51 protein-coding genes, 21 tRNA genes, 2 riboswitches and 1 other annotated feature (1 of these 75 running past the window's edge) are annotated in these 56,966 nt (G+C 45.7%); of the genes, 64 read left to right on the top strand and 8 right to left on the bottom strand.

From position 1 onward, the window contains the following. Positions 1-24: 24 nt before the first annotated feature. From CS921_RS00005 to CS921_RS00125, 25 genes are all read left to right on the top strand, one after another. Positions 25-100, top strand: a tRNA-Val gene (locus CS921_RS00005). Positions 101-107: 7 nt separating this feature from the next. Continuing rightward, positions 108-183, top strand: a tRNA-Thr gene (locus tag CS921_RS00010). A 29-nt stretch (positions 184-212) separates the two neighbouring features. Then, a tRNA-Lys gene (locus tag CS921_RS00015) sits at positions 213-285 on the top strand. A 5-nt stretch (positions 286-290) separates the two neighbouring features. Then, a tRNA-Leu gene (locus tag CS921_RS00020) sits at positions 291-372 on the top strand. A 17-nt stretch (positions 373-389) separates the two neighbouring features. Then, a tRNA-Gly gene (locus tag CS921_RS00025) sits at positions 390-461 on the top strand. Positions 462-482: 21 nt separating this feature from the next. Next, positions 483-568, top strand: a tRNA-Leu gene (locus tag CS921_RS00030). A gap of 15 nt (positions 569-583) precedes the next feature. Then, positions 584-657: transfer RNA gene (locus CS921_RS00035), tRNA-Arg, on the top strand. Between the two features lie 6 nt (positions 658-663). Next, positions 664-740: transfer RNA gene (locus tag CS921_RS00040), tRNA-Pro, on the top strand. A gap of 14 nt (positions 741-754) precedes the next feature. Next, positions 755-827: transfer RNA gene (locus tag CS921_RS00045), tRNA-Ala, on the top strand. 46 nt (positions 828-873) lie between these two features. Further along, positions 874-947 (top strand) — tRNA-Met (locus CS921_RS00050). Between the two features lie 10 nt (positions 948-957). Then, positions 958-1,031, top strand: a tRNA-Ile gene (locus tag CS921_RS00055). Between the two features lie 22 nt (positions 1,032-1,053). Next, positions 1,054-1,143, top strand: a tRNA-Ser gene (locus CS921_RS00060). A gap of 42 nt (positions 1,144-1,185) precedes the next feature. Next, a tRNA-Met gene (locus tag CS921_RS00065) sits at positions 1,186-1,259 on the top strand. 10 nt (positions 1,260-1,269) lie between these two features. Continuing rightward, positions 1,270-1,345 (top strand) — tRNA-Asp (locus CS921_RS00070). 3 nt (positions 1,346-1,348) lie between these two features. Then, positions 1,349-1,421: transfer RNA gene (locus CS921_RS00075), tRNA-Phe, on the top strand. 15 nt (positions 1,422-1,436) lie between these two features. Beyond that, positions 1,437-1,509, top strand: a tRNA-His gene (locus tag CS921_RS00080). A 29-nt stretch (positions 1,510-1,538) separates the two neighbouring features. Further along, positions 1,539-1,609, top strand: a tRNA-Gly gene (locus CS921_RS00085). Positions 1,610-1,621: 12 nt separating this feature from the next. Then, positions 1,622-1,695: transfer RNA gene (locus tag CS921_RS00090), tRNA-Ile, on the top strand. Between the two features lie 6 nt (positions 1,696-1,701). Beyond that, positions 1,702-1,774, top strand: a tRNA-Asn gene (locus tag CS921_RS00095). Positions 1,775-1,804: 30 nt separating this feature from the next. Continuing rightward, a tRNA-Ser gene (locus CS921_RS00100) sits at positions 1,805-1,895 on the top strand. 2 nt (positions 1,896-1,897) lie between these two features. After that, positions 1,898-1,969, top strand: a tRNA-Glu gene (locus CS921_RS00105). A gap of 78 nt (positions 1,970-2,047) precedes the next feature. Then, positions 2,048-3,202, top strand: coding sequence for an MFS transporter (locus CS921_RS00110; RefSeq protein WP_099220894.1), 1,155 nt, complete (start codon positions 2,048-2,050; stop codon positions 3,200-3,202). Between the two features lie 74 nt (positions 3,203-3,276). Further along, positions 3,277-3,384: riboswitch (SAM riboswitch) on the top strand. A 97-nt stretch (positions 3,385-3,481) separates the two neighbouring features. Further along, on the top strand, positions 3,482-5,758 hold the full coding sequence (gene metE, locus CS921_RS00115) for a 5-methyltetrahydropteroyltriglutamate--homocysteine S-methyltransferase (RefSeq protein ID WP_099221485.1): 2,277 nt from the start codon (positions 3,482-3,484) through the stop codon (positions 5,756-5,758). 20 nt (positions 5,759-5,778) lie between these two features. After that, positions 5,779-6,900 (top strand): aminotransferase class I/II-fold pyridoxal phosphate-dependent enzyme, encoded by a 1,122-nt coding sequence (locus CS921_RS00120; RefSeq protein WP_099220896.1) that lies wholly within the window; start codon positions 5,779-5,781, stop codon positions 6,898-6,900. Continuing rightward, the gene (locus CS921_RS00125) at positions 6,897-8,762 is read left to right on the top strand and encodes a bifunctional homocysteine S-methyltransferase/methylenetetrahydrofolate reductase (protein ID WP_099220898.1); all 1,866 of its coding nucleotides are present in this window, start codon (positions 6,897-6,899) and stop codon (positions 8,760-8,762) included. Before CS921_RS00120 ends, CS921_RS00125 begins: the two co-directional genes overlap by 4 nt. Before the next feature lie 42 nt (positions 8,763-8,804). On the opposite strand, the gene CS921_RS00130 is transcribed toward CS921_RS00125, so the two are convergent. Next, positions 8,805-9,743: a 1,4-dihydroxy-2-naphthoate polyprenyltransferase gene (locus CS921_RS00130; protein WP_099220900.1), complete on the bottom strand. Its 939-nt coding sequence runs from the start codon at positions 9,741-9,743 to the stop codon at positions 8,805-8,807. Between the two features lie 156 nt (positions 9,744-9,899). On the opposite strand from CS921_RS00130, the gene CS921_RS00135 reads away from it, so the two are divergent. From CS921_RS00135 to CS921_RS00160, 6 genes are read left to right on the top strand one after another with little or no spacing between them, the layout of a single operon-like run. After that, on the top strand, positions 9,900-11,291 hold the full coding sequence (locus CS921_RS00135) for an isochorismate synthase (RefSeq protein ID WP_099220902.1): 1,392 nt from the start codon (positions 9,900-9,902) through the stop codon (positions 11,289-11,291). Next, positions 11,284-13,023, top strand: coding sequence for a 2-succinyl-5-enolpyruvyl-6-hydroxy-3-cyclohexene-1-carboxylic-acid synthase (gene menD / locus CS921_RS00140; protein WP_099220904.1), 1,740 nt, complete (start codon positions 11,284-11,286; stop codon positions 13,021-13,023). The genes CS921_RS00135 and menD overlap by 8 nt, the downstream gene beginning before the upstream one ends. Continuing rightward, a complete protein-coding gene (gene menH / locus CS921_RS00145) occupies positions 13,020-13,817 on the top strand; it encodes a 2-succinyl-6-hydroxy-2,4-cyclohexadiene-1-carboxylate synthase (RefSeq protein WP_099220906.1) in 798 nt (265 codons plus the stop codon). The genes menD and menH overlap by 4 nt, the downstream gene beginning before the upstream one ends. Positions 13,818-13,830: 13 nt before the next feature. Beyond that, entirely contained in the window at positions 13,831-14,649 is an 819-nt protein-coding gene (gene menB / locus CS921_RS00150; protein WP_099220908.1) for a 1,4-dihydroxy-2-naphthoyl-CoA synthase, read from the top strand. A gap of 19 nt (positions 14,650-14,668) precedes the next feature. Then, positions 14,669-16,105 (top strand): o-succinylbenzoate--CoA ligase, encoded by a 1,437-nt coding sequence (locus CS921_RS00155; protein WP_099220910.1) that lies wholly within the window; start codon positions 14,669-14,671, stop codon positions 16,103-16,105. Positions 16,106-16,128: 23 nt separating this feature from the next. Beyond that, on the top strand, positions 16,129-16,602 hold the full coding sequence (locus CS921_RS00160; RefSeq protein ID WP_099220912.1) for a DUF2004 domain-containing protein: 474 nt from the start codon (positions 16,129-16,131) through the stop codon (positions 16,600-16,602). A gap of 63 nt (positions 16,603-16,665) precedes the next feature. On the opposite strand, the gene CS921_RS00165 is transcribed toward CS921_RS00160, so the two are convergent. Both CS921_RS00165 and yidD read right to left on the bottom strand, forming a co-directional pair. Beyond that, a complete protein-coding gene (locus CS921_RS00165; RefSeq protein WP_099220914.1) occupies positions 16,666-17,628 on the bottom strand; it encodes a metal ABC transporter substrate-binding protein in 963 nt (320 codons plus the stop codon). 225 nt (positions 17,629-17,853) lie between these two features. Next, a complete protein-coding gene (yidD, locus tag CS921_RS00170) occupies positions 17,854-18,105 on the bottom strand; it encodes a membrane protein insertion efficiency factor YidD (RefSeq protein WP_205527748.1) in 252 nt (83 codons plus the stop codon). A gap of 74 nt (positions 18,106-18,179) precedes the next feature. On the opposite strand from yidD, the gene ytkD reads away from it, so the two are divergent. Genes ytkD through CS921_RS00185 form a run of 3 tightly spaced genes read left to right on the top strand, consistent with a single transcriptional unit; the run spans position 18,180 to position 19,869 of the window. Continuing rightward, positions 18,180-18,662 carry an RNA deprotection pyrophosphohydrolase gene (gene ytkD, locus CS921_RS00175; protein ID WP_099220918.1) on the top strand — a complete coding sequence of 161 codons (483 nt, stop codon included), beginning with the start codon at positions 18,180-18,182 and terminating at the stop codon, positions 18,660-18,662. A 37-nt stretch (positions 18,663-18,699) separates the two neighbouring features. Further along, entirely contained in the window at positions 18,700-18,942 is a 243-nt protein-coding gene (locus tag CS921_RS00180) for a DUF2584 domain-containing protein (protein WP_099220920.1), read from the top strand. Between the two features lie 18 nt (positions 18,943-18,960). Continuing rightward, complete coding sequence (locus tag CS921_RS00185; protein WP_099220922.1) at positions 18,961-19,869, top strand: L-lactate dehydrogenase; 909 nt, start codon at positions 18,961-18,963, stop codon at positions 19,867-19,869. 68 nt (positions 19,870-19,937) lie between these two features. Here the strand turns inward: CS921_RS00185 and CS921_RS00190 are convergent, their stop codons facing one another. Next, positions 19,938-20,240: a hypothetical protein gene (locus CS921_RS00190; RefSeq protein WP_099220924.1), complete on the bottom strand. Its 303-nt coding sequence runs from the start codon at positions 20,238-20,240 to the stop codon at positions 19,938-19,940. A 103-nt stretch (positions 20,241-20,343) separates the two neighbouring features. On the opposite strand from CS921_RS00190, the gene CS921_RS00195 reads away from it, so the two are divergent. The 4 genes from CS921_RS00195 to asnB all read left to right on the top strand — a co-directional run bounded on the left by CS921_RS00195 (position 20,344) and on the right by asnB (position 24,621). Beyond that, on the top strand, positions 20,344-20,709 hold the full coding sequence (locus CS921_RS00195) for a thiol-disulfide oxidoreductase DCC family protein (RefSeq protein WP_099220926.1): 366 nt from the start codon (positions 20,344-20,346) through the stop codon (positions 20,707-20,709). 41 nt (positions 20,710-20,750) lie between these two features. After that, positions 20,751-21,047, top strand: coding sequence for a DUF3116 family protein (locus CS921_RS00200; protein WP_099220928.1), 297 nt, complete (start codon positions 20,751-20,753; stop codon positions 21,045-21,047). Between the two features lie 50 nt (positions 21,048-21,097). Then, a riboswitch (SAM riboswitch) is annotated at positions 21,098-21,201 on the top strand. A gap of 153 nt (positions 21,202-21,354) precedes the next feature. Beyond that, the gene (gene metK, locus CS921_RS00205; protein ID WP_099220930.1) at positions 21,355-22,554 is read left to right on the top strand and encodes a methionine adenosyltransferase; all 1,200 of its coding nucleotides are present in this window, start codon (positions 21,355-21,357) and stop codon (positions 22,552-22,554) included. A 201-nt stretch (positions 22,555-22,755) separates the two neighbouring features. Next, a complete protein-coding gene (asnB, locus tag CS921_RS00210; RefSeq protein WP_099220931.1) occupies positions 22,756-24,621 on the top strand; it encodes an asparagine synthase (glutamine-hydrolyzing) in 1,866 nt (621 codons plus the stop codon). Between the two features lie 40 nt (positions 24,622-24,661). On the opposite strand, the gene mnmM is transcribed toward asnB, so the two are convergent. Together mnmM and mnmL are read right to left on the bottom strand one after the other, a co-directional pair. Next, positions 24,662-25,222, bottom strand: coding sequence for a tRNA 5-(aminomethyl)-2-thiouridylate-methyltransferase MnmM (gene mnmM / locus CS921_RS00215; RefSeq protein WP_099220932.1), 561 nt, complete (start codon positions 25,220-25,222; stop codon positions 24,662-24,664). Next, the gene (gene mnmL, locus CS921_RS00220) at positions 25,222-26,190 is read right to left on the bottom strand and encodes a tRNA modification radical SAM protein MnmL/YtqA (RefSeq protein WP_099221486.1); all 969 of its coding nucleotides are present in this window, start codon (positions 26,188-26,190) and stop codon (positions 25,222-25,224) included. The genes mnmM and mnmL overlap by 1 nt, the downstream gene beginning before the upstream one ends. A gap of 144 nt (positions 26,191-26,334) precedes the next feature. Between mnmL and CS921_RS00225 the strand changes: the two genes are divergently transcribed. The 7 genes from CS921_RS00225 to CS921_RS00255 all read left to right on the top strand — a co-directional run bounded on the left by CS921_RS00225 (position 26,335) and on the right by CS921_RS00255 (position 34,229). Beyond that, the gene (locus tag CS921_RS00225; protein ID WP_099220934.1) at positions 26,335-27,735 is read left to right on the top strand and encodes an amino acid permease; all 1,401 of its coding nucleotides are present in this window, start codon (positions 26,335-26,337) and stop codon (positions 27,733-27,735) included. Positions 27,736-27,787: 52 nt separating this feature from the next. Then, positions 27,788-27,984 (top strand) — a binding site (T-box leader). Between the two features lie 67 nt (positions 27,985-28,051). Continuing rightward, positions 28,052-30,463, top strand: a complete 2,412-nt coding sequence (gene leuS, locus CS921_RS00230) for a leucine--tRNA ligase (protein ID WP_099220935.1) — start codon at positions 28,052-28,054, stop codon at positions 30,461-30,463. Positions 30,464-30,488: 25 nt separating this feature from the next. After that, positions 30,489-31,307 carry a YwqG family protein gene (locus tag CS921_RS00235; protein WP_099220936.1) on the top strand — a complete coding sequence of 273 codons (819 nt, stop codon included), beginning with the start codon at positions 30,489-30,491 and terminating at the stop codon, positions 31,305-31,307. A gap of 72 nt (positions 31,308-31,379) precedes the next feature. Further along, positions 31,380-31,724, top strand: coding sequence for a DUF4064 domain-containing protein (locus CS921_RS00240; protein WP_099220937.1), 345 nt, complete (start codon positions 31,380-31,382; stop codon positions 31,722-31,724). Between the two features lie 206 nt (positions 31,725-31,930). Then, the gene (gene rpsB, locus CS921_RS00245; RefSeq protein WP_099220938.1) at positions 31,931-32,683 is read left to right on the top strand and encodes a 30S ribosomal protein S2; all 753 of its coding nucleotides are present in this window, start codon (positions 31,931-31,933) and stop codon (positions 32,681-32,683) included. 75 nt (positions 32,684-32,758) lie between these two features. Continuing rightward, the gene (gene tsf, locus CS921_RS00250) at positions 32,759-33,649 is read left to right on the top strand and encodes a translation elongation factor Ts (RefSeq protein ID WP_099220939.1); all 891 of its coding nucleotides are present in this window, start codon (positions 32,759-32,761) and stop codon (positions 33,647-33,649) included. Between the two features lie 76 nt (positions 33,650-33,725). Beyond that, complete coding sequence (locus CS921_RS00255) at positions 33,726-34,229, top strand: DUF1877 family protein (RefSeq protein ID WP_162921651.1); 504 nt, start codon at positions 33,726-33,728, stop codon at positions 34,227-34,229. A gap of 59 nt (positions 34,230-34,288) precedes the next feature. Here CS921_RS00255 and CS921_RS00260 read toward each other — a convergent pair whose 3' ends face one another. Further along, on the bottom strand, positions 34,289-34,708 hold the full coding sequence (locus tag CS921_RS00260) for a VOC family protein (protein WP_099220941.1): 420 nt from the start codon (positions 34,706-34,708) through the stop codon (positions 34,289-34,291). A gap of 47 nt (positions 34,709-34,755) precedes the next feature. Beyond that, positions 34,756-36,549: a glycerophosphoryl diester phosphodiesterase membrane domain-containing protein gene (locus CS921_RS00265; RefSeq protein WP_099220942.1), complete on the bottom strand. Its 1,794-nt coding sequence runs from the start codon at positions 36,547-36,549 to the stop codon at positions 34,756-34,758. A gap of 192 nt (positions 36,550-36,741) precedes the next feature. Between CS921_RS00265 and pyrH the strand changes: the two genes are divergently transcribed. The 19 genes from pyrH to pnp form a co-directional block, all read left to right on the top strand. Next, positions 36,742-37,470: a UMP kinase gene (gene pyrH / locus CS921_RS00270; RefSeq protein WP_099220943.1), complete on the top strand. Its 729-nt coding sequence runs from the start codon at positions 36,742-36,744 to the stop codon at positions 37,468-37,470. Next, on the top strand, positions 37,470-38,027 hold the full coding sequence (frr, locus tag CS921_RS00275; RefSeq protein WP_099220944.1) for a ribosome recycling factor: 558 nt from the start codon (positions 37,470-37,472) through the stop codon (positions 38,025-38,027). The genes pyrH and frr overlap by 1 nt, the downstream gene beginning before the upstream one ends. A 231-nt stretch (positions 38,028-38,258) precedes the next feature. Beyond that, positions 38,259-39,017 (top strand): isoprenyl transferase, encoded by a 759-nt coding sequence (locus CS921_RS00280; protein WP_099220945.1) that lies wholly within the window; start codon positions 38,259-38,261, stop codon positions 39,015-39,017. A gap of 17 nt (positions 39,018-39,034) precedes the next feature. Next, positions 39,035-39,823, top strand: a complete 789-nt coding sequence (locus CS921_RS00285; RefSeq protein ID WP_099220946.1) for a phosphatidate cytidylyltransferase — start codon at positions 39,035-39,037, stop codon at positions 39,821-39,823. 14 nt (positions 39,824-39,837) lie between these two features. Next, entirely contained in the window at positions 39,838-40,980 is a 1,143-nt protein-coding gene (gene dxr / locus CS921_RS00290) for a 1-deoxy-D-xylulose-5-phosphate reductoisomerase (RefSeq protein WP_099220947.1), read from the top strand. Positions 40,981-40,992: 12 nt separating this feature from the next. Continuing rightward, positions 40,993-42,255: an RIP metalloprotease RseP gene (gene rseP, locus CS921_RS00295; protein WP_099220948.1), complete on the top strand. Its 1,263-nt coding sequence runs from the start codon at positions 40,993-40,995 to the stop codon at positions 42,253-42,255. A gap of 79 nt (positions 42,256-42,334) precedes the next feature. Next, entirely contained in the window at positions 42,335-44,041 is a 1,707-nt protein-coding gene (locus CS921_RS00300; protein WP_099220949.1) for a proline--tRNA ligase, read from the top strand. An 83-nt stretch (positions 44,042-44,124) separates the two neighbouring features. Further along, on the top strand, positions 44,125-48,459 hold the full coding sequence (locus tag CS921_RS00305; protein WP_099220950.1) for a PolC-type DNA polymerase III: 4,335 nt from the start codon (positions 44,125-44,127) through the stop codon (positions 48,457-48,459). A 147-nt stretch (positions 48,460-48,606) separates the two neighbouring features. Then, positions 48,607-49,074, top strand: coding sequence for a ribosome maturation factor RimP (rimP, locus tag CS921_RS00310; RefSeq protein WP_099220951.1), 468 nt, complete (start codon positions 48,607-48,609; stop codon positions 49,072-49,074). Between the two features lie 26 nt (positions 49,075-49,100). After that, complete coding sequence (nusA, locus tag CS921_RS00315; protein ID WP_099220952.1) at positions 49,101-50,267, top strand: transcription termination factor NusA; 1,167 nt, start codon at positions 49,101-49,103, stop codon at positions 50,265-50,267. Positions 50,268-50,281: 14 nt separating this feature from the next. Beyond that, positions 50,282-50,566 carry an RNase P modulator RnpM gene (gene rnpM / locus CS921_RS00320; protein WP_099220953.1) on the top strand — a complete coding sequence of 95 codons (285 nt, stop codon included), beginning with the start codon at positions 50,282-50,284 and terminating at the stop codon, positions 50,564-50,566. Next, entirely contained in the window at positions 50,559-50,858 is a 300-nt protein-coding gene (locus tag CS921_RS00325) for a YlxQ family RNA-binding protein (RefSeq protein ID WP_099221487.1), read from the top strand. The genes rnpM and CS921_RS00325 overlap by 8 nt, the downstream gene beginning before the upstream one ends. Positions 50,859-50,880: 22 nt before the next feature. Beyond that, on the top strand, positions 50,881-53,331 hold the full coding sequence (gene infB, locus CS921_RS00330) for a translation initiation factor IF-2 (protein WP_099220954.1): 2,451 nt from the start codon (positions 50,881-50,883) through the stop codon (positions 53,329-53,331). Beyond that, the gene (locus CS921_RS00335) at positions 53,328-53,606 is read left to right on the top strand and encodes a DUF503 domain-containing protein (RefSeq protein ID WP_099220955.1); all 279 of its coding nucleotides are present in this window, start codon (positions 53,328-53,330) and stop codon (positions 53,604-53,606) included. The genes infB and CS921_RS00335 overlap by 4 nt, the downstream gene beginning before the upstream one ends. A 16-nt stretch (positions 53,607-53,622) precedes the next feature. Then, on the top strand, positions 53,623-53,967 hold the full coding sequence (rbfA, locus tag CS921_RS00340) for a 30S ribosome-binding factor RbfA (protein ID WP_099220956.1): 345 nt from the start codon (positions 53,623-53,625) through the stop codon (positions 53,965-53,967). A 52-nt stretch (positions 53,968-54,019) separates the two neighbouring features. Then, positions 54,020-54,934, top strand: a complete 915-nt coding sequence (truB, locus tag CS921_RS00345) for a tRNA pseudouridine(55) synthase TruB (RefSeq protein WP_099220957.1) — start codon at positions 54,020-54,022, stop codon at positions 54,932-54,934. 81 nt (positions 54,935-55,015) lie between these two features. Next, positions 55,016-55,951, top strand: a complete 936-nt coding sequence (locus CS921_RS00350; RefSeq protein WP_099220958.1) for a bifunctional riboflavin kinase/FAD synthetase — start codon at positions 55,016-55,018, stop codon at positions 55,949-55,951. A gap of 132 nt (positions 55,952-56,083) precedes the next feature. Then, complete coding sequence (gene rpsO, locus CS921_RS00355; protein WP_099220959.1) at positions 56,084-56,353, top strand: 30S ribosomal protein S15; 270 nt, start codon at positions 56,084-56,086, stop codon at positions 56,351-56,353. 222 nt (positions 56,354-56,575) lie between these two features. Then, positions 56,576-56,966: the 5' end (the start) of a polyribonucleotide nucleotidyltransferase gene (gene pnp / locus CS921_RS00360; protein ID WP_099220960.1), read on the top strand. The gene runs 1,796 nt beyond the window's last position; the window shows 391 of its 2,187 coding nt (coding positions 1-391); its start codon is at positions 56,576-56,578; its stop codon lies off the right edge, out of view.

Genomic DNA, 56,966 nt, shown 5'->3' on the forward strand with positions numbered 1-56,966 from the left:
GCCGCCGGGCAAAGTTTTATATATGGAGGTTTAGCTCAGCTGGGAGAGCATCTGCCTTACAAGCAGAGGGTCAGCGGTTCGATCCCGTTAACCTCCACCATTTTTTTGCCGGCTTAGCTCAGTTGGTAGAGCAACTGATTTGTAATCAGTAGGTCGCGAGTTCGACTCTTGCAGCCGGCACCATTCTTGTTTATGATGTATAAACATAGAATGAGCCGTTAGCTCAGTTGGTAGAGCATCTGACTTTTAATCAGAGGGTCGCAGGTTCGAACCCTGCACGGCTCACTTTTGCGGGTGTGGCGGAATTGGCAGACGCACCAGATTTAGGATCTGGCGCCGCAAGGCGTGGGGGTTCAAGTCCCTTCACCCGCACTTTATTATAAAAATATGCGGAAGTAGTTCAGTGGTAGAACATCACCTTGCCAAGGTGGGGGTCGCGGGTTCGAACCCCGTCTTCCGCTTAGATTTTTTTGCTTAATTACGCCGGGGTGGCGGAACTGGCAGACGCACAGGACTTAAAATCCTGCGGATAGTGATATCCGTACCGGTTCGATTCCGGTCCTCGGCACTTTAATAAAATTATGCGCCCGTAGCTCAACTGGATAGAGTACTTGACTACGAATCAAGCGGTTAGAGGTTCGAATCCTCTCGGGCGCGCTTTTACGGGAAGTAGCTCAGCTTGGTAGAGCACTTGGTTTGGGACCAAGGGGTCGCAGGTTCGAATCCTGTCTTCCCGACCATTTCTTAACTTTTTGGGGCCTTAGCTCAGCTGGGAGAGCGCCTGCTTTGCACGCAGGAGGTCAGCGGTTCGATCCCGCTAGGCTCCACTGTCTTTCACAATTGCATTTGATGTTTTTGATAGTTTATTATCATGGCGGCGTAGCTCAGCTGGCTAGAGCGTTCGGTTCATACCCGAGAGGTCGTGGGTTCGATTCCCTCCGCCGCTATCATTAACTTGGACCTTTAGCTCAGTTGGTTAGAGCAGACGGCTCATAACCGTCCGGTCGCAGGTTCGAGTCCTGCAAGGTCCACTTATCACATTTTTATTATCGTGGAGGAATACCCAAGTCTGGCTGAAGGGATCGGTCTTGAAAACCGACAGGCGGGTAATACCGCGCGGGGGTTCGAATCCCTCTTCCTCCGTTTTCGTGATTGGTGGACTTCAAGACTCGTAAATATTATTGTCGCGGGGTGGAGCAGTCTGGTAGCTCGTCGGGCTCATAACCCGAAGGTCGCAGGTTCAAATCCTGTCCCCGCAATTTTAAAGAAGGTTCCGTGGTGTAGGGGTTAACATGCCTGCCTGTCACGCAGGAGATCGCGGGTTCAAATCCCGTCGGAACCGCCATATGGCTTGGTAGCTCAGTTGGTAGAGCACTTGATTGAAGCTCAAGGTGTCGGCAGTTCGATTCTGTCCCAAGCCACTCTTTGTTATCATGGCGGGTGTGGCGAAGTGGTTAACGCATCGGATTGTGGTTCCGACACGCGTGGGTTCGATTCCCATCATCCGCCCTTGTAAAATTTAATATTTGTATTATGATGCGGGTGTAGTTTAGTGGTAAAACCACAGCCTTCCAAGCTGTTGTCGAGGGTTCGATTCCCTTCACCCGCTTTTGTTGAAAATGGGCCTATAGCTCAGCTGGTTAGAGCGCACGCCTGATAAGCGTGAGGTCGATGGTTCGAGTCCATTTAGGCCCACTTGATTCCACAGTAGCTCAGTTGGTAGAGCAATCGGCTGTTAACCGATCGGTCGCAGGTTCGAGTCCTGCCTGTGGAGTTTCTATTTTCAATATAATTTGTAAGGCATGGAGAAGTACTCAAGTGGCTGAAGAGGCGCCCCTGCTAAGGGTGTAGGTCGTTAACGCGGCGCGAGGGTTCAAATCCCTCCTTCTCCGCCAGAGGCCCGTTGGTCAAGCGGTTAAGACACCGCCCTTTCACGGCGGTAACACGGGTTCGAATCCCGTACGGGTCATTTTAAAAAGAACAATATCCATTTGGATATTGTTCTTTTTCTATAAATAGAAATAGGCATGGGGAAAGGAATGACAGGATGCGGGCAAAAGGGAAGTTTTGGATTTTGACCATTGTTGTGGCGATATCGGGTCTATCACAGGGGCTGTTGTTGCCGCTGATTGCGATTATTTTTGAGGAGCAGGGGATTGGTGCTGGACTGAATGGGGTGCATGCGACGGGGATCTATATTGGCGTTCTGTTGGTGTCGCCATTTATTGAGGCGCCGCTGCATCGATTTGGCTACAAGCCGATTATTTTAGTCGGCGGTTTTCTTGTGGCGCTCGCCTTGTTGCTATTTCCGATATGGTTTAATCTGGTCTTCTGGTTTGCTTTACGGCTGGTGATTGGAGTGGGGGATCATATGCTGCACTTTTCTTCGCAGACTTGGATTGGGGCAATGACTAGTCCGGCGAAACGTGGTCGGAATATGGCGATCTATGGGCTGTTTTTTTCGTTAGGGTTTGCGATTGGGCCGCAGCTGGTCAACTTGACGGCTATTAGTCCTGATTTTCCGTTCTACTTTTCGGGGGTCTTGGTGCTGCTGGCGTGGAGTTTGGTTTGGCTTCTCAGGAATGAATTTATTGCGGAAGGGCAGACGGTTCGGAAAATGTCTTTTGGAAGCAGTATGAAGCGCTTTTCGGAAGTGGGGAGGCTCGCTTGGGTGGCTATGATACCACCGTTTTTGTATGGAGTTTTGGAGACGGCGCTTAATGCGACTTTTCCGATTGTCGGGCTGCGGAGTGGGCTGTCGACGTATATGATTACCATGATTATTTCTTCTTTTTCGGTGGGGACGATTCTTTTTCAAGTGCCGATTGGAATTTTAAGTGATCGGTTGGGGAGAGGAAAAGTATTGCCAATTTTGACCGGTCTTGGTGGGCTGGTATTCTTGATGGCGACTTTTGCAAATCAGTTTTTCTTTTTTGTGCTGATTTTCTTTATGTTGGGAATATTGGTTGGGTCGCTCTATTCGCTGGGGCTCTCATACATGACGGATTTGACGCCAGTGGAGCTTTTGCCGGCTGGAAATATTTTGGTGGGCATGTGCTTTAGTGTGGGCAGCATTTTGGGCCCGACGATAACGGGTACCTTGATTGGCTGGCTTGGCGGTCAAGCGTTTTATCTGGCTGTAGCGGTTCTTTTGATGCTGGGCAGTCTACTCCTTTTCAAACAAAAGAAAAAAGTTTTCTAAAAATAATGATTGACAAGTTTTAGTGAGAAGTGATATGATGACTTCAATACTTTTTGTTAACAATTTTATAAAAACTCTTATAACGAGTGGTAGAGGGACTGGCCCGATGAAACCCAGCAACCTTTCAATTTTTTGAAAAAGGTGCTAAATCCTGCAAAGCGTCATGCTTTGAGAGATAAGAGAGCGATAGATTCTTTGTGTATCTTGCCAAAGACGTGGACCTCTCTTTTCTTAAAGGGAGGTTTTTTCGTGCCTGAACCAGGAAAGGAATGGTGTAAAATGGCAAATGTGTTGAGTTCAAATTTAGGGTATCCGCGGCTTGGGGAAAAACGGGAATGGAAAAAAGCATTGGAGCGTTATTGGAGTGGGCAAAGTTCGGCTGATGAGCTGCTGGCTGAGACGAAGCAAGTTCGGCTGCATAATTTGCGTAAACAGCAAAAGGCGGGGATTGATTTGATTCCGGTCAATGATTTTAGTTTGTATGATCACGTGCTGGATACGAGTGTTAGCTTTGGCATTGTGCCCAAACGCTTTTCAAATGAGAATTCGCTGGATACATATTTTGCGATTGCTCGGGGAACGAAGGAGCAGGTGGCATCTGAAATGACTAAGTGGTATAACACGAATTATCACTATATTGTACCGGAATTAGAGGGTGCGTCACCAAAGTTAGTTGACAATCGGGCGCTTCGGTATTACTTAGAGGCAAAAGAAGAGCTTGGGATTGAAGGGAAGCCGGTGATTTTGGGGCCGATCAGCTATTTGAAGCTCGGGAAAGGTTATCAGGATTTTGAAGGATTATTGGACCGCTTTTTACCGGTATATGAAGAGTTGATTGAGGAACTGGACGAAGCGGGTGTTCAGTGGCTGCAGATTGATGAGCCGTACCTATCGACAACTTTTCCAAAAGAGGAATTGGTTTTATTTGAAAAAGTTTATCAACGGTTGCGGGAGAAGGCGCCGCATACGAAATTCCTGTTGCAAACATATTTTGAAAGTTTGGATTATTATGACGAAATTGTGGAGCTACCAGTCGATGGGGTTGGGATTGATTTTGTCCATGATTTTGGGGAGTCGCTGGAGAAGATCAAGCAGAGCGGTTTTCCGGTAAATAAATATTTAGCGGCTGGGATCATTGATGGTCGGAATGTCTGGCGGGCGGATCTGGCTGAACGGCTGGCATTTGTTGAGGGGCTAACGGAGCTGGTTTCAGCGGATCGCTTAATTTTACAGCCGTCTTCGTCTTTACTCCATGTGCCGATCACGAAGCAAAGTGAAACCAATCTTTCGGAGTTGCTGTTAAACGGGTTGAGTTTTGCGGATGAAAAGCTGACGGAAATTCATCTTTTGACAGAGGCGCTGAACGGTCGGAAAAATCAAGAGGCGTTTGAGGAGGCTAAAGTGGGAAGGGAGGCGCTCCAACATTCTCCAGAACGAAATATTGCTTCTGTTGAGGCGGCGATTAAGGCGCTTCCTGAATTGGTCAATGAGCGAAATCAACCATTTGATGAGCGGATTAAGTTGCAACACGCGTGGCTGAAACTGCCGCTGCTTCCGACAACGACGATTGGGAGCTTTCCTCAATCCAGCGAGGTTCGGCAAAAGCGTTCGGCCTGGTTGAAAAAAGAGTTGTCTGATGAGGCATACGGGGCATATATCGAGCAGGAAATTGCGCGTTGGATCAAGATTCAGGAAGAGCTCGGCTTAGATGTTCTGGTGCACGGTGAATTTGAACGGACGGACATGGTGGAATATTTTGGTCAAAAATTGGCTGGTTTTGAAGCGACGAAATTCGGCTGGGTGCAGTCTTATGGTTCGAGAGCGGTTCGTCCGCCACTTGTATATGGCGATGTGGCATTTGTCGAACCGATTACAGTGAAAGAAAGTGTCTATGCGCAGTCGCTAACGGAAAAACCGGTGAAAGGGATGCTGACGGCACCGATTACCATTATCAATTGGAGCTTTGTTCGAGATGACATTCCGAAAAATCAAGTGGCGAATCAAATCGGACTGGCTTTGCGGCAGGAAGTAGAGGAATTGGAGCGTAACGGAATTCGGATTATTCAGGTCGATGAGCCGGCGCTTCGGGAAGGATTGCCGCTTAAAAAGAAACGTTGGGAAAAGTACTTGGCGGATGCGGTGTATAGTTTCAAACTAACGACCACTTCGGTTCAAGATGATACGCAGATTCATACGCATATGTGTTATTCGGAATTTGACGATATTATTGCAACCATCAGTGCGCTTGATGCAGATGTTATCTCGATCGAAACTTCCAGAAGTCATGGGGAGATTGTTTCAACCTTTGAGGAAATCACGTATGACAAAGAAATTGGCTTGGGTGTATATGATATTCATAGCCCACGTGTACCAACGATCGAGGAGATTAAAGGAAATATTGAACGGGCACTTCGAGTTATCCCGATTGAACAGTTTTGGATCAATCCGGATTGCGGGCTGAAAACGCGGAAAGAGCCTGAAACGATTGCGGCCTTGAAGGATATGGTCGAGGCGACGATTCAGATTAGAAATGCGTATCAGGTGACGACCAAATAGAAAAGAAGGAGGAATTCGACATGGTGAAGCTGGAAAAAGAGACGATTGTCGCGCAAATCGGCAATAAAAAATGTGAAAAGACGGGTGCTGTCAATATGCCGATTTATCTTTCGACAGCTTACCGCCATGAGGATCTTGGTCGCTCGACGGGATTTGATTATACGCGAACGGGCAATCCAACACGCGATGCTTTGCAGGAGGCGCTGGCTGTTTTGGAGGGCGGTTATCAGGCTTTTGCTACAAGTTCAGGTATGAGTGCCATTCAACTGGTTTTTGAAAAATTTCAGACGGGGGATCATATCATTAGTATTCAAGATGTGTATGGTGGTTCCTTTCGCTTTTTTCGGCAAATTGAAGCCAAGTATCAAATTTCATTCAGTTATTGGGACGGTCGTGCGCTGAGCGATTTAGCTTTGCTTGTGCGGCCGGAATCAAAAGCCATCTTTATCGAGACGCCTTCCAATCCGCTGATGCGAGAACTTGATCTGGCGGAGCTGGCGCGGTTTGCCAAACAACATCACTTACTTTTGATTGTGGATAATACGTTCTACACGCCAGTCTTCCAGCAGCCGCTTGCTCTCGGGGCGGATATTGTGCTTCACAGCGCGACGAAATATCTGGGTGGACATAATGATGTTCTGGCAGGGGCAGTTATTGTCAAAGATCCTACGCTGGCTGCTTTTTATGAAGAGACATTGAATGCGATCGGCTGTGTGCTGGCGCCATTTGATTGTTGGCTACTTATTCGTGGGCTTAAAACGCTGTACTTGCGGATGAAACAGCATCAGGAAAATGCGCGGGCAGTGGCGGCGTTCTTAGCGGAACATCCACTTGTTCAGCAGGTGCTCTATCCGGGCAAGGGCGGGATGATCAGTTTTTATATTCAGGATGAAAAATTAGTTTCGCCGCTGCTTCGGGCGTTGGAGTTGTTTACTTTTGCGGAAAGCTTGGGCGGTGTGGAGAGTCTGATTACGTATCCGGCCACGCAGACGCATGCGGATATTCCAAAAGATGTGCGCGATGCTTATGGACTTACGAATCAGCTGGTTCGGCTTTCTGTGGGGATTGAAGCCAAGCAGGACTTGATTGCGGATCTTTCGCAGGGGCTTGCCAAAGTGGAAGCGGAGGTGGGAGCTCGATGAATCTGAGAAAAGATTTAAGTGAGAAGATCTTGCTGGCGGACGGAGCGATGGGGACGCTGCTCTATTCTTACGGGGTGGACCGGTCGTTTGATGAGCTTAATCTGACACATCCGGAAGAAATTAAGGCGATTCATCAGGCCTATATTGGGGCTGGCTGTGATGTTATTCAAACCAATACATACGGGGCGAATTATTTGAAGCTGGCACGGTATGGTCTTCAGGATGAAGTGAAGCGGATCAACCAGGCGGCGATCAAAATTGCCAAGGAGGCGGCGCGCGGAACGGGCACTTATATTTTTGGTACGATCGGCGGGATTGGTGGCGCGACGGATTCGCTTTCGGAGGCTTCACCGCTGGAGGAGATCAAACGCAGCTTTCGAGAGCAGCTCTACTGTTTTTTGCTGGAAGGGGTCGATGCGCTTTTACTTGAGACCTACTATGACTTCCATGAATTGAAGACGGTACTGAAAATTGTGCGTGAAACGACGGATCTGCCGGTGGTGGCCAATGTTTCGATGCATGAGGCCGGAATTCTCCAATCTGGCGAGCGGCTTTCGGATGCACTGGATGAGCTTTTGGCACTAGGGGCAGATGTCGTGGGTGTCAACTGTCGGCTGGGTCCGTATCACATGGCGAAAGCGCTCGAAACGGTGCCTATTCCGGAGAAGGGCTATTTGGCGGCTTATCCTAACGCCAGCTTGCCAGAGGTGCAGGACGGCAAAGTGGTGTATCAGGCGGAAGAAGATTATTTTGAACGCTATGCGGAGGTTTTTCGGCAGCAGGGAGTGAGGTTGCTTGGCGGATGCTGCGGGACAACGCCGGATCATATTCGGGCTTTCCGGAAGGGGCTAGAGTCGCTTGAGCCGGTGACAGAGAAGGAGGTTCGCGTATTGCCAGAAGCCGTTTCTCTGGAAAGTCAAACGGAAGATCGGGAACGACTGCTCGACAAGGTGAAAACAAGGCCGACTATCCTCGTCGAGCTGGACCCGCCACGGACCTTTGATACGGATAAATTTTTCCAAGGGGCAAAAGCTTTGCAAGAGGCCGGTGTGGATGCGCTGACGCTGTCGGATAATTCACTTGCGACGCCGCGGATCAGTAATATGGCGATTGCTGCTATTTTGAAATATCAATATGACATTGAGCCGCTTGTTCATTTGACGACGCGGGATCATAATTTGGTGGGGCTTCATTCGCATATTATGGGGTTTCACAAACTGGGGCTGCACGATATTTTGGCGATTACGGGGGATCCAACAAAAGTGGGGGATTTTCCGGGGGCTACGTCGGTTTTTGATGTCCGTTCAGTCGAGCTGCTTCAACTGATCAAAAAATTCAATCAAGGTCTTTCTTATACTGGTGCTTCGCTCAAGGAAAAGGCACAGTTCCAGGTGGCGGCGGCTTTCAATCCGAATGTGGCCAATGTCGAGAAAGCGGTTCGTTTGATCAAACGGAAAGTGGACTACGGGGCGGATTATATCATTACACAGCCTATCTATGATCCAGAGAAGGTGCAGATTTTAAAGAAAGCTTTAGAGAAAGAGCAGCTGCAGGATGTCCCCATCTTTATCGGCGTGATGCCGCTTCTTTCAAGTCGCAATGCGGAGTTTCTTCATCATGAGGTACCGGGGATTCGGCTGACGGAAGAGGTGCGGGAACGGATGCGGATTGCAGAGGCAGAGGGACGTGCGGCAGAGGAAGGCTTGCAGATTGCTCGAGAGATGATTGATGCCATTATGGACGATTATCACGGGATTTACCTGATTACGCCATTTCTGCGGTATGATCTTTCGGTAAGCTTGACGGAGTATATTAAGAGTAAAACTACTGTACAGACTCACTCGCAGCAGATCCACGTATAAGAAAAGCGCGCAAAATCTGAAACAAGATTTTGCGCGCTTTTTTTACATAAAGAGACTTTTACTTAGCAAGCTGAGAAGATAGCTGATGGCAAGTGTCAAGCCAAAAAGCATCAGCGCTTTTGAGGTGGAACGCATGGCTGGGATCATCAGGTAAGGCTCCGTTTGTCCGATAAAGCGTCTGACGGAACGAATCGCCGCTGGTAAGCTTAGTAGGATCAAAAGGGTCCAGATGGGTGCATCCAGCCAGAAAATGAGCGAAAGTTCAAAGACATAGCTGAACACATAGGCAAGAATGAAAAGAGCCAGCGCACCTTTTCTGCCAAGCAAAATGGCGAGTGTCAGACGACCGTTCTCTTTATCTGGCACCATGTCACGGATGCTGTTGGCAAGTAGGAGATTGCCGACAAGGACCATGATTGGAATGGAGATATAGACGATATTCGCGCCAATAAATTCAGCCTGAATATAGAAAGAGATAAAGGTGATGACGCCGCCCATAAAGAAGCCGGACATGATTTCACCAAGTGGCGTATAGGCGATCGGATAGGGGCCACCGGTATAAAGGAAGCCGACAAGCATGCAGATGGCGCCAAGAAGTCCAACATACCAGTTGGTTTGCATGGAGAGATAGATGCCGCACAGAATGGCGAGTAAATAAAGCAGGAGTGCAAGAAACATCACGAATCCTGGGCGGATGCCATTGCGCACGATCGCGCCGCCATTACCGACTGTGTGCTCATCATCCTGGCCTCTTTTGTAATCATAGTATTCATTGAAAAGATTGGTGGAAGTCTGGATGAAAAAACAAGCAATCAGCATGACGAGAAAGCGGGTAAAATGAAAATTTGCGTAGCTCATTGCCACAGCCGTTCCTAGAAAAACGGGCATAAAGGAAGCAACCAGCGTATGTGGCCGAAGAAGAACCCACCATTTTTTCAAGCCGGATTGCTTTTTGAGTCTTTGTTTTGAGGCAGCTGCCATAAATTTCTCTCCTTTTATCATGACGTTCATTTTCAATTTTAGGGAATAAATGGCGTTTCGTCAATGAATAAACTGTTAAATAATGCAGGAAACAAGCACCTTATGTGGGATTTTGATATAATGAAAGGTGTGTTAGTTAAAGGAGAGTAGATAAGAATGGGGATTACATTACCCGAAGCCTTATTCGATCAGGCAAAAAGACATGCTTCTAAAGATCAGCCGGCGCTTCTCAGTTTTGTGACGACCTTATCTCGGGATGTGTCACCAAAGGAATTGTTTCAAAAAGCGAAGACACATTTTGCTGGTGAGCGTTTTTACTGGCAGAATCCGGATAAAACTTTAAAAATGGCGGGCCTCGGTGTCACCAAGCAATTTCTTGCTGATCAAACAAAAGATGCCTATCTGGAACTTGCGGAACGAGTCAAACTGTTAAAACGTGACACAGTGACCAATGCGACAGTGAAAGAGACTGGTCCGCTCTATTTTGGCGGCTTTTCTTTTGATCCTGAGCGAGAGACGGATAAGGAATGGCAAAGTTTTAAAGATGGTCTGTTTTATCTGCCGCTTTTTATGCTGACAGAGCGACAAGATGCCCAATATTTAACCGTCAACTTTCCCGTATATATAGATGATGAGTATTCAAAATGCGAAGCGGTCTGCAATCAGTGGGAAAAAATTATTCATAGTCCGCTGCCTAAGCTTGAAATCCATTCGCTGGCGGCTGTTCGGGAGCTTGAGCCGGAACACTTTTTGGATTCTGCGCGTGAAGTGATCGACCTGATTCAGGAATCGGAAGAGCTTCATAAGGTTGTTTTGGCTCGGCGAATGGGGATGCGCTTTACCTCACAGGTGGACAGCGGGGCGATTTTAGAACAGATGCTTGCTACACAGGAAAATAGCTACTTCTTTGTGCTGGAAAATGGTTCGGCCGTATTCTTTGGTGCGACGCCTGAACGCTTGGTTTCCCTGGCAGACGGCGAGTTGCATTCTTCTTGTGTAGCGGGTTCTGCGCCGCGGGGAACGACGGAAGCTGAGGATGAACAGCTTGGTCAGGCCCTTTTGAAGGATGGCAAAAACTTGCGAGAGCATCATTTTGTGGTGGAAATGATTGAAGCGACATTTAAACAATTTGCAAGTGAGTTATCGCTTTCGAGTGAGCCGGTACTTTTGAAAAATCGTGATATTCAGCATTTATATATGAATGTTCATGCGAAAATTAAGCCGGATACCAATTTGCTGGCGGTTGTTGAGGCGCTTCATCCAACGCCTGCACTTGGCGGACTTCCGCAAAAATTAGCGCTTGCTGTCATTCGGATGAAAGAAAAGAATGATCGCGGTTTTTACGGGGCGCCAATCGGCTTTATTGACCCCGATTTTGAAGGGGAGTTTGCGGTGGCGATTCGTTCAGGGCTGATTATTGATGCGATGGGCGTATTATTTGCAGGCTGTGGGATTGTGGCGGATTCAGTACCGGAAGATGAATTAAAAGAAACAAAAATGAAATTTCAACCAATGCTACGCGTACTAGGAGGAATGGAACATGAGTAACCATGCGCAAATTATGACAGATTATCTGAGTGCTTTCACGGAAGAGCTGGTACAGGCTGGCGTAAAAGAAGCCATCATCAGTCCGGGATCGCGTTCGACACCACTTGCGCTACTTTTTGCCGAACACCCAACTTTAAAAGTATATGTGGATGTGGATGAGCGTTCGGCGGGCTTTTTTGCACTCGGGATTGCGAAAAGTTCAAAACGTCCAGTCGTTTTGCTATGTACAAGCGGGACGGCTGCTGCCAATTATTTTCCAGCTGTGGCGGAGGCCAACTTGTCACAAGTGCCGCTTATCGTGCTGACAGCTGATCGGCCGCATGAACTGCGCGGCGTTGGGGCACCTCAGGCGATGGACCAGATTCATTTGTTTGGTTCCCATGTAAAAGATTTTACCGATATGGCGATCCCGGAAAACCAGCCGGAACTCTTGCAGTATGCAAAATGGCATGGCAGCCGGGCAGTCGATTTGGCTATGAAAACGCCGCGCGGACCGGTTCATCTGAATTTCCCATTGCGTGAGCCGCTGTTGCCTGTGCTTGACCCATCGCCGTTTGCTGCAACGGATAAGAAACGGCATCATGTGCATATTTATTACACGCATGAGGTGCTTGAAACGCATGCAATCGAGCGGATGGTCAAAGATTGTGCAGGGAAAAAAGGGCTGCTAATCGTGGGGCCTATCAATAAGAAGGAATTGGATGAACCGTTTGTACAGTTGGCACGCAAATTAGGCTGGCCGATTCTGGCGGATCCACTTTCGGGGCTCAGGTCATATGGGACGCTGGATGAACTCGTCATCGACCAGTATGATGCGTTGATGAAAAATCCGGCTCATTTGGCTGAGATGCAGCCGGAGATCGTGATTCGTTTTGGTGCGATGCCGGTCTCGAAGCCGCTTAAAATTTGGCTGGAAAGTCTGACCGACACTCGCTTCTTCGTGGTGGATCCTGGTGCTGCATGGCGCGATCCGATTAAAGCGGTGACAGACATGATCCACTGTGACGAGCGCTTTCTGATTGAAGAGTTGCTGAACAAATGGCCGGAAGAAAAACCGGTCGACTGGTTGTACAAATGGCAGGGACTGAACCGGATCAGTCGAGCGGTCTTGCAGGAAAGAATGACGACGGGCAATTTGGAAGAAGGGGCAGTTGTACAGGCAATCCGGGAGGCGATTCCAGATCAGTCGGGCTTTTTTATCGGCAACAGTATGTCAATTCGTGATGTGGATACCTATTTTCCGCAAACGAAGAAGAAGATTCGTATGTTGGCCAACCGCGGGGCAAATGGGATTGATGGTGTTGTTTCAGCAGCACTTGGCGCAAGTACCGTGCTGCAGCCGCTCTATCTTCTTTTAGGCGATTTGTCCTTCTATCATGATCTAAATGGTCTTTTAATGGCGAAAAAATATCGGCTCAATGTAACGATCATTGTAGTCAATAATAATGGTGGCGGTATTTTTTCTTTCTTGCCGCAGCAAAAGGAAGCCAAGTATTTTGAAACTTTATTTGGCACAGCCACCGATTTAGATTTTCGCTATGCGGCCGCTCTTTATGAGGGCGATTACCATGAAGTGAAAAACTATGAACAGCTGGAAGATGCGCTGGATCAGGCGAATTATCACAAAGGGCTGGATATTATCGAAGTGAAAACGAATCGACATGGGAATACGGCGGACCACCAGGCGTTATGGCAGCAAATTGACGAAGCGATTCGGATGGCGTCGGAATGAGTCGTTTAGCCATCCAAGCGTGCGGTCTGAAAAGCGCGGAACCGGTCGTTTTGATGCTGCATGGCTTTACGGGGACCCATCAGACCTTTCGTGCTCTTTTCCCCGCATTTAAAAAGATGCGTCTTTTGCTACCGGATTTGCCGGGGCATGGACAAACGGGGATTGGTTCACCGGAAGACTACCCAGTCGAAGCGATTTGTCATCAGCTGGTAGCTTTTTTAGATGAGCAGGAGATTCAAAAAGTCGTTGTGCTCGGCTATTCGATGGGTGGCAGGATTGGGACAGCCTTTGCGGCGACTTATCCCGATCGTGTGGCTGGGCTGGTTCTTTTGGGTAGCTCACCAGGACTAAAAACGGCTGCGGAACGTGAGGCGCGTAGGAAAAGTGATGCGGCGCTTGCGGATACGATTCGACAAGATGGGATCCGTGCGTTTACCGATCGATGGGAAAATTTGTCCCTATTCGCTTCGCAAAAACAGCTGCCCAATGAACAGCAGCTCTGCATTCGACAAGAACGTTTGGCGCAGCAGCCGGAAGGATTGGCAAGAAGTCTTGAATACACGGGCACTGGTGCACAAACATCTTATTGGGAACGGCTTGCAGATTTTCATTTTCCAGTGCTTCTGATTACCGGAGAGCTGGATGACAAGTTTACGCAGATCAGTCGGGAAATGCTGACGCTGCTTTCTAATGGGCGGCATGTTCTCATTCCGAATGCCGGACATGCCGTTCATTTGGAACAATCGGAGAAAACCGCAGAAATAATCAATCAATGGTTGAAAAACCTTAAATAAAGGAGAAATGAACATGAGTTTTGCATGGAAAATGGAAAAAGAGTATCAGGAAATCAAATATGAAACATTTGAAGGGATCGCAAAAGTAACCATCAATCGTCCGCATGTACATAATGCTTTTACGCCAAAAACAGTGATGGAAATGATCGATGCGTTCAATCGGGCACGCGATGATGAAAAAGTGGGCGTCATTATTTTGACAGGGGAAGGCGAAAAGGCATTCTGTTCGGGTGGTGACCAAAAAGTCCGCGGTCATGGCGGCTATGTGGGAGAAGATCAAATCCCGCGTCTGAACGTCCTAGATTTGCAGCGGCTGATTCGCGTTATTCCAAAACCGGTGATTGCCATGGTTGCTGGCTGGTCGATCGGTGGCGGCAATGTTTTGCAGCTCGTTTGTGACATCACGATTGCGGCGGACAATGCCAAATTCGGTCAAACGGGCCCTAATGTCGGCAGCTTTGATGCAGGCTATGGTTCTGGTTATTTGGCACGTGTGATCGGGCACAAGAAAGCGAAAGAAGTGTGGTTCATGTGCCGTCAGTACACAGCAGAAGAAGCGCTCGACATGGGGTGGATCAATACGGTCGTGCCGCTAGCTGAACTGGAAAATGAAACGGTTGCCTGGGCGAAAGAGATGTTGAAGAAGAGTCCAACAGCCCTACGCTTCATCAAGGCGGCATTTAATGCGGATACAGATGGTCTGGCAGGTATCCAACAGCTTGCCGGTGACGCGACGCTGCTTTACTACACAACGGACGAAGCTAAAGAAGGTCGCGATGCTTTTAAAGAAAAACGGGATCCTGACTTTGATCAGTTTCCGAAATTCCCTTGATTTTGGGGTGTAAAAATAGATGAATCATGTGAATTGGCTAGAAAAACGAGCGCGGCTTTCCGGAGAGAAAACGGCGCTCGTTTTCAAAGAAGAAACAATCAGTTTTACAGCGCTCTATCAGGCGGCTGATCGGGCGGCCCGTGAGTTGAATAAACTGGGCGTCGGCGCGCATACCCGTGTGGCACTGCTTGGGAAAAATACACCTGAGATGGTCATCGTGATCCATGCCTTGCAGTTGCTGGGGGCGGTGGCGGTTTTTCTCAATCCTCGACTAAGCCGGGAAGAAATGGCCTATCAAGTGGGGCAAAGCAAAGCCGCTTGCCTTCTTTATGACGAGACGTTTGCGGTTTTGAGGGAAGGTCAGGACATTTCCTGCTATTCATTTGCCGAACTGGCGGCGATCGAGCCTATTTCTGAACGGCCGGTTCCAACGCTTCTTGAAACGGATGTCTGTTCGGTGATGTATACATCTGGCACGACCGGTCGACCGAAGGGGGTCATGCAGACGTACCGGAATCATTTTTTCAGCAGTGTAGGTTCGATGCTCAATCTTGGCTTGGAGCCGGAACAGGATGCCTGGCTGTGCGTGGTGCCGATTTTCCATATCAGCGGCTTGTCGATTTTAATGCGCAGTGTGATTTACGGGATTCCGGTCTATCTGGAGGAAAAATTTGATCCGGAAAGGGTGGCGGTGCTCCTTAAAAGTGGCCGAATCACCCACATTTCTGTTGTGATGGCAATGGTCAAGCGGTTGCTGGATATTTCAGAAGGCGGCTTTCATGATCGCTTGAAAATCATGCTTCTTGGCGGAAGTGCGGCACCGAAAGAGCTTGTCAGAAGGTGTTTAGAGCGAAATATCCCGCTTGTGCAGTCGTTTGGCATGACGGAAACGGCTTCGCAGGTTGTAACGCTACAAAAAGAAAAAGCGATGCAAAAGATTGGTTCCTCTGGTCAGGCGCTTTTTCCGGTTGAGATTCGCATTCAAAAAGACGGGAGATCTGCGGCACCATTTGTCCTTGGTGAGATCGAGCTTACCGGGCCGAATATCACGCCGGGTTACTTGGACGATCCGGCGGCAACCCGCGCGGCAATGGATGGCGACTGGTTTAAAACGGGCGATATTGGTTATTTGGACGATGAGGGGTATTTGTATGTATCCGATCGGCGGAAGGATTTGATTATTTCCGGTGGGGAGAATATTTATCCAACCGAGATTGAGCATCTACTGCTTGACCTTGATGGGATAAATGAGGTCGCTGTTGTCGGGAAGAAGGATCCTGAATGGGGAGAAGTGCCGATTGCTTTTTATACGGGGGAGACGCTGAATGAGGCGGAGCTGACGGCTTATTTACGGGAGCGACTGGCTCATTTTAAAGTGCCTAAAGCTTTTTATCATCGGGAAAGTTTACCGAAAACGGCTTCTGGGAAAATCCAGCGGCATCTTTTGAAAGAATAACTGACAAGAGGAGTGGGAACACTATGGACAACTTAGTGACAAAAGAATGGGGCGAATTCAAGCTGGATGAAGAAGCACGGGTGAATTTTTTTCAGTATGTCAAATGGGGTGAGGGCGAGATTTCGCTGGATATTTTTGAAGATGTTTTCGAGCACCTTTCCACTCCGGAAATCAGTGCGCTGCTTGACCGGCTTTCTTGGTTTCAAAATGAGGCGCAGCTTGTTATCAAGCAAGCATGGGTAAATGAGGATGCAGACTTGCTCTTTTATTTGGAATGTGAGCAGGAGTTGCTGGAAGAGGTTGAGCCTGAAGTAATTTGGAGTCAGGAAGCTGTTTTAGATAAAATGGCGCTCTCAGGTGCATTTTTGGCGGTTGATCAACATGAGCAGGTTGTGATTACCTTGGATTTTTCGATTGGCAATGAAATTTCCGATCAAATACTGGCTGTGAAATTCGATGCAGATGGCAAGCAACTGGGGATCGCGCATGAAAGTTAAAATGAAAAACCAGAAATGAAGTCAACCTTTTTGTAAAGGGAGGCGCTCCATTTCTGGCTTTTTTTAATCGTTTAATGCTGTTGTTAGTGCTTGTAAATTATCTTTCATGATTGACATGTAGTCACGATTTTGGTCGATGTCTTTTTGCGTAAGTGTTTCAAGGTTGTGAAGGGTCAACGTTTTTGTGTTGGTTTCTTGCTGAATCACGTCGGCAATTTTAGAATTGGTATTTTGTTCGAGCATGATATACGGAATATTTTTTTCGTTGATGGTGTCGACGATTTGCTGCAGTTTTTTCTGAGAAGGTTCATCGTCTGTTGAGATACCAGCGATCGGGATTTGATTGAGCCCGTATTCCGTTTCCCAGTAACTATAAGCCGCATGGGCCGTCACAAAATCTTTGCGCTTGGCATGTTCCGCCATATCGCGGTAGGAAGCATCGAGTTCTTTTAAATCAGCTTCTACTTTTTGATAATTTTTTTCAAACTCTTCTTTGGCGCTTGGCATTTCTTTTGTGAGCTGATCTTTGACAATCGTGGCCATTTGTTCCATGTAAACGGGATCGAGCCAAACGTGCGGATTGATATCACCATGCTCTTCCTCGTCCGCGTGATCCGAGTCTTCCTCTTCAAAGGCTGCATCGGGATCTTTTGGCAAATCTAGTTTGTCAGCGGTCGCTACAAAACGAACATTTTCATTTTTAAGACTGTCTTTTGCTGAATCTACAAAGCCTTCCATCCCTAACCCGATATAAAAGAACAGGTCACTGTCAGCAATGTTCATCATATCTTTTTGAGTGGGCTCATAACTGTGGGCATCTGAGCCGGGCGGGTAGACACTTTTGACAGAGACTTTATCGCCACCAATTTGTTCGGCTAAATACTGCAGGGGATAAACCGTCGTATAGACATTGATTTTATCTGATTTGTCTTTGCTTGCCGTACCACTATCACTGCTTGAACAGCCACTTAGAAAAAGCGTTGCCACTAGAAACGGAATACTGAAAAGTAGCCATTTTTTTCGCATGTTGTCACTCCTTAAATCGAAACGATTCTGATTCATGAATTAAAAAAAGTAAATCGTAATTGCTACGATTTAATATCCGTTATTGATATTACACGATAACGTTGGAAATTGCAACTATTTTCTAGGAGAAAAAGCAAGGATTGTCATGGGGGATGGTGCGGTGCAGGGACTATAGGTATACAAAAAGAAAAGCCGCTTCAAAAAGGAAACGGCTGGGAAATCGTGCTATGATGAATGAGGATGCGAGTGGTCATGGGAGCATTTTTTTGGTGGAACCAGATCTACGCCGCCTTTATGGAAGGGGTGGCATTTGGAGATGCGAATGATAGCAAGTAGGCTCCCCTTTAGTGCCCCGTGAACGCGAATGGCTTCAATGCCGTATTGTGAGCAGGTCGGATAAAACCGGCAAGATGGCGGCTTTAAGGGTGAAATACATTTTTGATAAAATCGGATAAGTCCGATGAGGATTTTTTTCATTAGGTTGGTCACCTTCTTCAAATTGACTACCATTAGCTTACCATATTTTTGGAAAAAAGAAAGGAGACATGCTTATGTTTCATTATCAAGATCTATCAGGCAATGAGGTGACGATCTACTTTCAAAAGCAGTCAGGGGAGCAGGATGACGTGCTGATTTTGCCGGTATTTGAGGACAGCTGGCTATTTACGAAGCATTCTGTGCGTGGCATTGAATTTCCGGGAGGCAAGGGAGAAAAGGGCGAATCCAATATAGAAACGGCGAAACGGGAACTTTATGAGGAAACGGGCGGCGTTGCAGACGAGTGGACATTTGTAGCGGATTATTGTGTGAAAAGTGCAGGTCGCTCTTTTACAAAACGAGTGTTTAAAACGAACGTATTGCGGATTGACCTGCGGGCGGATTATTTGGAAACAGAGGGGCCGCTCCTCTTTAAAGGAGAGCTACTTTCGGAAATCCAAAAAGAAGCGTTCAGTTTTTTTATGCGGGATGAAGGGATGCAGCAAATTGTACGCGCGGCTTTTTTCATTGATTCCACTAGGCAAAACGGTCGCTAATCTGCTATGATGAAAAAGAGAAATGGAGGGAATAAGGATGGGTATGCCACTTGAATACAACACAATGATTGTCACAAAGAACAATGAAAAACGTCTTCACGACAACTTTTTTGAATTGACCAAACAAGGTTATCGGGTCTATCCGATCGATATCCCTATCGAGGTTCGCACAACCAAAGAAGGCGAGAAAAATGGAACGGCCATTCCTAGGAAATTGATTTGGGAAAACGGCTGTACGATAATCACCTATGAACTAATCGCACTCAATTCCAGTAATTGATAAGTGAGGGAGATAAAGATGGGGTTTAAAGTAGGAATCATCGGCTGCGGTCATGTTGGGGCGGATGTGGCTTTTTCACTTGTCACGCAGTCGATCTGTGATGAGCTCGTTTTAGTGGATGAGCGAGCGGACAAAGCGCAAAGTGAAGTGCTGGAGCTGCAAGATATGCTTTCTTTAACGAATGGAATGACGCGGATTACGGCTGGAGTTTTTGGTGACTTGGCGGACGCGGATGTTGTTGTCACAGCAATCGGGCCGAAAACACTCTTACGTGAAGATCGGATGGAAGAATTGATCGAGACGAGTCAGAGTATCAAACAGATTGTGCCGCAGGTTGTGGCAGCTGGTTTCAAGGGGATCTTTCTTAACATCACCAATCCATGTGATGTGATTACAAGTTTGATTCAGGAGATCAGTGGCTTCCCGGAATCGCGTGTGTTTGGGACGGGGACGCTGCTTGATACAGCACGCATGAAACGTGTCGTTAGTGAGGCATTTGGGGTCTCCAATCGGAGTGTCGAAGGATATGTGATGGGCGAGCACGGGGAATCGCAGTTTGTTGCCTGGTCAACCGTTCGTATCGGTGGCATCCCGCTCTTGGAACTTCCGGAAGCAGCTGGTGTAGATTTGGCGCAGCTTAAGGATCAAGTTCGGGCTGGCGGTTGGAATATCCTACTTGGAAAAGGATGGACAAGCTTTGGCATTGCGACTTGTGCGGCGGCTCTGCTTCTGGCTATTCGGAACGATGCAGCGGCAGTTTTTCCAGTCAGTCATTTTGACGCGGAAGAGGGTTGCTACATTGGTTCTCCGGCAGTAGTTGGCGCAGCCGGCATCAAATGTGACTGGATGCCCGCACTGACAGCGGACGAGCGGAAACTTTACCAGTTGTCAGCCGATGTGATCAAACAGGCACGGTTGACTGTATAATTTTTGGCATCAAAAAAGCCTTCAAAGATCTGTTGAAGTGACGGGATCTTTGAAGGCTTTGTGCTGCTTTAAGAAGCAGTTTTCGCTTTTTTAGGTGTTTTATTTTTACTGCGGCGAACGAAAAAGCTGATCAGGCTGATGAGCAGTGAAAGGATATATTCACCGAGACTTGCTAAAAATACGGCAATGGCGATCTCTGTTTGAGAAAGGCCGGCACCATAAAAACTGATAAAAAAGATGATGCCACTGGCGATAAGCCCCATTGTTGCCAAGAAATATTTAAACCAGCGCCATTTAACAACAAATTCAAATAGTAACATTGCGGCTAAAAAGCCAAGAAATATAATTAATGTGAGTGGAATGAATGCCATCTGATTACTCCTTTGATTCTTTTCTTCTAATTTATTTCTCTATCATACCACAGGTTTTAAATCTTGATAAGAGGAAAGAAGAATGGAGAAGAGGTGATTTGAGATGGTTGATATTGTTTTGTATGACGAAAAGTGTTCATTTTGTCAGCTTTCCAAGTCGATTATGGAAAAGCTGGACTGGCGAAAGAAATTGTTGTTTTTTCCGCTGCAGTCATATAAAGGAACAGCCTTGGAGCCGGAACAATTAAAACTGACGCTGCATGTAGTCCGTTCAAATGGTCGGGTATATCGAGGGTTTTATGCGGTTCGACGAATTTTAACCCGCTTGCCTCTCTTGAAAATTCCGAGTATCCTTTGCTATCTGCCCTTTGTACCACGTCTTGGAGAGGCGGCTTACCGTTTTGTGGCTAGAAGGCGGAATCGCATCATGCGGCTGTTCAAAATGTTTCGATTGTCTAAAAGCGGCTGAATAGGCTATAATGAGACAAATTACTGGGAAGTGTGGCGTGTATGCAAGTTGAATTTAAGTTAGCCTATCAAATTTTGAAAAATATTGACGACAGTATGTCAAACATGAACGAACTAGTGAACGATTATTCGCATAATAAACCAGTCAAGTTAAGCAAATCGGCTTTTCTTTTGACGCTTTATGCACTAGAGGAACATCATTTTATTTTGCGCTATCAACAGGAGGGGCGGGTGCGTTATCAGAAAACGCAAAAGGGAGAAGCTTTTTATCAGACATTTCGACAAATCCCGCAAGAAGAGTGGCCGAATGAGCTGCGATTTTCAGAATGGGAAGACTGACTGTTGCGCGTGGCAAAGGATTATGTTATTCTAGATGAGAAATTAATAAGCTTTTATCCAGAGCGGTAGAGGGACTGGCCCTTTGAAGCCCAGCAACCTACAGAATGACTGTAAGGTGCTAACCTGTTGCAGGAGAAATCCTGAACGATGAGAGCAAAGGTACGTGCATGTAACGCCTTTTCTCTGTGTGTCAAAGAGAAGGCGTTTTTTATTGGCAAAATCTAGTGACTAGATGGGATTTTGTCCATAGGTACGTTCAGCAATCAGCTTGATGCTTTTGGAAGAGGAAAAAAGGAGGAACAAAGAAATGACAGCAAATCGTCATTTATTTACATCAGAATCGGTTTCTGACGGACATCCGGACAAGATTGCCGATCAGATTTCGGATGCTATTTTAGATGCTATCATTGCAAAAGACCCCGATGCCCGGGTCGCCTGTGAAACTACGGTAACGACAGGTCTAGTACTTGTTGCAGGAGAGATTACGACATCGGTTTATGTTGATATTCCGAAAATTGTTCGGGAAACAATCAAGGAAATTGGGTATACGCGTGCCAAATACGGCTTTGATGCGGAAACTTGTGCGGTACTGACGGCGATTGATGAGCAGTCACCGGATATTGCGCAAGGGGTCGATCAGGCGCTTGAGGCTCGCTCAGGCGAAGAACAGGATGCCGCAATCGAAGCGATTGGAGCAGGCGATCAGGGACTTATGTTCGGCTTTGCGACGGATGAAACAGAGGTGTTGATGCCGCTGCCCATCCATTTAGCCCATGCTTTGGCGCGAAAAATTGCCGAATTGCGCAAGAATGAAACAATCGACTATCTGCGTCCCGATGCGAAAACACAAGTAACAGTGGAGTATGATCAGGATGGCCAACCGAAACGTGTTGATACGATCGTGATTTCCACGCAGCATCATCCGGATGTGCCGCAAGAACAGATTGCCAAGGATATGAAGGAACAGGTTATTCAGGCGGTGATTGATGCGGAGCTACTTGATGATGAGACCAAGTACTTTATTAATCCGACTGGTCGTTTTGTAATTGGCGGTCCGCAAGGCGATGCAGGGCTTACTGGCCGGAAGATTATTGTGGATACGTATGGTGGCTATGCTCGTCATGGCGGCGGGGCATTCTCTGGAAAAGATCCGACCAAAGTGGACCGTTCCGGCGCGTATGCAGCACGTTATGTGGCCAAAAATATCGTAGCAGCCGGACTGGCGAAAAAAGCCGAGGTACAGCTTGCTTATGCGATTGGTGTGGCCCATCCGGTTTCGATTTCGATTGAAACTTATGGTACGAGTCCTTATTCGGAGGAAGAATTAACAGCAGCCGTTCGGGCGAATTTTGATCTGCGGCCTGCTGGAATCATCAAAATGCTCGACTTGCGGCGGCCGATTTACCGTCAAACAGCTGCATTTGGGCACTTTGGCCGTGTAGACGTCGACCTGCCATGGGAAAAGACGGACAAGGCGCTTGATCTCAAACAATTTTTAGCTGAATAGCTTTGAGTTTTAGGGCGTTCGCAGTTTGCGGGCGCTCTTTTTCATTCTGACACTGGACGTGGGTTTTATGGCGTTTTAAGAGAACGCTTACGGAAAAAATCATCCGCAAAACAGTGCAAAGAAGTGCGCTTTATGATATGATAAACGTTGTGAAAATCATAAAGAGAAAATTAATTTTTAAAATAGAGGAGACATGTATCGATGTGTGGATTTGTAGGATGCGTACATGATCGCATTGCTGAAATTACAGGCGAAGAAAAAGCAACCTTTAAAGAAATGAATGATATGATCACGCACCGTGGGCCAGATGATGAAGGCTACTTTACCGATGCGCATATTCAATTTGGTTTTAGACGTTTGAGTATTATTGATGTGGAGAATGGTCACCAGCCATTAACGTATGAAAATGAACGCTATTGGATTATTTTTAACGGCGAAATTTATAACTATGTCGAGCTTCGGGAGTCTTTAAAAGAAGAGGGCTTAACTTTTGAAACGGAGAGCGACACGGAAGTCATTATTGCCGCTTATTCCAAATATAAGGAAGAAACAGCCAGCAAACTCCGCGGCATGTTTGGTTTCGTTATTTGGGACAAAAAGGAAGAAGTTGTTTACGGAGCACGTGACCCGTTCGGTATCAAGCCTTTCTTCTATGCAGAAGAGGATGGCAAATTATACATGGGTTCCGAGAAAAAATCGATTCTCCATGCGTTAAAGCAAAAATCACTGGACGAAGTGGCTCTGCAAAATTACATGACTTTCCAATTTGTTCCTGAACCAGATACGCTTACAACGGAAGTAAAACGTTTGCTGCCAGGTCATCACTTTACGAAAAAAATTGGCGGCGAAATGACTATCAGCCAGTACTGGAAAGTCGCTTTCACGCCGGTTCAACAATCAGAAGAAGCGTGGGTCAAAGAGATTCGCGATGTGTTATATGATTCTGTAAAAGTACATATGCGCTCGGATGTGCCCGTGGGTTCATTCCTTTCTGGCGGAATCGACAGTTCGATCATTGCCTCGATTGCCAAAGAATACCACCCGGCCATCAAAACGTTTTCTGTTGGCTTTGAACGCGAAGGCTTTTCCGAAATTGATGTGGCAAAAGAAACAGCGGATAAATTGGGCGTAGAAAATATCAGCTATGTGATTACGCCGCAAGAATATATGGACGAATTGCCAAAAATCGTTTGGCATATGGATGATCCGCTAGCAGATCCGGCGGCGATTCCGCTTTATTTCCTTGCACGTGAGGCGCGCAAACAAGTGACAGTTGCACTTTCCGGCGAAGGGGCAGATGAACTGTTTGGCGGCTATACGATTTATAATGAACCTAATTCACTGGCCATGTTTGGCAAGATGCCAGGTGCGCTTAAGTCGATGCTACGCAGTGTGGCGAATGTGATGCCGGAGGGGATGCGCGGTAAAAGCTTCCTTGAACGCGGGACGACCCCGATGGAAGAGCGCTATATCGGCAATGCCAAAATGTTCGACGAAGCGGATAAACGGATTCTCCTGCCGAATTATCAGGAGGGTCACGCGTATACGCAAATTACCGATCCATTTTATGCAGAGACGAAGCAGTATCATCCGATCGACCGGATGCAATATATTGACATCCATACGTGGCTGCGCGGCGACATCTTGCTTAAAGCAGACCGGATGACAATGGCCAATTCACTTGAGGTGCGGGTGCCGTTCCTTGATAAGGCTGTTTTTGATGTAGCGAAGAATATTCCATCTGATTGGAAAATTTCACATAATACGACGAAATATATCTTGCGTAAAGCGGCAGAATCCTTTGTGCCGGATCATGTGTTAAATCGTCGCAAACTTGGCTTCCCAGTACCGATTCGTCACTGGCTGAAAAATGAGATGAACGAATGGGTCAAAAATATCATTCGCGAATCAGGCACAGATCACCTGATCAACAAACAGTATGTGCTGCAGCTTTTGGAAGATCATTGTGCGGGTAAACATGACTACAGCCGGAAAATCTGGACGGTTGTGACCTTTATGATTTGGTATAGCATTTACGTAGAAGAAAAATATACCTTTGGCAAATAAAAAGACGCTTGCTGCCTGGTGAATTCCGGGCAGCAAACGTCTATTTTTTTTGGATGGCGAGGACGAATGGCGGACTATTTCGCTGATTGATAAAGCCATATTGCAAAACTTGATAATTTTCTTGCGGCAAGTTCTGTACATAACTCAGCACATGTTCTTTTTCGATTTTGCCTTCTGGATGTCCGTGATAGACGACTAAAATCAGCAGGCCGTCTTTTTCAAGTTGGGGCAGCATCGCGCGAAGGGAGGCAATCGTCGACTCGGGCCGCGTCGTGATGGTCTTGTCACCGCCGGGCAGGTAGCCGAGATTGAAGATGCCTGCTTTGAAAGTGGTGGAGACGTAGCGGCTGAAATCGGCATGGCTCGCATGGATCAGGCTGACCTGGCTCCGTTCACCCGCTTGATCGAGCCGCTCCCGTGTGCTTTCTAATGCGGCCTCCTGAATGTCGAAGCCGTACACGTGACCGGTGGGGCCGACTAGGCGTGCCAGCAGCAGGGTATCATGGCCATTGCCGCATGTCCCGTCGATGACCGTATCACCAGCTTGGACGGTTTCTTGCAAGAGCGCGTGACAAAATGGCAGAATTTTTTGAAGCGGCATCAGTTGAGGCCTTCTTTCTGGTAGAGGCGTCCTTGATAGCTATTTCGGCGTACAAGTTCCGCATCGATGGCATTCAAGACTTCAAATTTGTTGAGGCTCCAGATTGGGCCGATCAAATCGCTCGCCCCGCCGTCTCCGGTGATCCGCTGAATGACCATTTCAGGCGGTAGGATTTCCAGCTGATCGCAGACAAGATTCACATAATCGTCCTGCGTCAGGAACTTTAGATCGCCGCGTTTGTAATCCTCAACCATTGGCGTTCCGCGCAAGAGATGCAATAGGTGGATTTTGATGCCTTCTGCGCCGCTTTCCACCACTCTCCGCGCCGTTTCGAGCATCATTTCAGGGGTTTCTTTCGGCAGTCCGTTGATGATATGTGTGCAGACACGAATGCCGCGATCATGCAACTTGCCGATGCCTTCCAAGTAGCAGTCGTAATCATGGGCGCGGTTGATCATCCGGCCGGTCGCATCGTGTGCCGTTTGAAGCCCCAGTTCCATCCATAAATAGGTCCGGTCGTTCAGTTCAGCCAAATAATCGACCACATCGTCTGGCAGGCAATCTGGCCGGGTAGCGATCGACAGGCCGACGACATTTTCTTCGTTTAAGACGGTTTCAAATTTTTCCCGAAGTTCATTTACAGGGGCATGGGTATTGGTAAACGCTTGAAAATAAGCGATATATTTGCCATTTTTCCATTTGTGATGCATTTTATCTTTGATTTCGGTAAATTGTTTGGTTAAATCATCTGCACGATTTCCAGCAAAGTCACCGGATCCTGCTGCGCTGCAAAAGGTACAGCCGCCATGTGCCACGGTGCCATCACGATTCGGGCAGTCAAAGCCGCCGTCCAGTGCGATTTTAAATGTTTTTTCGCCAAACTGTTCTCTTAAGCAGTAATTCCATGTATGGTAGCGTTTATTGTCGCTTGCATAAGGGAACGGATTAATCAGCTTTTCTTTTTTCATCATTGTTTGATCAACTCCTGAACATAGTGTACCATAATTTTTGGCGGACGGTGAGGGAAGTTTGACGAGAAACGGCATTTTTGATATGATGAAAAAAGCTTTAATTTGGTAAAGTGATAATAAGTTGAAGGGGTTCGTTGACAGATGACAACAAAACAGAAAAAAATGGGTTATTTAGTCCTGACCAGTCTGGTTGTAGGAAATATGATTGGTTCGGGGATTTTTATGTTACCGCGTCAAATGGCGGAAGTGGCAAGTCCGCTGGCGATTTTGCTTGCCTGGTCTTTAACGGGTCTCGGAGTTTTAATGATCGCACTCGTGTTCGGCAATCTGGCGGTGAAAAAGCCGGAACTGACAAGCGGGGCGCAAAGTCACGCCTATGCGCTGTTCAAAAATCAAAAGGCGAAAAACATGGCGGGATTTATTGCCGTTTGGAGCTACTGGGTGGCCAACTGGGCAGGGAATGTCTCGATTATTACATCTTTTGCGGGCTATTTGTCGGTATTCTTTCCGGTTTTAAATAGTGACCGTGTGCTTTTTCAAGCTGGCGGCTACACATTACGTGAAGGGCAATTGCTGACGTTTCTTGTCTGCTCGGCGTTACTTTGGGGTGTGGCGCTCATTATTTCAAAAGGGGTCAGTGGAGCAGGGAAAATCAATTTAATTGCGACGGCAGCCAAGGTAATCGGCTTTTTCCTCTTTATCGTTGTGGCGGTGTTTGCGTTTCAATCTGCGACGATGGGTGAATTTTATCACCCGGTTATGGATGCCAGCGGTCTTGAAAACGGTCTGCTCAGTCAGGTGAACCAGGCGGCGATCGTCACTTTATGGGCATTTATTGGGATTGAATCGGCGATGATGTTTGCTGGGCGAGCGAAGTCAGGGCGGACGATCCAACTCGCGACTGTCACAGGCTTAGGCATCTCGGTGCTACTTTATATTGCGATTTCCGTTTTAACACTCGGACTCATTCCGAAAAGCCACTTGCTGGGCAGTGCGAGTCCGCTTGCTGATGCGCTGGATTCAGTGATTGGTTCAGGTGGCTCGGCAGTGATGGCCCTCTTGGCGCTGGTCTGTCTGTTCGGTTCGGCGGTCGGCTGGGTGATGATGAGTGCAGAGGCACCACATCAGGCGGCGAAAACGGGACTGTTTTTACCTTATTTGAAAAAGACAAATAAAAACGGAACGCCCATCCGCTCGCTTGTTTTGACGTGTCTGGCTTCTCAAATTTTTATCTTGTCGACTTTATCTGGAAATATTGCTTTTGCTTATGACTTTGTGGTAAAAGTTTCAACACTAGCCTTCCTTGTGCAGTATTTCATTTCACCTGTTTATCAATTGAAATTAACAGTGACGGGAGAAAGTTACCAAAATGATCGAATGAGTAAACGTATTTTGGACGGTGTGATTGCGGTTCTTGCTATCTGCTATTCTAGCTGGATTATTAAAAGCGGGACGGAGGACTTGACGGTCTTTCTTCTAAGTGTTGGTTTATTCCTGCTAGGGTTTGTGCTTTATCCGTTTATGCGAAAAAAAGCGGACTGATCGCCCCCTTGCCAAAGCGTTCGAAATCGGCTACAATAGAGCTATTCAATAAGAGATGGCTATGAAGAGGAGTAGTAATTCGTACGTTTTGGTCGAGAGAGTCAGCGGTTGGTGCGAGCTGAACCGAAGCAGGATGAACTTGCCTTAGAGCTAGGGCTTGCCCCGTTTTCCGCGTTAAGGATCAAAAGAAGTAGAGTGGTAAACACTAATTTGGGTGGTACCGCGGGAGGCAAGTCTCTCGTCCCATGGCAATTTTTTGCTGTGAGGACGGAGACTTTTTTTGTAGCCGATTTTTTAAGAGAAGGGAATAGAGACGATGACATTCAATCACAAAACAGTAGAGCCAAAATGGCAACAATACTGGGATGAGCACAAAACATTCAAAACGACAACAGATAAAAATAAGGAGAATTTTTATGCGCTGGACATGTTTCCATATCCATCAGGCGCGGGGCTGCATGTGGGACACCCGGAAGGTTACACCGCGACTGATATTTTGTCACGGATGAAACGGATGCAGGGGAAAAATGTCTTGCACCCAATCGGCTGGGACGCTTTTGGACTTCCGGCAGAGCAATATGCAATTGATACGGGGAATGATCCGGAAGAATTTACAGCACTCAATATTGCCAATTTTACCCGTCAAATCAAGTCACTTGGTTTTTCCTATGACTGGGACCGGGAAATCAATACGACAGATCCGAGCTACTACAAATGGACTCAGTGGATCTTTGAAAAACTTTATGAAAAAGGGCTGGCTTATGAAGCGGAAGTAGCGGTCAACTGGTGCCCGGCGCTTGGAACGGTGCTTGCAAATGAAGAAGTTATTGATGGCAAGAGCGAACGTGGCGGCTTCCCCGTTTTCCGCAAACCGATGCGCCAATGGATGCTGAAAATCACGGCCTATGCAGAGCGACTTTTGCAGGATCTGGATCTCGTTGATTGGCCGGAAAATATCAAAGACATGCAGCGCAACTGGATTGGGAAATCGGTAGGTGCTGAAGTGATTTTTCAAGTGGCAGATACAGAGGAAAGTTTCCGCGTGTTCACCACTCGTCCTGATACGCTTTTTGGCTCAACCTATACGGTACTGGCGCCTGAACATGAGCTGGTCGACAAGATTACGACACCAGCGCAAAAAGCAGCAGTCGATGCCTACAAAAAAGAAGTGGAAAGAAAAAGTGAACTCGAACGGACCGATTTGTCGAAAGAAAAAACAGGGGTTTTCACAGGGGCCTATGCTATCAACCCGGCGAATAATGAAAAAGTGCCTGTTTGGATTGCCGACTATGTGCTGATTCAATATGGAACAGGAGCTATCATGGCCGTGCCAGCGCATGACGAACGCGACTATGAATTTGCAAAACAATTTGATCTGAAAATCCAACCGGTTCTTGAAGGTGGGGATATTGAGACGGCAGCCTTTACGGAAGATGGTCCACATATCAACTCAAGCTTTTTGAACGGTCTGAATAAAGAAGAGGCTATTGAGAAAATGTGTGCTTGGCTGGAGGAGCAAGGCCACGGAGAACATAAAGTCAGCTACCGTTTGCGCGACTGGCTATTCAGCAGACAGCGCTACTGGGGCGAACCAATTCCAGTTATCCACTGGGAAGATGGCGAAACAACACTTGTTCCGGAAGAGGAGTTGCCGCTTCTTTTGCCGAAAGCGACAGAGATCAAGCCTTCTGGTACAGGGGAATCACCGCTAGCCAATTTGGAAGAGTGGGTAAATGTGGTCGATGAAAATGGCCGCAAAGGACGCCGCGAAACGAATACAATGCCGCAATGGGCTGGCTCCAGCTGGTACTTCCTGCGCTATATTGATCCAGACAACAATGAGCAGCTGGCCGATCCAGAAAAATTGGCAGACTGGCTACCTGTCGATGTTTATATTGGCGGTGCGGAACATGCGGTTCTGCATTTGCTCTATGCTCGTTTCTGGCATAAATTCCTTTATGATATTGGTGTTGTGCCAACCAAAGAGCCTTTCCAAAAACTGTTCAACCAAGGGATGATTCTTGGCGAAAACAATGAAAAAATGTCGAAATCCCGCGGCAATGTTGTCAATCCAGATGATGTTGTGGAAAAATATGGTGCGGATACACTTCGGTTGTATGAAATGTTTATGGGACCACTGGAAGCTTCCATTTCGTGGAGTGAAAATGGGCTAGAAGGAGCGCGCAAGTTCTTGGACCGCGTATGGCGCTTGTTTGTTCAAGAAGACGGCTCGCTAGGCGTGAAAATTGTTGCCGAAAATGACGGCTCGCTTGAAAAGGCCTATCATCAAATGGTGAAAGATGTGACCAATCATTATGAGGATTTGCGTTTTAATACAGGGATTTCCGCGCTGATGATTTTCATCAATGAAGCGTATAAAGCAACGACTGTTCCAACCGAGTATGCAGAAGGCTTTGTGAAACTTCTAGCGCCGATTGCTCCACACGTGGCAGAAGAGCTTTGGGAAAAATTGGGCCACACAGAAACGATCAGCTATGCCGCTTGGCCAACATATGACGAAGCAAAATTGGTTGAAGATGAAGTGGAAATCGTCCTTCAAGTGAATGGCAAACTGAAAGCAAAGGCTGTCATCGCCAAATCACTGACTAAAGAAGAGATGGAACAATTCGCCAAAGAGCACGATAAGATGAAAGAAGCACTAGAGGGCAAAACAATCCGCAAAGTCATTGCCGTTCCTGGAAAACTAGTCAATATCGTGGTCAACTAATCGAAGCTAAAGGAGCAAAAAAATCATGAACCAAACAGCCGAAGACATTGCAATGCGATTATCCGCAGAAGACAGAGCCTGCTTTCTGGCCTCTAAAAAACCGATTTTACATTTTACCCTTCAGGAAAAGAAAGAGTTGCCGCTTGCTTCCAGTAAAGTAGGTGGGTTCGGTTATTTGCCAAAAAGTTTTGTTTATCCATCTGATAGCGAAACAGGCGAACCGTTGTCGCTACTTGCCCAAATTAATTTTCAGGAAATGCCGCATTTGACTGGCTTTCCTGAAAAGGGCTTGCTGGCCTTTTATATCAACTACTATGACGACTTGAATGGCTGGGATAGCAACAAGCCGACTAGGCAACGCGGTTTCCGTGTGCTGTATTTTGAAGACACACAAGCGGTTTCGTATACAGAAGCAGAACAAGCCGCTGTTTTTTCAAACTTTGGAAGTGAACCTGAATATCCAGTCGTATACGGAGAAATGCAGCTTTCTGGACAACTGGTAGAGCAGTATCTAGTTGATCGGAATACGCAATTTGATGCCAGTTACAAGGAGCAGGCGACGTGTGTGCTACTAGGTGAGCTGGACGAAAAGGAAATCAAGCAGGTTTTCGGTATGGGCTCGCACTGTGGCGGCTATCCATTTTTCACGCAGTATGATCCGCGTTATACGAACGACTTGAAAGTGTACGATCAATTACTTTTTCAGCTTGACTCGATTATTTTCAAAGGCATTGAGGCAGAAGTCATGTGGGGCGACATGGGCGTCGGCAACTTTTTCATTAAACCAGAAGATCTGGCTGCTCGGAAATTTGATGACGTGCTCTTTTCTTGGGATTGCTGCTAATTATGCAAGGCGCATAAACCTTTGAAGATTTTTCGTGTTAAACTTCTTACTATCTTGTAAAAAGGAGTTTGAATGAAAATGAATGAGACGGTCACAAAACGAACAACGGAAAAAGTACTCGGGATACTTGGTGGGACATTTGGCATCATTGCCGGGATATTTGCCATCTTTATGGGAAGCTTGGGAGATGCGTTTCAAGCAGATGGCACCGGCGCGATGTATGGTCTAGGCTTTGGCTGCATTATCGCTTCCTTTTTGGCAATTATTTTCAGCTGCCTGATCAATAAAAATCGTGTCGTCATGGGGATTCTCTTATTAATCTGTGGCGTGCTGAACTTTGTGTTTGTCAGCATGTTTGGGATCCTGAGCGGTTTATTGATCTTGATTAGTGGTATTTTAGCTTTGGTACGTAAATAAGATGAGGGGCCGGTCGCTTTTGATCGGCTCTTTATTTTGCGGAAACGGTCTTGCTTTTGCATGCGAATTATGATACACTAAAAAACGGTGTTGAATCACACACGCAAAGGGACTTTTAGAAGGGTGCTTCCTTGTGAAGTCTTTTAATTGGCAGAACTTTGCGGAGGGCGAGAAATCGCAAAAATAAAACCATAGGAGGGAATAACATGCCTGTTATTTCAATGAAACAATTGCTAGAAGCTGGTGTACATTTTGGTCACCAAACACGCCGCTGGAACCCTAAAATGAAGAAATATATCTTCACAGAAAGAAACGGCATCTACATTATCGACCTACAAAAAACAGTGAAAAAAGTTGACGAAGCTTACAATTTCATGCGTGAAGTTGCAGCTGACGGCGGCACAATCCTTTTCGTAGGTACGAAAAAACAAGCACAAGAATCTGTAAAAGATGAAGCGATTCGTTCTGGTCAATATTTCGTTAACCATCGTTGGTTGGGCGGAACACTTACGAACTTTGAAACCATCCAAAAACGGATCAAACACTTGAAAAAAATCGAAAAAATGGAAGAAGACGGTACTTTTGAAGTTCTTCCTAAAAAAGAAGTTGTCCTTCTTAAAAAAGAAAAAGAAAAATTGGAACGCTTCCTAGGCGGTATTAAAGATATGAAAGGTCTTCCTGATGCACTATTCATCGTTGACCCTCGTAAAGAACGTATTGCTGTTGCTGAAGCGCGCAAATTAAATATTCCAATCATCGGCATTGTTGATACAAACTGTGATCCGGATGAAATCGACTATGTAATCCCTGCAAATGATGATGCAATCCGTGCTGTGAAATTGCTTACGGCGAAAATGGCAGATGCAATCATCGAAGTAAATCAAGGTGCAGAAGAAGAAGTTGTTGAAGCGCCTGTAGCAGAAGAAGCTGCTGAAGCGAACGAAACAACTGAAGCATAAGTTTGACCAAACGCAAGGTGATAAGGAGAAAAACTTATCACCTTTTTTGAAAAGTAAGTAATGGAGGGAATATAAATGGCAAATATTACAGCTCAAATGGTAAAAGAATTACGTGAAAAAACTGGCGCTGGTATGATGGACTGCAAACGTGCGCTTGTTGAAACAGAAGGCGACATGGAAAAAGCGGTAGACCTTCTTCGTGAAAAAGGAATTGCAAAAGCTGCGAAAAAAGCAGACCGTATTGCTTCTGAAGGTATGACACATGTAGTCAGCAATGACAAACATGCGGTTGTGCTTGAAGTGAATGCAGAAACTGACTTCGTAGCAAAAAATGACAACTTCCAAGCGCTTGTTGAAAAATTAGCACAGCATTTGCTTGCCGTTCGTCCAGCAAGTCTTGAAGATGCGCTTAAAACGGAAATCGAAAGCGGCGTAACTGTACAAGATTACATTACAGAAGCGATTACAAAAATCGGTGAAAACATTTCACTTCGTCGTTTCGACATTACTGAAAAAGGCGACAACTGTGCTTTTGGTGAATACATCCACATGAACGGCCGTATCGGTGTTGTCACTCTTCTTGAAGGCACAACAGATGCAGCGGTGGCTAAAGATATCGCGATGCATATCGCAGCGATCAATCCTAAATACATCTCTCGTGAAGATGTGAATCCAGAAGAAATCGCACATGAAAAAGAAGTATTGACACAACAAGCGCTAAACGAAGGCAAACCAGCAAAAATCGTTGAAAAAATGGTAGAAGGCCGCTTGTCGAAATGGTTGAGCGAAATTTCCCTTCTTGACCAATCGTTCGTTAAAAATCCAGATATCACTGTTGGGGAATATGCAAAACAAAACGGCGCAACAGTAGCTTCATTTGTCCGTTTTGAAGTTGGCGAAGGTCTTGAAAAGAAAGAAGACAACTTTGTTGAAGAAGTTATGAGCCAAGTGAAAAAAGATCAATAATCTTTAAGCGTTAAAACGACTGTTTCTCTGTTTTTACAGAGGACGGTCGTTTTTTTTTATGGAAGGAGATAGCGATATGAGATTGGCTGTATTATTTGCACTAGATCGACAAGAGGTGCAGGAAATAGAGAAGCTTCCGATTGAAGAAAGATGGGCATTTATAACAGAAGAAATAGAAGAAACGTATTTTGGCAATAAAGAACGTTGCTTGGAACTGGCTAAAGCGTGGGAAGGGCTTCATTTTGTTCTGGGTGAGGGCGTGTGGGAAGAAGAGACACTGTCTCCGGCTATATGCACTGTTTTTGGCGGCGAATTTTTACTCGGCGCGGAAGAAGAAGCGGATGCCGTGATTACATTCAAAAACGTGCAGTTAACAGCCGAGATTGCTGAATATCTGAGTGGATTTCGAATGGAAGATCAGATTCGGCAATTTTATGGGAAGATTCCTTCCGAAGACTATTCAATGCAGAAAAGTGAAGACAACCAGCAGTATTTAATCGATTGGGCAGAGCGACTGCCAGCATTTTATCAAAAAGCTGCACAAAAAAAGCGGTCGGTCCTATTTACCGTGGCTTTTTAAATACAAAAACAGGATTTGCAAGGCCGTTTAGCTCGCGCGCGCAAATCCTGTTTTTTTGGCTAGTCTTTATACCAGTTCAATTGCCAGATGATGCCATATTTGTCCGCAAGGCTTGCATAAAGTGCACCCCAAAAAGTTTCTTGCAGTTCCATATGCACCTGACCGCCAATTTTCAGCTTTTCAAAGGCTGCGCGTAGTTCGGCTTCAGTAGCAAATTTGAATGCAATACTCACCTGATTTCCAGCTGAGAGAGGCTCACTGCTATCTAGAGGTGTATCTGAGAAATATAAAATTTCCTCGCCATTTTTGGCCAGACGTCCATGAATTAGCCGCTTGCCTTCTGCCGCATCACCCGAAAAATCTTCCGAGTCTTGGAAACGTTGTATTTGAGCTTCTGTGGCGCCGAATGCTTCTTTGTAAAAGGAAAGCGCTTCGTTTGCCTCGCCATCAAACAATAAATAGGGAACCGTTATAGCCATCTTTTTTCCTCCTTAAAAGAATGAATGAGTTATATTCATACCCGTTTTTAGTCGAACATATCCGTGAGCATATCGCCGAGCCGCTCAGTAAAGCTGTAATTCCCCGCTAAATGCGTGGAGACCTGTTCGGCAGTTTGTAGTCTGTCTGTGATAATGGCATCTACATCTGCCCGCATATAGCGGCTGATCGTCTCTTCTGTGTTGGGCGTCCAGACAAATAGGTCCATGCCTTTTTGATGAGCCTGCTCGAGTAAGCGGTCACTATAGGAGAATTCTTCGATCACAAGGAAATTTGCCTGTGTATCGACTAGATCGCCGATATTAAAGGGTACAATATAGCCAACTTTAAAGGGGACCTTTTTAGCAATCAGACCATTTACGACATTTTTGTCGAGAGACTGCACCATATAATCGTTTTCAACATGATGTTTTTTTAGCACCTCGACAAAACGGTCCAACATATCGGGGGACTCTTTGCCGTGCGGTTTGATCTCAATCAAGAGACGCAGCTGATTTTCTTTTGCTACTTCGATATAGGCATCCAGTGAAGGGATTTTGGCAGAGTGGCCGTCAGCTGAAACAGTAAGCTGTGTTAATTCCGCCAAGGTCATATCAGATACATTTTTATTGATTCCAGCTAGTCGACGCAGATTAAAATCATGCATGACGACGAATTGCTTATCCTTGGTCTGTTGGACGTCCATTTCAATATATGCTGGGTGATAGGGCTTGGCAGCTACAAGGGCGGGAATGGTATTTTCCACACCTTTTGCGACATACCCACGATGGGCAATAATTTGCGTATGAGGCGTATACGTGACTTCATACATATAAAGAATATTGGCGCCCGCGAAAAAAACAAAGCCCAGTGTAGCAATCGTGACTACAGTTTTGCGAAATTTTTTCTGAGAAATGCGTTTGTGCTTGGGTCGTTCCGGGATCTCTATACCGCTTCCTTGTAGCCAAATTGCTGTCACCAGCTGGGCGAATAAGACCGTTGAAAGCCCGATAAAAGCAAATAATACACCTTCAGCCACCGTCAAGCTGAGTCCGGCTACAAATGGTGCGCTGCTTTGAAAAAAAGTATCAGCAATGACTGTGGGTAGCAGGCAGATAAAAGTGGCTATTAGCGTGCAGAGTGACAGGAGAAACGTTAATAAGGCAATACTTAGCAGCGCCCGGAAAAATTGACGACGCATCACCCGGAAGCTTTCGGCCATCGCTTGAAAAATCGTTCGTTCTTCCCGGTTGACAAAAATCGGCATTGTTAAAAGAAAGAACAGATTTAAAATAAAAATAACCGCGAGTACGCCATAATAGAGAAGCTGTCCCCGGGTACTTTTCAAAAGTTCTTCTGTGATGAAATTCGGCAGCTGGATATTGTCACTGATGTTATTGCTGAGAAGGTGTCCGGCGAGCGGAATGATCAGAATAAAATAGAGGAGAAAAAGAAGCAGCTGGAAACTAAAGAGGTATTTGGCTTTATGTATGAGCTGGCGCACGAAAGATTTCCAAGTGAAAAAAAGCTGCATTTGGTGATGATAGGTCAGGAAAAAAATGGTCGTGTATTCGATGTAAATGATGATGAGTAGAAATAGAAGGGTGAGCAGTAAAAATAAAACGCTGAGCGGCTCCTTGAGAATCTGCCAAAAGTTGCTGTTCGTGAGACTTGAAAGGCCGGCAAACCGCAGTGTGTAGCGGAACAAAAACGTCAAGGTTGGCAGACAGACGAGCAGAAACAATCCTTGGATGAACAGAATGATTTTTAAATAATCACGCAAAAAATAACGTGTGTAAAAAAAGCTTTGGCTGAGTGGCCAGCCGATCTTGGCGTTTTTCATAGAAACGTGCTCCTTTTAAAATGCTCTTTTGATTATATACCCTTTTAGCACTATCTAAAAGCTGAGCGGCCAGAAATTTTCCTTTTTGCATAAAAAAGCTTTTTTAATTAGCGCTTTTCTAGTAGAATAGAAAATGGTGGATAAAGATTTCGTTTCTTTTATCACGAAAAAGAATCAATATTGGAGGTTATTATGGATACCCCAGAATATAAACGAGTAGTCCTTAAATTAAGTGGTGAAGCATTAGCGGGAAATGATGGTTTCGGTATTAATCCGAGCGTTGTCAATTCAATCTCCCGGCAAATCAAAGAAGTGGTAGAACTTGGCGTTGAGGTGGCCGTGGTAGTTGGCGGCGGTAATATCTGGCGTGGCAAACTTGGCAGTGAAATGGGAATGGATCGGGCGGCAGCCGATTATATGGGCATGCTTGCAACCGTCATGAATTCTCTTTCTTTGCAGGATGCATTAGAAAACATTGGTGTAGCAACGCGTGTGCAAACGTCGATTGATATGCGCCAAATCGCAGAGCCTTACATTCGACGCAAAGCCATTCGTCATCTTGAAAAGGGGCGCGTAGTCATTTTTGCCGGCGGTACAGGGAATCCGTATTTCTCGACAGATACGACAGCAGCACTTCGGGCGGCAGAAATTGAAGCAGATGTCATCTTGATGGCTAAAAACAATGTGGATGGCGTTTATAATGCCGATCCAAAAATTGATGAAACAGCCGTTAAATATGATGAACTATCTTATCTAGACGTCATTAAGGAAGGCCTTCAAGTCATGGATTCAACAGCTTCCTCGTTAAGTATGGATAACGATATTCCGCTTATCGTCTTTAGCTTTGAAGAACAAGAAAATAATATCAAACGCGTCATTCTTGGCGAAAAAATTGGAACGACAGTTAGGGGGAACAAATAATGAGTAAAGAAGTCTTACAAAAATCAAAAGAAAAAATGCAAAAAGCGGAACAAGCGCTTAGTCGCGAGTTAGGTACGATTCGTGCGGGCCGTGCGAATGCCTCACTGCTCGATCGAGTGACGGTGGATTACTACGGTGCACCAACGCCTATCAATCAACTTGCTTCGATTACTGTACCAGAAGCACGTCTACTTATGATCACACCATTCGATAAAACCATCTTAGAAGATATTGAAAAAGCCATTTTCAAGGCGGATTTAGGCCTTTCACCAAATAATGACGGTTCTGTGATTCGTTTGGCGATTCCAGCACTTACAGAAGAACGTCGGAAAGAACTTGTAAAAGAAGTGAAAAAAGAAGCGGAAGAAGCAAAAGTAGCCATCCGCAACGTTCGTCGTGATGCCAACGATGAACTGAAAAAACTGGAAAAAGCAGGGGACATCACAGAAGACGATCTTCGTTCTTACGGAGAAGATGTCCAAAAATTAACTGATGACAGCATCAAGGAAATCGACCAAATTGCCAAAAGTAAAGAAGCGGAAATTATGGAAGTCTAGATTTTCCAATAGGTGTACTTTTAGTTGAAAAAGCATTCCTTTTATTTCTCTTTATAAAGGGAGAGGGATGCTTTTTGTATTTCTATACAGAAGCCCCGTACAAGATGAAGCAGTTTTTCTCATGAAAATTTCATCTTCCACATGAAACTTTTAGTACATTAATAAAAGATTTTTTGTTATTATAAATTTAGATATGTGCAGGGAAGACGCATTTCTATTGGAGGATTTATGATGTTTAAAAAGTTATTTGGACAAGATGAAAATCTGATAAATGGTGAACTCTCACCGGAAATCCCGCTTCCAAAGCATGTGGCCGTGATTATGGACGGCAATGGCCGATGGGCGAAAAAGCGTTTCTTACCGCGTATTGCTGGGCATAAAGAGGGCATGAATGTGGTGAAAAAAATCACCCGTTATGCAAGCTCGCTTGGCATCCAGGTACTAACGTTGTATGCATTTTCAACAGAAAACTGGAAGCGCCCGACGGATGAAGTGGACTTTTTGATGAAGCTTCCGGTGGAGTTTTTTGATACATTTGTGCCGGAATTGATTGAGGAAAATGTGCGAGTGAATGTGATGGGCTATCGTGATAATTTGCCCCCGCATACACTGCGATCTGTGGAAAAAGCAATTGCAGACACGGCACATTGTACGGGTCTTGTTCTCAATTTTGCGCTGAATTATGGCGGACGGGCGGAAATCCTGTCGGCAACAAGAGAAGCGATTCGTGCTCTTGAAGCAGCCGGAAAAAAGGCTGACGAAATTACAGAACAAGATATTGATCAGCATTTGATGAGTGCTGGACTAGGTGACCCCGATCTTTTGATTCGGACAAGTGGTGAGCTGCGGCTGAGTAATTTTATGCTGTGGCAGCTGGCGTACAGTGAATTCTATTTTACAGATACGCACTGGCCGGATTTTTCAGAAGAGGATTTTCTACTGGCAATGATTGACTATCAAAACCGGTCGCGCCGCTTCGGGGGCTTATAACAGGGGAGGACTTTTAGGTGAAAACAAGGATAATAACAGCAATCGTCGCACTCATCGTTTTCCTGCCGTTTGTGATTTACGGCGGTATTCCGTTTGAATTAATGAGTATTTTACTCGCAACGATTGCGCTTTACGAAATTTTACAAATGACCAAGCAGCCGATTTTTTCAGTCAATGGGATCGTGACGGTACTGTTGACTTGGCTGATTGTGGTGCCGGATCGCTATCTGGACTTTTTGACGGACTTTGGGCTGAACAAAATGGAGCTCATTTTTGTTGGCGTGGCACTGCTACTTGCCTATACGGTTTTTTCACGGAACAAGTTTCACTTTGATCAGGCGGGGATTGCCGTGCTTTCCTCGATTTATGTGGGACTAGGTTTTCATTATCTGGCGGATACGCGGAATGCTGGACTGGCGTTTGTCATCTTCGCCTTATTGATCGTTTGGTCGACAGATACGGGGGCCTATTTTATCGGACGTGCCATTGGCAAGCATAAACTCGCGCCGCATGTCAGCCCGAACAAGACGGTTGAAGGATTTATCGGTGGGATCGTTTGTGCACTTGTGATTGCAGGCGGTTTCTACTATTTCGCAGATCTACCCGGCAACTTGGCACTTATTTTCTTTGCACTGATTATTTTATCGATTTTTGGCCAGCTGGGCGATTTGGTAGAGTCAGCATTGAAGCGGTTCTATGGCGTAAAAGATTCCGGAAAGATCTTACCCGGTCATGGCGGTATTCTAGATCGTTTTGACAGCTTACTTTTCGTGCTGCCATTATTACATATACTTCAAATTATCTAGATGGAGATGTGAAAATGAAAAAAATTATTTTGCTAGGCGCGACCGGCTCAATTGGAACACAAACGCTTGAAGTTGTTCGAGAACATGGGGAACATTTCGAGATTGCTGCCCTGTCTTTCGGTCGGAATATCCAGCTCGGTGAAAAAATTATACGGGAATTCAAACCGAAAAGAGTCAGCGTTCTGAGCAGACGGGATGCTGAAAAGTTGCGTGACGAATTTCCAGAAATCCAAATTTTCCATGGCTTAGACGGGCTTCGGGAAATTGCCCAAACAGAAAATGGCGAGCTGGTTTTAAATGCCGTGACTGGCAGTGTAGGATTGCTGCCTACGCTTGATGCGATTCGGGCGGGTAAAACGATTGCGCTTGCCAATAAAGAAACACTCGTGACAGCCGGACACCTCGTCATGGCTGAAGCGAAGAAGTATCAGGTGGATATTCTTCCAGTTGACAGTGAGCATTCAGCTATTTTCCAAGCGCTCAACGGGGAGAAGCGTTCAGAGGTCGACAAGTTGATTATTACAGCGAGTGGCGGTAGCTTCCGTGATAAGACGCGGGAAGAATTGAAAAATGTCACAGTGGCCGAGGCGCTTTCACATCCTAACTGGAACATGGGCAACAAGCTGACGATTGATTCGGCGACGATGTTCAACAAGGGGCTAGAGGTCATTGAGGCGCACTGGTTGTACGGAATGCCCTATGAAGATATTGAAGTCGTGTTGCACCGGGAAAGTGTGGTGCATTCGATGGTTGCCTATGTGGACGGCAGTGTCATTGCACAACTTGGCATGCCAGATATGCGTATCCCTATCCAATATGCTTTGACGTATCCGGATCGCTTGCCACTTCATTTTAATGAACCGTTTGATATCACGCGTTACGGCGCGCTTCATTTTGAAAAAATTGATTTTGAGCGATTCAAGGCATTGAAATTAGCTTACAACGCTGGTAAAATAGGGGGCACAATGCCGACCGTTTTAAATGCAGCGAATGAGATCGCGGTGGCGGGCTTTTTGAATGGACAAGTGGCCTTTCATAATATTGAAGCGCTGGTTGAAAATGCCCTGAACCGACATGATGTGATCGAAGCGCCGTCGCTTGATACAATTTTAGAGGTTGACAAAACAACGAGAGCATATGTAAAAACACTTTTATAGAGGTGAATCTATTTGACAACGATTATCGCGTTTGTTTTTGTCTTTGGTTTGATTGTCTTTTTCCACGAATTCGGGCACTTTCTTTTTGCGAAGAAATCCGGCATTCTTGTGAAAGATTTTTCGATTGGGTTTGGACCAAAGATTTTCGCTTACCGCAAGAAAGAAACTCAATATACGATTCGTCTTTTGCCAATCGGCGGTTTTGTCCGTATGGCAGGAGAGGATGGCGAGGAAATTTCACTCAAACCGGGTTTCCGGGTTGGTCTGGAACTTTCGCCGGATGAAAAAGTCAAAAAAATCATCGTAAACGGCAAGGATCAATATGTCAATGCGCAACCGATCGAAGTTGCAGAGGCGGATCTTGAAAAGGAGCTCTATATTGAGGGCTTTGAAGATTATGATGAAACAAAGAAAGTGCGTTATGAAGTAGCGAGAGACTGTATGGTCATTGATGGCAAAATCGAAACGCTGATCACGCCTTATGATCGTTCATTCGGTGCCAAATCGCTGGGCAAGCGGGCAATGACGATTTTTGCAGGACCGCTGTTTAACTTTGTCTTGGCAATTCTTATCTTTACTGTTTTAGCCTTTGCGCAGGGTAGTGTGCCAATTGATGATAGTCAGATCGGGAAAGTGATGGATGACAGTCCTGCACAGGCAGCCGGTCTGAAAGAAGGGGACAAAGTACTGTCGATTGATGGCAAGAGCATGGATTCTTGGACGGACATCGTGAATACCGTTTCGGCAAGTCCGGGCAAAACGTTGGACTTTAAAATTGATCGAGACGGCAAAACGCAAGATATTCAAGTAAAACCAGATACGGAAAAGCAAGACGGCGAGAAAGTCGGGAAAATCGGTGTTGCCCAACCAACAACGGATTCCTTCTTGACGAAAATTACCTATGGATTTACACAGACGTGGTTCTGGATTGTCCAGATGTTCACTATTTTGGGGAACATGATTACGGGCGGATTTTCACTGGACATGCTGGCTGGCCCGGTCGGGATTTATACGAGTACCGAACAGGTTGTCAGCTACGGCTTCCTTACTTTGTTGAACTGGACAGCCGTATTAAGTATCAACTTGGGTATCGTCAACTTGCTACCACTTCCGGCGCTGGACGGGGGACGTTTGATGTTCTTCGGCTATGAGCTGGTTCGCGGCAAACCAGTCGATCCGAAAAAAGAAGGGATTATTCATTTCATTGGTTTTGCGCTGTTGATGGTTCTGATGATCTTAGTGACCTGGAACGATATTCAACGAGCCTTTTTCTAACAGGAACAGTCGGACGGTAGTCACTACCGTCCGTTTTTAGGGGAAATGGAGTTTAAAAAAAATTAGGGAGTGTTTTTAGATGCGTCAGTCAATGACCTTTATTCCAACATTGAAAGAAGTACCTGCAGATGCAGAAGTGAGAAGTCACCAGCTTTTACTTCGCGCAGGATTTATTCGGCAGACAGCGAGTGGTGTCTATAGTTATTTGCCACTTGCCAAACGTACACTGCAGCATATTGAACAGATCGTTCGGGAGGAAATGGATGCCATTGGAGCGGCAGAAGTGCTTTTACCAGCCTTGCAGCCAGCTGAATTATGGCAGGAATCTGGAAGATGGGCTGATTATGGCCCTGAATTAATGCGGCTTCAAGATCGCAGTGCGCGTGACTTTGCGCTTGGACCAACTCACGAGGAAGTAATCACATCGCTTGTTCGCGACGAAATCAAATCCTATAAACGTCTGCCACTGACCATGTATCAGATTCAAACGAAATTCCGCGATGAGAAGCGTCCGCGTTTTGGCTTGCTTCGTGGTCGTGAGTTTATTATGAAGGATGCCTATTCTTTCCATGCGACAAAAGAAAGCCTGGATGAAGTCTACCAACTTATGCATCAGGCATATAGCAATATTTTCACTCGGTGCGGACTGGATTTCCGTTCTGTTGTAGCAGACAGTTGTTCGATCGGTGGGAAAGAAACCAGAGAATTTATGGTGCTGTCGGATATTGGAGAAGATACCATTGCGTATAGTGATGCTTCCGATTATGCCGCCAATGTTGAAATGGCTCCGGTGCTTTACATGCAAAAAAATTCACTCGAGCATCCGAACGAGTTGGAAAAAATCGAAACGCCCGATCAAAAAACGATTGAAGCGATTGTTGATTTTCTTCAAGTGCCTATTGAAAAAACCATCAAATCGATGCTTTATCAAGTGGACGACGAGCTTATCATGGTACTTGTTCGCGGAGATCATGAAGTCAATGAGATCAAAATCAAGAATGCCCTTGATGCAGTCAACGTGGAATTGGCCGATCCGGCGATAGCGGCGGAACAAATGGGCGCCAATTTTGGTTCACTCGGGCCTGTCGGAATTCCAGAAGGCATGCGTGTTTTTGCAGATAATGCCGTTCAGGATATTGTGAATGCCGTGACTGGAGCGAATGAAGACGGCTATCATTATTTGAATGTGAATGCTGAGCGCGATTATCAGGTCGATCATTATTTTGACTTGCGGATGATTCAAGAGGGAGACCTTTCGCCAGATGGCCAAGGTGTCATCAAATTTGCTGAAGGAATTGAAGTGGGGCATATCTTCAAACTGGGTACGAAATACAGTGAAGCCATGAATGCCACTTTCCTTGATGAAAACGGTCGTGCACAGCCGATCATTATGGGTTGCTACGGAATCGGTGTTTCGCGGATTCTATCGGCGATTGCTGAGCAGAAGAGTGATGAAAACGGTTTGGTGTTTGATAAAGGCATCAGTCCGTACGATCTGCATTTGATTCCGGTCAATATGAAAAATGATGAACAGCGTGCTTTCGGGGAAACTTTATATGAATCACTTCAAGCTGCGGGCTATTCGGTACTCATGGATGACCGAGACGAGCGTGCCGGTGTCAAATTTGCCGATGCGGATCTGATTGGTTTGCCAATCCGAATTACTGTTGGAAAAAAAGCGGCGGAAGAGATCGTGGAAGTGAAAATCCGTAAAACAGGTGAAATGATTGAAGTGCGGCAAGATGAGCTTTTGAATACTCTGCCAATTCTTTTTGGCGAAAGCTGATTTTTTCGTGTAAAATAGATAGGAACAGAAAAAGTACCTTTGCTTTGCCTGGGTACTTTTTCAAATGGAAGGGGTGACAGAGATTGAGCGCTTCAAATGAAGAAAAACAAGAACGTTTTAAGCTGCTACTCGAGCAGATCGGACTAAGTGGGATGACACAATTTGCCGACTTTACCGAACATACGATGATTCAAAAACTCGTTGCCGATAAAGCGAATAAGATTTGGCAATTTCATTTAGAAACATCGCAGATTTTTCCTGCTGAACTTTTTCAAATGATTGAAACAGGGATGCAGCGGGCTTTTTCGGAGATTGCCCAAACTGAACTGATTATTTCGCCGCGTGAAGCCCGTTTATCGGAAGAGCTGCTGCAGGCATACTGGAATAGGATTATTGAACCGATTTTTAAGTCCTCGCCAATGATTGGGCAAGTTTTGATGGAGCAGAAACCGGTTTTAGAGGATCCGCATTTTTTAACAATCAATGTGCATAACGAAATGGAGCAGACAAAAATTGCGCAAAGTTTCCAAACACCGATTTTAGAAAGTTATCAGGCAAAGGGATTTCCACGGCTAGCGATGCGAATGAAAATTTTGGATCCTTCTGAAACCGATGCCTACAAAGCTTTTGCAGAAGCTAAACAGAAAGAAGATCAGGAAAAGGCACAGCAAGCGGTTCAAGTCATGCAAAAACGGCAGATGGAGGCTGCAAACGGCGATGTCCAAGCAGCACCTTTAGACGGACCTTTCCAAATCGGCTATCGTATCAAGGACGATGAAGAAGTGAAACGGTTAGGCGATATTTATGACGAGGAGCGCCGTATTACCGTGCAGGGCTATATTTTTGCAACAGAGATTCGGGAGCTGCGTAGCGGTCGAAGTTTGCTGCAATTTAAAATTACAGACTACACGAGTTCCATGATTATTAAAATGTTTTCGCGTGACAATGATGATGCCGCCATGTTCCAAAACCTGAAAAAAGGCATGTGGGTTAAAGTGCGCGGCAGTGTTCAAAATGATACGTTTGTACGGGATTTGATCATGATGGCGCAGGATATTAATGAGATCCAACCAGTTGTGCGTAAAGATACAGCTGAAGAAAAACGGGTCGAACTGCATCTTCATACGCAAATGAGTCAAATGGATGCCACCAATTCGATCAGTGATCTGGTGAAGCAGGCGGCTGATTGGGGACATCCGGCGATCGCACTGACAGACCATTCGGTGGCTCAGTCCTTCCCGGAAGCCTATGCAGCCGGCCAGAAGAACGGTGTCAAAATTATTTACGGAATTGAGGCCAATCTGATTGATGATGGCGTTCCAATCGCCTATAATGACCGGCCAATCGGGCTGGAAGATGCGACCTATGTGGTATTCGACGTGGAAACCACCGGGCTGTCGGCCGTTTATGATACGATCATCGAGCTGGCGGGTGTCAAAATGGTGAATGGGGAAGTCGTGGACAAATTTGAAGCCTTTATTGATCCGGGTCATCCACTTTCAGCCACTACAATTAATTTGACCGGGATTACAGATGATATGGTAAAAGGCTCCGATCCGATTGAAGTCGTTTTGCAGAATTTTAAAGACTGGGCAGGAGATGGCATTTTAGTGGCCCACAATGCTTCTTTTGATATGGGCTTTATCAATACAGCATTCAGCAAGGTGGGCATTCCGGAAGCCGACAATGCGGTCATTGATACACTCGAGCTAGCGCGGTTCTTATATCCGCACTTTAAAAATCACCGTTTGAATACGCTGACCAAGAAGTTCAATATTATTCTAGAACAGCATCACCGGGCGATTTTTGATGCAGAAGCGACAGCCTATCTTGCTTGGAAGCTCATCAAGGATGCCAAAGAAATGCATCAAATCGACATGCACGACCGTTTGAATGATTATATGGGGGAAGGGGATGCCTATAAGCGTGCCCGGCCGTTCCACGCGACCATCTATGCCAAAACAGCGGATGGACTTAAAAATCTTTTCAAACTGATTACCATGTCAAATATTGATTATTTTTACCGAGTGCCAAGAATTCCGCGCTCTCAGCTGAAAAAACTGCGTGAGGGACTGATCATCGGGACAGCTTGTAGCAGCGGTGAACTTTTTGAAGCGATGATGCAAAAAGGCATGCAGGAAGCAGAACGTGTAGCGGGCTTTTATGATTTTATTGAAGTACAACCCAAACCCGTCTATGCACCGCTGATCGAACGGGAGCTTGTTCGTGATAACAAGGCGCTGGAAGAAATTATCAAAAATATCGTCAAAGTTGGCGAAAAAACCGGCAAGCCAGTTGTGGCAACCGGCAACGTGCATTATAAAGATCCAAATGATAAGATTTACCGCAAGATCCTGATTCATTCAATGGGTGGGGCCAATCCGCTAAACCGGACGGAGCTACCAGATGTGCATTTCCGGACAACGAATGAAATGCTCGATGAATTTTCTTTCCTTGGCAAGGAAAAAGCACATGAGATCGTGGTGACCAATGCGAATTTGGTTGCTGACTGGATAGAAGAGCTGAAGCCGATTAAGGACGAGCTTTATACGCCGAAGATCGAAGGGGCGGAAGAGGAAGTCCGCAATATGAGTTATGAAATGGCGCACAAGCTGTATGGAGAGGAATTGCCAGAAATCGTGGAAGCACGGCTTGAAAAAGAACTGAAAAGTATCATCGGACATGGTTTTGCCGTGATCTACCTCATTTCTCATAAGCTCGTTAAAAAATCATTGAATGACGGCTACTTGGTTGGTTCGCGGGGATCAGTCGGTTCCTCTTTTGTTGCGACCATGACAGAGATCACCGAAGTCAACCCACTTCCGCCACATTACTTGTGTCCAAAATGTAAGCACTCGGAGTTCTTCAATGATGGTTCCATTGGTTCCGGTTTTGACCTCGAGGATAAAGAGTGCCCGCACTGTGGGACTCCGCTCAAAAAAGAAGGGCAGGATATTCCATTTGAAACGTTCCTAGGTTTCAAAGGAGACAAGGTACCCGATATCGATCTGAACTTTTCCGGTGACTATCAGCCAGTTGCCCATGCCTATACAAAAGAGATTTTCGGTGAAGATTACGTCTATCGTGCTGGAACCATCGGAACCGTTGCAGAAAAAACGGCCTTTGGTTATGTCCGGAATTACGAACGCGATATGAATATGAACATCCGCGGTGCTGAAATTGATCGGCTTGTGGCAGGTTGTACGGGTGTCAAACGGACAACTGGGCAGCACCCAGGCGGGATTATTGTTATTCCAGATTATATGGATGTATATGATTTCACCCCCGTCCAATTTCCAGCAGATGCAACGGACTCTGAATGGAAAACGACTCACTTTGACTTTCACTCGATCCATGATAATGTCCTCAAATTAGATATACTTGGACACGATGATCCGACCGCGATTCGGATGCTGCAAGATTTGAGCGGAATTGATCCTAAAACGATTCCAACCGATGATGAAGGTGTCATGAGTTTGTTCGGTTCAACAGAGGCGCTGGGTGTGAAACCAGCAGACATTGATTCAAAAACCGGCACGCTCGGCATTCCAGAATTCGGGACACGTTTTGTTCGTCAAATGCTGGAACAGACAAAACCGACCACGTTCTCTGAGCTGGTGCAAATTTCTGGACTTTCACACGGGACGGATGTTTGGCTGGGAAATGCAGAGGAACTGATCAAAAATAACATTTGTGAGCTGCCAGATGTTATTGGCTGTCGGGATGATATCATGGTATTCCTGATCTATCAAGGTCTCGACAGTTCGCTAGCCTTTAAAATCATGGAATCTGTTCGGAAAGGGAAAGGTCTGACGGAAGAAATGGAAGAAGCGATGATTGCCAACAAGGTGCCCAATTGGTACATCGATTCTTGTAAAAAAATCAAGTACATGTTCCCGAAAGCCCATGCGGCTGCTTACGTACTGATGGCCGTGCGGATTGCGTACTTCAAAGTCCATCATCCGCTTTATTTCTATGCGACGTACTTTTCCGTTCGTGCGGATGATTTCGATTTGACGGCGATGGTCAACGGTCGCGAAGCCGTAAAAGCAGTCATGAAAGAGATCAATGATAAAGGACTGGAAGCTTCCACCAAAGAAAAAAACCTTTTGACCGTGCTGGAACTGGCAAATGAAATGCTTGCCCGCGGCTTCAAATTCCAAAAAGTCGACCTGTATAAATCAAAAGCAGATGAATTTGTGATTGAAGATGATTCACTGATTCCGCCGTTTAATGCGATCCCATCCCTTGGAACCAACGTCGCGAAGCAAATCGTGGCAGCACGCGAAGATGGCGAGTTTCTCTCCAAAGAGGATCTGCAGCAGCGCGGAAAAGTATCCAAGACGATTATTCAGTATATGGATGATCAAGGTTGCCTTGACGGATTGCCTGATCAAAATCAGCTGTCACTTTTCTAGAAACCGCCTAATTTGCTTAATTTCAGAGTTTGTGATAGAATAATTAAAGTAATACTACGATAACTCAGCCAAGAGTGGGCAATTGCCCACTCTTTCGTTTTGCAACAAGCAACTAACTGGCAGAGCGTATCTTTTAAGGAGGCTCTAATGAGTAAAGTTCTAGAACAAGTGGAAGCCATCGTATTGCCGATTACTGAGGAACTCGGCTTTGAGCTTGTCGATACGGCTTTCGAAAAAGAAGGAAAAAACTGGTTCCTGCGTATTTTTATCGATAAAGAAGGCGGGATTGATATCGATGAATGTGCACTTGTAAGCGAGAAAGTCAGCGAAAAAATGGATGAATCTGATCCGATCACACAGAATTACTTTTTAGAAGTGTCTTCACCAGGTGCTGAACGGCCGCTAAAAAAAGAAGCCGACTTTGAGAATGCAACCGGCAAGTATATTCATGTCACAAGTTTCGCGCCGATCGATGGTCGTAAAATGTGGGAAGGCACACTGCTCGCCTATGACGGCACAACGCTTTCCGTCGAAATCACGGATAAAACCAGAAAAATCACTTGCCAAATCCCGAAAGACAAAGTAGCAAAAGCAAGACTTGCCATTAAATTTTAGCAAAATTGAATAAGGAGTGAATCAAAATGAGCACAGAACTACTCGATGCTCTGCATGTATTAGAACACGATAAAGGAATTTCACGCGATGTGATTATTGAAGCGATTGAAGCGGCACTTGTTTCTGCTTATAAACGCAATTTCAACCAAGCGCAAAATGTGCGTGTCGATTTAAATCTTGAAAATGGCTCAATGCGCGTTTTAGCCCGTAAAGATGTCGTGGATCAGGTTTTTGACTCGCGTCTTGAAATTTCACTTGAAGAAGCACATAAAATCAATCCAGTCTACAAAGTGGGTGACATCGTCGAGCTGGAAGTAACGCCAAAAGACTTTGGCCGAATTGCCGCTCAAACAGCGAAGCAAGTCGTCACACAACGCGTGCGTGAAGCGGAACGCGGCATCATTTATGACGAGTTTATCGATCGTGAAGATGATATCATGACAGGGATCGTGGAACGTCAGGATTCTCGTTTCATCTATGTCAACTTGGGCAAAATCGAAGCGATTCTTTCTCAAAATGAGCAAATGCCAAATGAGTCTTATCACGCTCATGACCGGATCAAGGTCTATTTGACAAAAGTCGAAAAAACGACAAAAGGTCCGCAAATTTTCGTGTCCCGTACTCACCCAGGACTGCTTAAACGCCTGTTTGAAATGGAAGTACCGGAAATCTATGAAGGAATCGTGGAAATCAAGTCTGTGGCACGTGAAGCAGGCGATCGTTCGAAGATTTCTGTTTACACGTCGAATCCAGAAGTAGATCCAGTAGGGGCATGTGTAGGTCCAAAAGGTGCCCGTGTCCAAACGATTGTCAACGAACTAAAAGGCGAAAAAATTGATATTGTGGAATGGTCTGAAGATCCGTATACATTTGTAGCGAATGCGCTCAGCCCATCCAAAGTACTTGATGTCATTGTAAATCCGGAAGAACAGGCAACGACAGTCGTCGTACCAGACTACCAATTGTCGCTTGCCATCGGTAAACGCGGCCAGAACGCTCGTCTAGCGGCCAAATTAACCGGCTGGAAGATCGACATTAAGAGTGAAACGGTGGCGCGCGAAATGGGCATTTTCCCACGCGATGAACAAGCCATTGCGGACAGCGCCGCTTTTGTTCCTAAATCAGAAGAAGACGAAGTGGAAATCGCGGCCGAAGAAGTAGTGGTCGAAGAAATCCAACATGAAGAAGAATGAAGGAGAAACAAGTCATGCGAAAGAAAAAAATCCCTTTGCGGAAATGTATGATTACAGGGGTGCGCCTACCAAAAGGTGAGCTCCTCCGCATTGCTTATTCCAAAGATGGGTTACTTTCAATCGATCCGAGCGGGAGAGCACCCGGCCGCGGCTTTTATATCGTGAAAGATACAGCAGCCTGCGAAAAAGCCAAAAAGAAGAATGTGCTTTTCAGCCAATTAAAAATCCCAGAGCAAGAAGGCTTTTACGACGAATTGATCGCCTATGTGAAAGCGAATGGAGAAGAAAATGGTGAATGAAAAAGCTCTTTCTCTCCTAGGACTTGCGAACCGCGCAAGAAAAATTACAACCGGAGAAGAATTAGTTTTGAAAGCTGTCAGAAGTGAAAAAGCGAAACTTGTGATTATTTCAAGTGATATTTCTGAAAAAACAGCAAAGAAAATCCGAAGCAAGTGCGAATATTATGGTGTAACAATGCGAACAGGTGGCACAAGAACTGAACTGGGAGGTGCTATCGGTAAAGAGTCGCGCGCAATACTCGCTGTCCTTGATCAGGGTTTTGCTAAAAAACTAATCGAACTCCTAGGTTGATATCCTAACGGAGGTGTACGACATGAGTAAAATTCGTGTGTATGAATATGCAAAAAAGAATCAGCTGTCTAGTAAACAAGTCATTGAAAAATTAGCCGGCATTGGCGTCGAAGTAGCAAACCATATGTCGACCATTAACGACAATGCATTGCGTCAACTTGATAATGCTTTTTTAGGTAATCAAAATAAACCTGAAACTGCCAGCAAAGAAAAGCCAAAAACACAACCAGCTAGTAGTAAGGGGCAAAATAAACCAAATATGAATAAATCTAACGAAAAATCAACCAAACCAGCAAAACCAGTTCAAAAAGGAACCGGCTCAAATGAAAAACGAGGCACAAACAAGCCTGCACAAAACAATCAGCAGTCGAACCGTACGAATCAAGGCTCAAACAAGCCAGCAGCAAATCGCAGCACGCAAAGCTCTAGTAACCAGCAAAATCGCGGTACAAGCCAAGCGAGCGGCCAGCAACAATCGAACCGCACAGGTGGCGGTCAGGGCCAAAGTAACAATCAACGCACAGGCGGAAGCGGCCAAAACCGCAACAATAACAACAATAATAATCGAGGCGGCGCACGTGGCAATACCAACAACCGCGGCGGTTATGGCCAAGGTAATTTCGGCAATCGCAACAAGAAAAAAGGCAAGGGAAATCATCAGCAAAAGCCAGTGACCCTGACTCCGCGTAAGCCGAAAGAATTGCCAGAAAAAGTCGTTTTCACTGAATCCTTATCAGTCGTTGAACTCTCCAAAAAGCTACATCGTGATTCAGCAGAAATCATCAAAAAACTCTTTATGCTTGGCGTCATGGCGACGATCAACCAAGAACTTGATCGAGATGCGATTGAATTGATCTGTGCCGAATATGGCGTTGACGTGGAAGAAGAAGTGAAAGTAGACGTAACCGATCTAGATGTTTACTTTGAAGAAGCGGATACAGAGGATCATGCTGCACCAGATACACTGACAGAACGTCCGCCAGTTGTGACGATCATGGGGCACGTTGACCATGGTAAAACAACCCTTCTAGACTCACTTCGCAACACGAAAGTAACACTTGGAGAAGCAGGCGGTATCACACAGCATATCGGGGCTTATCAGCTGGATGTTCACGGAAAGAAAATCACTTTCCTTGATACTCCTGGGCACGCGGCTTTCACAGCCATGCGGGCACGTGGGGCGCAAATCACCGATATTACGATTCTCGTAGTAGCTGCGGATGATGGCGTGATGCCACAAACCATCGAGGCGATTAACCATGCCAAAGCGGCAAAAATGCCGATTATTGTAGCAGTCAATAAAATTGATAAACCGCAAGCCAATCCGGATCGCGTCATGCAAGAGTTGACTGAATATGAGCTCATTCCGGAAGATTGGGGTGGCGATACGATTTTCGTACCAATTTCCGCTAAATTTGGCGAAGGACTGGACAATTTGCTTGATATGATTCTGCTCGTTTCAGAAGTAGAAGAATTAAAAGCCAATCCAGATCGTCGTGCTCTTGGAACTGTTGTAGAAGCGCAACTTGACAAGGGCCGCGGTTCAGTTGCAACACTTCTAGTACAAGATGGTACATTACATGTAGGAGATCCAATCGTTGTTGGTCATACATTCGGACGTGTCCGTGCTATGGTGAATGATCTAGGCCGCCGCGTGAAAAAAGTCGGACCAAGTACACCGGTTGAAATCACAGGCTTGAATGATGTCCCACAAGCTGGTGACCGTTTCGTTGTGTTTGACGATGAGAAAACAGCGCGCAGCGTCGGTGAATCTCGTGCTGCCAAAGCTCTAGTGGCACAGCGTTCAGCAACCAATCGTGTCAGCTTGGACAACCTTTTTGAACACATGAAAGCAGGCGAAATGAAAGAAGTCAACGTTATCATCAAAGCCGACGTACAAGGCTCTGTAGAAGCGCTAGCAGCTTCACTTCGCAAAATTGAAGTGGAAGGTGTCAATGTCAAGATTATCCATACAGCTGTAGGGGCAATCAATGAATCCGATATTACACTTGCTGCTGCATCCAATGCGATCGTGATCGGCTTTAACGTTCGTCCAACACCACAATCGAGAGAAAATGCGGAAAATGAAGGCGTAGATATTCGTCTGCACCGCGTTATTTATAAAGCAATCGAAGAAATTGAATCTGCGATGAAAGGGATGCTTGATCCTGAATTTGAAGAAAAAATCATCGGTCAAGCCCAAGTTCGTCAAACTTTCAACGTATCCAAAATTGGTACAATTGCCGGCTGTTATGTAACGGATGGCAAAATTACACGCAGTAGCGGTGTTCGTTTGATTCGTGATGGTATCGTTGTTTTTGAAGGCGAGCTTTCTTCTCTGAAACGCTTCAAAGACGATGCAAAAGAAGTGGCAAAAGGCTTTGAATGTGGGATTACGATTGAGAATTTCAATGATATTAAAGAAGACGATGTGATTGAAGCCTTCGTCATGGAAGAAATCGAACGCGCATGATCTTGACCTGTGTTTCCGAATTTCACATTTTTGATGCAGGAAACCTCAAAGAAAAAAGGGCTGTCACCCGGCGAATTTTAACGCGAACTCGGCAAAAGTTCAATATTTCGATCGCAGAAACAGCTTTCCATGATAAATGGCAGCGAACGGAAATCACTTTTGCCATTGTTTCAGGCGATAAAAAACATCTCGAAAAAGAGCTCCAAGCAGTTTTCACATTCTTGGACTCTTTTCCGGAATGGGAACGCAGCTCAGCGACCATCGATTTCATATAATCAGAGGTGAAAAAATATGAATGTCAGAGCCAATCGAGTGGCTGAACAAATGAAAAAAGAATTAGGCGATATCATCAATCGCAAACTGAAAGATCCTAGACTCGGCTTTATAACCATTACTGGCGTCGAAGTAACAGGTGATTTGCAGCAAGCGACGATTTATATCTCGATTCTAGGTAGTGAAAAAGAGCGCGCAGATTCACTTCTGGCACTCGAAAAAGCGCACGGCTTTATCCGTTCAGAAATCGGCAGTCGAATCCGGCTGCGCAAAGTTCCTGAATTATTATTTGAAGTGGACAGTTCGATCGAATACGGAAATCGCATCGACGAATTGTTACGTGATTTGCATAAAGAGGATTAAGCGAAGGGGGCAGCGACAAACTGTCCCTTTTTTCAGTGAAGGAGGATGCGATATGGATGGGATTATCCCGCTTTGGAAAGAAACAGGCATGACCAGTCATGATGCTGTTTTTAAGTTGCGGAAGATTTTACATACCAAAAAAGTTGGGCATACGGGCACCCTAGATCCCGAGGTGGCGGGCGTGCTGCCAATCTGTGTGGGCCGCGCAACGAAACTAGCCGAATACATTACGGATGAAGGCAAAACATACGAGGCAGAAGTGGTCATTGGCACAAGCACTACGACCGAAGATGCAACAGGAGAAATCGTGGCTGAACGCTTCATTGAACAAGACATCTCACCTGAAAGTTTAGCGCAGGTGTTGACAGATTTGACAGGGACAATCACACAAATCCCGCCAATGTATTCAGCGGTCAAAGTAAATGGGCGGAAGCTATATGAATATGCCCGAAAAGGAGAAACTGTCGAGCGACCAAAACGACAAGTGCAGATCAAGGAACTGGTTCGTATTGATGACCATGCGCCCCTTACTGCGAATGCCCCATCCTTTAAAATTCGCATCAAGTGCGGAAAAGGGACATACATTCGGACACTTGCTGTCATGATTGGCGAGGCGCTTGGCTATCCGGCTCATATGAAACACTTGGTCCGCACACAAAGCGGCCTTTTTGAAGCGGAAAATTGTCTAACTTTAGCTGAAATTGAAGAAAAAATGCTAGCAGGAGATCAGTCCTTTTTAGAACCGCTTGAAAAAGGTGCTGCAAGTTTTGTTCAAGTGGTGCTTAACGCAGATCTTGCTGATCAGGTGCTGAATGGGCGCGTGTTGTCTGAGGAACAGCTGGGCAATCTCGCAGAGCCGCAAGTGGCGCTTTTTCATCAGGAGAAGCTACTTGCCATCTATCAACGTCATCCGAATAAGCCCGGTCTTTATAAACCGGAAAAAGTCATCATGTTAAAAAACGGCTGATCAGCCAGTTCACATGCTTGCAAGTGCTGATGCGTTGTATTATGATAACTAAGGATATTTTGAAATGAGAAGGGGACTGGCATGGAAACGATTTATTTACACTATCCCGACAACCATAAAGAAGATCAAACAGAAAAAGTCATGGCGTTGGGCTTTTTTGACGGCGTGCATAGAGGCCATCAAACGGTTATCCAAAAAGCAAGACAGATTGCCACCGAAAAAGGCTTGAAGCTTGCAGTAATGACCTTTGACCCGCATCCGTCTGTGGTATTAAGTAAGGTACGAAAAAAAGTGAAGTATCTAACGCCACTGGAAGAAAAACAAGAGAAAATGGCTGCACTGGGTGTTGATTTATTGTATGTTGTACGTTTTACGACTGCTTTTTCAGATTTAACACCTGCAGAATTTGTTGAAAAATACTTAGTCGATCTGGCTGTAAAACACGTTGTAGCCGGTTTTGATTATTCATATGGCAAAAAAGGAGCAGGGCGAATGAAGGACCTGCCTAGCTATGCAAACGGTCGCTTTGATGTGACGGTTGTGGATAAGGAAGAGGCTTTGCATGCTAAAATCAGCTCAACCACTATCCGCGGCTATATTGAAGCGGGACAATTGGACGAAGCGAATGAACTGCTAGGCTATCCATATACGACAAAAGGAACCGTTATCCACGGCGATAAACGCGGCCGGACGATCGGCTTTCCAACAGCTAATATTCTTGTAGATGAGGGATATTTAATTCCAAAACTCGGTGTCTATGCAGTCAAGTTTCGTGTGAATGGCGAAACCTATTTAGGAATGGCAAGCATTGGCTTTAATATCACGTTTAAAGAAGATCAGGCGCTGTCCATTGAAGTGTATATTTTAGACTTTAAACAAGAAATTTACGGAGAAGATGCTGAAATTGAATGGTATCATTTCTTCCGTCCCGAACTGAAATTTAATGGCGTAGAAGGTTTAATTGCCCAACTGAAACAAGATGAGGCGGATACACGCAAATATTTCGCTGACAAGTAAATTAAGACTTGCTTTTAAGGCGAATTTAGTGTATCTTTAGTTCTGTACGAAAAGAACCGTTGCTTGGCTTTGACGATTCACCAACGCTTAGCTCAGTGACTGGGGATATACTAATTAGGAGGTGGAGTTAACATGGCTTTAACTCAAGAACAAAAAAATCAAATCATTGCTGAATACCGTGTTCATGATACGGATACTGGTTCACCGGAAGTACAAATCGCTGTACTTACTGCTGAAATCAACAGCTTGAATGATCACGTTCGCGTACACAAAAAAGATCACCATTCTTACAGAGGTCTAATGAAGATGGTTGGTCATCGCCGTAATCTGCTAACATATTTGCGTAAAAAAGATGTGCAACGTTACCGCGAACTTATCAAACGTTTAGGTTTACGTCGATAAAAACCCAAACAAAGCGGGAACAATATGTCTCCCGCTTTTTATTTTAATTTGAAAGAATGGAAACGGAAACTTTATCGCATGAATCCAAAAACGTGAGCGGTCGACGCAACACTTCTCAGGTTTTTGGATTCATGTGTGCTCGATATTTTCCGAGTGTGCATGAAAAAATAAATGCATGGTAAAGTTTCAGTCATTCTTTCTGAGGAAAAGGAGAATGATAAAATGTCAGAGAAACAAGTATTTTCTACTGAACTAGGTGGCAGAAAACTATCCATTGAAGTAGGCCAGCTTGCCAAACAAGCGAGCGGTGCTGCACTTGTCCGTTACGAGGATACAGTGGTTCTAACAGCATCTGTCGGCTCGAAAAAGCCAAAGCCAGGCGATTTTTTCCCGCTTACAGTGAATTACGAAGAAAAAATGTATTCCGTTGGGAAAGTGCCAGGAGGATTCTTAAAACGGGAAGGTCGTCCAAGTGATAGAGCCACACTAACAGCCCGCTTAATTGACCGTCCAATCCGTCCACTATTTGCAGAAGGTTTCCGTAATGAAGTGCAAATCACGTCTACGGTATTCAGTGTCGATCAAGACTGCTCACCGGAAATGGCGGCAATGC

Origin of the sequence: Listeria costaricensis (genome assembly GCF_900183385.1) — a bacterium.
GTDB lineage: Bacteria > Bacillota > Bacilli > Lactobacillales > Listeriaceae > Listeria > Listeria costaricensis.

Excerpts from the sequence above, each read along its gene's own strand:
- CS921_RS00110 (WP_099220894.1), top strand. The coding sequence starts at position 2,048 with ATGCGGGCAAAAGGGAAGTTTTGGATTTTGACCATTGTTGTGGCGATA.
- metE (WP_099221485.1), top strand. The coding sequence starts at position 3,482 with ATGGCAAATGTGTTGAGTTCAAATTTAGGGTATCCGCGGCTTGGGGAA.
- CS921_RS00120 (WP_099220896.1), top strand. The coding sequence starts at position 5,779 with ATGGTGAAGCTGGAAAAAGAGACGATTGTCGCGCAAATCGGCAATAAA.
- CS921_RS00125 (WP_099220898.1), top strand. The coding sequence starts at position 6,897 with ATGAATCTGAGAAAAGATTTAAGTGAGAAGATCTTGCTGGCGGACGGA.
- CS921_RS00130 (WP_099220900.1), bottom strand. The coding sequence starts at position 9,743 with ATGGCAGCTGCCTCAAAACAAAGACTCAAAAAGCAATCCGGCTTGAAA.
- CS921_RS00135 (WP_099220902.1), top strand. The coding sequence starts at position 9,900 with ATGGGGATTACATTACCCGAAGCCTTATTCGATCAGGCAAAAAGACAT.
- menD (WP_099220904.1), top strand. The coding sequence starts at position 11,284 with ATGAGTAACCATGCGCAAATTATGACAGATTATCTGAGTGCTTTCACG.
- menH (WP_099220906.1), top strand. The coding sequence starts at position 13,020 with ATGAGTCGTTTAGCCATCCAAGCGTGCGGTCTGAAAAGCGCGGAACCG.
- menB (WP_099220908.1), top strand. The coding sequence starts at position 13,831 with ATGAGTTTTGCATGGAAAATGGAAAAAGAGTATCAGGAAATCAAATAT.
- CS921_RS00155 (WP_099220910.1), top strand. The coding sequence starts at position 14,669 with ATGAATCATGTGAATTGGCTAGAAAAACGAGCGCGGCTTTCCGGAGAG.
- CS921_RS00160 (WP_099220912.1), top strand. The coding sequence starts at position 16,129 with ATGGACAACTTAGTGACAAAAGAATGGGGCGAATTCAAGCTGGATGAA.
- CS921_RS00165 (WP_099220914.1), bottom strand. The coding sequence starts at position 17,628 with ATGCGAAAAAAATGGCTACTTTTCAGTATTCCGTTTCTAGTGGCAACG.
- yidD (WP_205527748.1), bottom strand. The coding sequence starts at position 18,105 with ATGAAAAAAATCCTCATCGGACTTATCCGATTTTATCAAAAATGTATT.
- ytkD (WP_099220918.1), top strand. The coding sequence starts at position 18,180 with ATGTTTCATTATCAAGATCTATCAGGCAATGAGGTGACGATCTACTTT.
- CS921_RS00180 (WP_099220920.1), top strand. The coding sequence starts at position 18,700 with ATGGGTATGCCACTTGAATACAACACAATGATTGTCACAAAGAACAAT.
- CS921_RS00185 (WP_099220922.1), top strand. The coding sequence starts at position 18,961 with ATGGGGTTTAAAGTAGGAATCATCGGCTGCGGTCATGTTGGGGCGGAT.
- CS921_RS00190 (WP_099220924.1), bottom strand. The coding sequence starts at position 20,240 with ATGGCATTCATTCCACTCACATTAATTATATTTCTTGGCTTTTTAGCC.
- CS921_RS00195 (WP_099220926.1), top strand. The coding sequence starts at position 20,344 with ATGGTTGATATTGTTTTGTATGACGAAAAGTGTTCATTTTGTCAGCTT.
- CS921_RS00200 (WP_099220928.1), top strand. The coding sequence starts at position 20,751 with ATGCAAGTTGAATTTAAGTTAGCCTATCAAATTTTGAAAAATATTGAC.
- metK (WP_099220930.1), top strand. The coding sequence starts at position 21,355 with ATGACAGCAAATCGTCATTTATTTACATCAGAATCGGTTTCTGACGGA.
- asnB (WP_099220931.1), top strand. The coding sequence starts at position 22,756 with ATGTGTGGATTTGTAGGATGCGTACATGATCGCATTGCTGAAATTACA.
- mnmM (WP_099220932.1), bottom strand. The coding sequence starts at position 25,222 with ATGCCGCTTCAAAAAATTCTGCCATTTTGTCACGCGCTCTTGCAAGAA.
- mnmL (WP_099221486.1), bottom strand. The coding sequence starts at position 26,190 with ATGAAAAAAGAAAAGCTGATTAATCCGTTCCCTTATGCAAGCGACAAT.
- CS921_RS00225 (WP_099220934.1), top strand. The coding sequence starts at position 26,335 with ATGACAACAAAACAGAAAAAAATGGGTTATTTAGTCCTGACCAGTCTG.
- leuS (WP_099220935.1), top strand. The coding sequence starts at position 28,052 with ATGACATTCAATCACAAAACAGTAGAGCCAAAATGGCAACAATACTGG.
- CS921_RS00235 (WP_099220936.1), top strand. The coding sequence starts at position 30,489 with ATGAACCAAACAGCCGAAGACATTGCAATGCGATTATCCGCAGAAGAC.
- CS921_RS00240 (WP_099220937.1), top strand. The coding sequence starts at position 31,380 with ATGAAAATGAATGAGACGGTCACAAAACGAACAACGGAAAAAGTACTC.
- rpsB (WP_099220938.1), top strand. The coding sequence starts at position 31,931 with ATGCCTGTTATTTCAATGAAACAATTGCTAGAAGCTGGTGTACATTTT.
- tsf (WP_099220939.1), top strand. The coding sequence starts at position 32,759 with ATGGCAAATATTACAGCTCAAATGGTAAAAGAATTACGTGAAAAAACT.
- CS921_RS00255 (WP_162921651.1), top strand. The coding sequence starts at position 33,726 with ATGAGATTGGCTGTATTATTTGCACTAGATCGACAAGAGGTGCAGGAA.
- CS921_RS00260 (WP_099220941.1), bottom strand. The coding sequence starts at position 34,708 with ATGGCTATAACGGTTCCCTATTTATTGTTTGATGGCGAGGCAAACGAA.
- CS921_RS00265 (WP_099220942.1), bottom strand. The coding sequence starts at position 36,549 with ATGAAAAACGCCAAGATCGGCTGGCCACTCAGCCAAAGCTTTTTTTAC.
- pyrH (WP_099220943.1), top strand. The coding sequence starts at position 36,742 with ATGGATACCCCAGAATATAAACGAGTAGTCCTTAAATTAAGTGGTGAA.
- frr (WP_099220944.1), top strand. The coding sequence starts at position 37,470 with ATGAGTAAAGAAGTCTTACAAAAATCAAAAGAAAAAATGCAAAAAGCG.
- CS921_RS00280 (WP_099220945.1), top strand. The coding sequence starts at position 38,259 with ATGTTTAAAAAGTTATTTGGACAAGATGAAAATCTGATAAATGGTGAA.
- dxr (WP_099220947.1), top strand. The coding sequence starts at position 39,838 with ATGAAAAAAATTATTTTGCTAGGCGCGACCGGCTCAATTGGAACACAA.
- CS921_RS00300 (WP_099220949.1), top strand. The coding sequence starts at position 42,335 with ATGCGTCAGTCAATGACCTTTATTCCAACATTGAAAGAAGTACCTGCA.
- rimP (WP_099220951.1), top strand. The coding sequence starts at position 48,607 with ATGAGTAAAGTTCTAGAACAAGTGGAAGCCATCGTATTGCCGATTACT.
- nusA (WP_099220952.1), top strand. The coding sequence starts at position 49,101 with ATGAGCACAGAACTACTCGATGCTCTGCATGTATTAGAACACGATAAA.
- rnpM (WP_099220953.1), top strand. The coding sequence starts at position 50,282 with ATGCGAAAGAAAAAAATCCCTTTGCGGAAATGTATGATTACAGGGGTG.
- infB (WP_099220954.1), top strand. The coding sequence starts at position 50,881 with ATGAGTAAAATTCGTGTGTATGAATATGCAAAAAAGAATCAGCTGTCT.
- CS921_RS00335 (WP_099220955.1), top strand. The coding sequence starts at position 53,328 with ATGATCTTGACCTGTGTTTCCGAATTTCACATTTTTGATGCAGGAAAC.
- rbfA (WP_099220956.1), top strand. The coding sequence starts at position 53,623 with ATGAATGTCAGAGCCAATCGAGTGGCTGAACAAATGAAAAAAGAATTA.
- truB (WP_099220957.1), top strand. The coding sequence starts at position 54,020 with ATGGATGGGATTATCCCGCTTTGGAAAGAAACAGGCATGACCAGTCAT.
- CS921_RS00350 (WP_099220958.1), top strand. The coding sequence starts at position 55,016 with ATGGAAACGATTTATTTACACTATCCCGACAACCATAAAGAAGATCAA.
- rpsO (WP_099220959.1), top strand. The coding sequence starts at position 56,084 with ATGGCTTTAACTCAAGAACAAAAAAATCAAATCATTGCTGAATACCGT.